General features: G+C 42.1%; 43 protein-coding genes and 2 tRNA genes (1 of these 45 cut by a window edge). 16 read left to right on the top strand and 29 right to left on the bottom strand.

Annotated features, from left to right (window positions below):
* The 5 genes from SGI74_02340 to SGI74_02320 form a co-directional block, all read left to right on the top strand.
* Nucleotides 1–852 (top strand): hypothetical protein (locus tag SGI74_02340; protein MDZ4676322.1); only part of this gene is annotated, 852 nt, incomplete at its 5' end.
* Between the two features lie 98 nt (nt 853–950).
* Nucleotides 951–1880: a hypothetical protein gene (locus tag SGI74_02335; GenBank protein ID MDZ4676321.1), complete on the top strand. Its 930-nt coding sequence runs from the start codon at nt 951–953 to the stop codon at nt 1878–1880.
* On the top strand, nt 1868–2404 hold the full coding sequence (locus tag SGI74_02330; GenBank protein ID MDZ4676320.1) for a hypothetical protein: 537 nt from the start codon (nt 1868–1870) through the stop codon (nt 2402–2404). The genes SGI74_02335 and SGI74_02330 overlap by 13 nt, the downstream gene beginning before the upstream one ends.
* A gap of 26 nt (nt 2405–2430) precedes the next feature.
* Complete coding sequence (locus SGI74_02325; GenBank protein MDZ4676319.1) at nt 2431–2652, top strand: hypothetical protein; 222 nt, start codon at nt 2431–2433, stop codon at nt 2650–2652.
* Nucleotides 2642–4132 carry a recombinase family protein gene (locus SGI74_02320; protein ID MDZ4676318.1) on the top strand — a complete coding sequence of 497 codons (1491 nt, stop codon included), beginning with the start codon at nt 2642–2644 and terminating at the stop codon, nt 4130–4132. The genes SGI74_02325 and SGI74_02320 overlap by 11 nt, the downstream gene beginning before the upstream one ends.
* Nucleotides 4133–4203: 71 nt before the next feature.
* Here the strand turns inward: SGI74_02320 and SGI74_02315 are convergent, their stop codons facing one another.
* The 16 genes from SGI74_02315 to SGI74_02240 all read right to left on the bottom strand — a co-directional run bounded on the left by SGI74_02315 (nt 4204) and on the right by SGI74_02240 (nt 16598).
* Nucleotides 4204–5316 carry a site-specific integrase gene (locus tag SGI74_02315; protein ID MDZ4676317.1) on the bottom strand — a complete coding sequence of 371 codons (1113 nt, stop codon included), beginning with the start codon at nt 5314–5316 and terminating at the stop codon, nt 4204–4206.
* A gap of 381 nt (nt 5317–5697) precedes the next feature.
* Entirely contained in the window at nt 5698–6447 is a 750-nt protein-coding gene (locus SGI74_02310) for a hypothetical protein (protein MDZ4676316.1), read from the bottom strand.
* A gap of 2 nt (nt 6448–6449) precedes the next feature.
* Nucleotides 6450–6638, bottom strand: a complete 189-nt coding sequence (locus tag SGI74_02305; GenBank protein MDZ4676315.1) for a hypothetical protein — start codon at nt 6636–6638, stop codon at nt 6450–6452.
* 66 nt (nt 6639–6704) lie between these two features.
* Complete coding sequence (locus SGI74_02300; GenBank protein MDZ4676314.1) at nt 6705–7103, bottom strand: hypothetical protein; 399 nt, start codon at nt 7101–7103, stop codon at nt 6705–6707.
* Between the two features lie 151 nt (nt 7104–7254).
* Nucleotides 7255–8091 carry a hypothetical protein gene (locus tag SGI74_02295; protein ID MDZ4676313.1) on the bottom strand — a complete coding sequence of 279 codons (837 nt, stop codon included), beginning with the start codon at nt 8089–8091 and terminating at the stop codon, nt 7255–7257.
* A gap of 3 nt (nt 8092–8094) precedes the next feature.
* Nucleotides 8095–8547 (bottom strand): hypothetical protein, encoded by a 453-nt coding sequence (locus tag SGI74_02290; GenBank protein MDZ4676312.1) that lies wholly within the window; start codon nt 8545–8547, stop codon nt 8095–8097.
* The gene (locus SGI74_02285; GenBank protein MDZ4676311.1) at nt 8523–9848 is read right to left on the bottom strand and encodes a TraM recognition domain-containing protein; all 1326 of its coding nucleotides are present in this window, start codon (nt 9846–9848) and stop codon (nt 8523–8525) included. Before SGI74_02285 ends, SGI74_02290 begins: the two co-directional genes overlap by 25 nt.
* Nucleotides 9845–10774, bottom strand: coding sequence for a TrbI/VirB10 family protein (locus SGI74_02280; GenBank protein ID MDZ4676310.1), 930 nt, complete (start codon nt 10772–10774; stop codon nt 9845–9847). Before SGI74_02280 ends, SGI74_02285 begins: the two co-directional genes overlap by 4 nt.
* Nucleotides 10764–11477 carry a TrbG/VirB9 family P-type conjugative transfer protein gene (locus SGI74_02275; GenBank protein ID MDZ4676309.1) on the bottom strand — a complete coding sequence of 238 codons (714 nt, stop codon included), beginning with the start codon at nt 11475–11477 and terminating at the stop codon, nt 10764–10766. The genes SGI74_02280 and SGI74_02275 overlap by 11 nt, the downstream gene beginning before the upstream one ends.
* Complete coding sequence (locus tag SGI74_02270) at nt 11474–12043, bottom strand: hypothetical protein (protein MDZ4676308.1); 570 nt, start codon at nt 12041–12043, stop codon at nt 11474–11476. The genes SGI74_02275 and SGI74_02270 overlap by 4 nt, the downstream gene beginning before the upstream one ends.
* Before the next feature lie 2 nt (nt 12044–12045).
* Nucleotides 12046–12891, bottom strand: a complete 846-nt coding sequence (locus SGI74_02265) for a hypothetical protein (GenBank protein MDZ4676307.1) — start codon at nt 12889–12891, stop codon at nt 12046–12048.
* Nucleotides 12891–13592, bottom strand: coding sequence for a hypothetical protein (locus SGI74_02260; protein ID MDZ4676306.1), 702 nt, complete (start codon nt 13590–13592; stop codon nt 12891–12893). Before SGI74_02260 ends, SGI74_02265 begins: the two co-directional genes overlap by 1 nt.
* Nucleotides 13589–15832: a DUF87 domain-containing protein gene (locus SGI74_02255; GenBank protein ID MDZ4676305.1), complete on the bottom strand. Its 2244-nt coding sequence runs from the start codon at nt 15830–15832 to the stop codon at nt 13589–13591. Before SGI74_02255 ends, SGI74_02260 begins: the two co-directional genes overlap by 4 nt.
* Before the next feature lie 3 nt (nt 15833–15835).
* Nucleotides 15836–16108: a hypothetical protein gene (locus SGI74_02250; GenBank protein ID MDZ4676304.1), complete on the bottom strand. Its 273-nt coding sequence runs from the start codon at nt 16106–16108 to the stop codon at nt 15836–15838.
* Nucleotides 16108–16389 (bottom strand): hypothetical protein, encoded by a 282-nt coding sequence (locus SGI74_02245; protein ID MDZ4676303.1) that lies wholly within the window; start codon nt 16387–16389, stop codon nt 16108–16110. Before SGI74_02245 ends, SGI74_02250 begins: the two co-directional genes overlap by 1 nt.
* Entirely contained in the window at nt 16386–16598 is a 213-nt protein-coding gene (locus SGI74_02240; GenBank protein MDZ4676302.1) for a hypothetical protein, read from the bottom strand. Before SGI74_02240 ends, SGI74_02245 begins: the two co-directional genes overlap by 4 nt.
* 437 nt (nt 16599–17035) lie before the next feature.
* Between SGI74_02240 and SGI74_02235 the strand changes: the two genes are divergently transcribed.
* The 3 genes from SGI74_02235 to SGI74_02225 are packed head-to-tail and all read left to right on the top strand — an operon-like array spanning nt 17036 to nt 21005.
* Nucleotides 17036–17779 (top strand): class I SAM-dependent methyltransferase, encoded by a 744-nt coding sequence (locus tag SGI74_02235; protein ID MDZ4676301.1) that lies wholly within the window; start codon nt 17036–17038, stop codon nt 17777–17779.
* Entirely contained in the window at nt 17776–19620 is a 1845-nt protein-coding gene (locus SGI74_02230) for a HAMP domain-containing sensor histidine kinase (GenBank protein ID MDZ4676300.1), read from the top strand. The genes SGI74_02235 and SGI74_02230 overlap by 4 nt, the downstream gene beginning before the upstream one ends.
* Nucleotides 19617–21005 (top strand): sigma-54 dependent transcriptional regulator, encoded by a 1389-nt coding sequence (locus SGI74_02225; protein MDZ4676299.1) that lies wholly within the window; start codon nt 19617–19619, stop codon nt 21003–21005. The genes SGI74_02230 and SGI74_02225 overlap by 4 nt, the downstream gene beginning before the upstream one ends.
* 695 nt (nt 21006–21700) lie before the next feature.
* Here SGI74_02225 and SGI74_02220 read toward each other — a convergent pair.
* The 6 genes from SGI74_02220 to SGI74_02195 form a co-directional block, all read right to left on the bottom strand.
* Nucleotides 21701–22876, bottom strand: a complete 1176-nt coding sequence (locus SGI74_02220) for a nucleotidyltransferase (GenBank protein MDZ4676298.1) — start codon at nt 22874–22876, stop codon at nt 21701–21703.
* Between the two features lie 8 nt (nt 22877–22884).
* The gene (locus SGI74_02215) at nt 22885–23835 is read right to left on the bottom strand and encodes a CBASS cGAMP-activated phospholipase (protein ID MDZ4676297.1); all 951 of its coding nucleotides are present in this window, start codon (nt 23833–23835) and stop codon (nt 22885–22887) included.
* Nucleotides 23836–23846: 11 nt separating this feature from the next.
* A complete protein-coding gene (locus SGI74_02210; GenBank protein MDZ4676296.1) occupies nt 23847–24074 on the bottom strand; it encodes a DUF2188 domain-containing protein in 228 nt (75 codons plus the stop codon).
* A 130-nt stretch (nt 24075–24204) separates the two neighbouring features.
* On the bottom strand, nt 24205–24756 hold the full coding sequence (locus tag SGI74_02205; protein MDZ4676295.1) for a helix-turn-helix domain-containing protein: 552 nt from the start codon (nt 24754–24756) through the stop codon (nt 24205–24207).
* Nucleotides 24757–24784: 28 nt separating this feature from the next.
* The gene (locus SGI74_02200) at nt 24785–25870 is read right to left on the bottom strand and encodes an ATP-binding protein (protein MDZ4676294.1); all 1086 of its coding nucleotides are present in this window, start codon (nt 25868–25870) and stop codon (nt 24785–24787) included.
* Nucleotides 25870–26046 (bottom strand): TIR domain-containing protein, encoded by a 177-nt coding sequence (locus SGI74_02195; GenBank protein MDZ4676293.1) that lies wholly within the window; start codon nt 26044–26046, stop codon nt 25870–25872. Before SGI74_02195 ends, SGI74_02200 begins: the two co-directional genes overlap by 1 nt.
* 86 nt (nt 26047–26132) lie before the next feature.
* On the opposite strand from SGI74_02195, the gene SGI74_02190 reads away from it, so the two are divergent.
* Genes SGI74_02190 through SGI74_02160 form a run of 7 tightly spaced genes read left to right on the top strand, consistent with a single transcriptional unit; the run spans nt 26133 to nt 34945 of the window.
* Complete coding sequence (locus SGI74_02190; protein ID MDZ4676292.1) at nt 26133–26729, top strand: restriction endonuclease subunit S; 597 nt, start codon at nt 26133–26135, stop codon at nt 26727–26729.
* The gene (locus tag SGI74_02185; GenBank protein MDZ4676291.1) at nt 26726–28243 is read left to right on the top strand and encodes a type I restriction-modification system subunit M; all 1518 of its coding nucleotides are present in this window, start codon (nt 26726–26728) and stop codon (nt 28241–28243) included. Before SGI74_02190 ends, SGI74_02185 begins: the two co-directional genes overlap by 4 nt.
* A complete protein-coding gene (locus SGI74_02180; protein ID MDZ4676290.1) occupies nt 28233–29447 on the top strand; it encodes a restriction endonuclease subunit S in 1215 nt (404 codons plus the stop codon). Before SGI74_02185 ends, SGI74_02180 begins: the two co-directional genes overlap by 11 nt.
* The gene (locus tag SGI74_02175) at nt 29444–30475 is read left to right on the top strand and encodes a DUF4917 family protein (protein MDZ4676289.1); all 1032 of its coding nucleotides are present in this window, start codon (nt 29444–29446) and stop codon (nt 30473–30475) included. The genes SGI74_02180 and SGI74_02175 overlap by 4 nt, the downstream gene beginning before the upstream one ends.
* Nucleotides 30472–31017, top strand: coding sequence for a hypothetical protein (locus SGI74_02170; protein ID MDZ4676288.1), 546 nt, complete (start codon nt 30472–30474; stop codon nt 31015–31017). The genes SGI74_02175 and SGI74_02170 overlap by 4 nt, the downstream gene beginning before the upstream one ends.
* A gap of 2 nt (nt 31018–31019) precedes the next feature.
* Entirely contained in the window at nt 31020–34214 is a 3195-nt protein-coding gene (locus SGI74_02165; GenBank protein MDZ4676287.1) for a type I restriction endonuclease subunit R, read from the top strand.
* Between the two features lie 2 nt (nt 34215–34216).
* Nucleotides 34217–34945, top strand: a complete 729-nt coding sequence (locus tag SGI74_02160; GenBank protein MDZ4676286.1) for a SprT family zinc-dependent metalloprotease — start codon at nt 34217–34219, stop codon at nt 34943–34945.
* A gap of 751 nt (nt 34946–35696) precedes the next feature.
* Here the strand turns inward: SGI74_02160 and SGI74_02155 are convergent.
* The 7 genes from SGI74_02155 to SGI74_02125 all read right to left on the bottom strand — a co-directional run bounded on the left by SGI74_02155 (nt 35697) and on the right by SGI74_02125 (nt 42041).
* Nucleotides 35697–35773, bottom strand: a tRNA-Asp gene (locus SGI74_02155).
* Nucleotides 35774–35799: 26 nt separating this feature from the next.
* Nucleotides 35800–35874, bottom strand: a tRNA-Val gene (locus SGI74_02150).
* A gap of 4 nt (nt 35875–35878) precedes the next feature.
* Nucleotides 35879–36346 carry a hypothetical protein gene (locus SGI74_02145; protein ID MDZ4676285.1) on the bottom strand — a complete coding sequence of 156 codons (468 nt, stop codon included), beginning with the start codon at nt 36344–36346 and terminating at the stop codon, nt 35879–35881.
* Nucleotides 36347–36384: 38 nt separating this feature from the next.
* Nucleotides 36385–37497: a winged helix-turn-helix domain-containing protein gene (locus SGI74_02140; GenBank protein ID MDZ4676284.1), complete on the bottom strand. Its 1113-nt coding sequence runs from the start codon at nt 37495–37497 to the stop codon at nt 36385–36387.
* A 162-nt stretch (nt 37498–37659) separates the two neighbouring features.
* Nucleotides 37660–40074: an endopeptidase La gene (gene lon / locus SGI74_02135; GenBank protein ID MDZ4676283.1), complete on the bottom strand. Its 2415-nt coding sequence runs from the start codon at nt 40072–40074 to the stop codon at nt 37660–37662.
* A 49-nt stretch (nt 40075–40123) separates the two neighbouring features.
* The gene (gene clpX, locus SGI74_02130; GenBank protein MDZ4676282.1) at nt 40124–41416 is read right to left on the bottom strand and encodes an ATP-dependent Clp protease ATP-binding subunit ClpX; all 1293 of its coding nucleotides are present in this window, start codon (nt 41414–41416) and stop codon (nt 40124–40126) included.
* Between the two features lie 10 nt (nt 41417–41426).
* Nucleotides 41427–42041, bottom strand: a complete 615-nt coding sequence (locus SGI74_02125) for an ATP-dependent Clp protease proteolytic subunit (GenBank protein ID MDZ4676281.1) — start codon at nt 42039–42041, stop codon at nt 41427–41429.
* 267 nt (nt 42042–42308) lie between these two features.
* Here SGI74_02125 and SGI74_02120 point away from each other — a divergent pair, with 267 nt between their 5' ends.
* Nucleotides 42309–42948, top strand: partial view of a leucyl aminopeptidase gene (locus SGI74_02120; protein MDZ4676280.1) — the start only. The gene runs 890 nt beyond the window's last position; only the first 640 of its 1530 coding nucleotides appear in the window; the start codon lies at nt 42309–42311; its stop codon lies off the right edge, out of view.

The raw sequence follows: 42948 nt of genomic DNA, 5'->3' as shown, positions 1-42948 counted from the left end.
TCTATTATTGATCAACAGAATTCAAAATTCCTAATGTCGATGGACCCTGCCCTTGCATTTAACAAATCAAAATACGGTGATCAATACGACGAATTTGCTAAAAATGCTGTTCGCAAGTCTGCTGATTCTGTTAAACGATTCGTTTTACCACGCGTAAGAGCAAAACTAGCTATTAAGGAAATCGTTTGTCTTATTACTTCGGATTCAGAAAAAATTGCTGAACTTGTAAGATTAAGTCCACGCTATCTTGCATGCTTAATTACAACTGATCTTATTGCCAGAAGCCGATTTGGACAAGTAAGTGATAATGCTAACGTACGAAAAAAATCTATTTTAGTTTTAGAAAAAATTTCGCAAAGCATAGCTGGTCAAATAAAACGCCAACCAAGACGATACGGCTACTGGAAAATTGACTATTACTATACTGAAATTTTCGAATGCATTAAAATAATAAGTACAATGAATGAAATTAGCCAACGCAAAGATTATATTCGTGCGGTTAATGTGACTTGGGGATTACCGGAAGGTTATCCAGAGTTGCTTCTTAATAAATTCAAATCCCCGGTTGAATTGACATTAGAAATATTAGTTGCGAAGGGAATGATTACGGATGCATCAAGCTATCGCAATGTTATCAAGCCCCACGTAAAGAAACTAAAGGAAAAATACCCGTTTATTCGAGCTTGTGATTATCTTGTTGAACATTTACTCGATACACCAACAAAAGAGCCAGATCAATTTTCAAAGTTTGATATTTGGAAACAACTTGAATCCTTTCAGTTTGACCTTACAAGCAAAGAAATTAGCATAGGGCATGCCATTTCATACCCAACTACTGTCATTGGGGTGTGAAGTTCGTTTAGTTTAACAATGCTTTACTAGGCTCCATGAATGTTACGGAGCTATGCCCTATCTGCAAATTAAATACATTATGTGATTGTCGTCAATCAATGGCATCTTTTTTTAAGATTCTAAAAAATGTAAACGACAGGGTATTAAGGGTGAAACCTTCGTCAATCAACAGCCATCCAAAGGTGCTCGGTGCTGGAATTGATAAGCTCAATGCATATTTTGTCGAACCGATTCCCATTGATCAAATTCGGATGCTGGCAAAACAATTCAGATATACGATCAAGCGTGTATTTCTTAAAGATCGCAAGCCATATTTAGCTGTCAGTTCGGATTCAAATCAAATTCATTTAAAACTTGGCTATGGCGAATCTGATATTACAGGACTGATTTCTAATCCAAATAAATTTATGACTTGGCAAAACTATTATACTTTTGTTAGTTCAGTTATACCAAACGATTCACTGATAAATGCAAAAGTATCAAGGCTTGATCTAAATCTTGATTTTGCATGTTCATTTTCTTCATTAACACAAATGTTAGATATTAAAAACAAAAGAAGTTCGCTTGCTTTTATAGACGAAAGCGGAAGCCGTACGGGCTTAATTATTGGCAAAGGTGATGAGAAAATTGAAATCTATGACAAAGCAAAAAAAGAAAATCTAGCAGATCAATTCACTCGCATTGAACTCCGGCTAGGAAAAACAAAACTTCCGTCACGATCAATAATGGACATTCCCAAAGTGGTTGCAGAGGGTTTGCATTTTGAAGCACTTGTTGGATTAAACGCACGGTTCACTGATTTACCTATTAACACAGAGCAATCTCAACGCTTTGCTGCATTCAAACACAATCTCGAACGTGACGGGTTTTATAGTGCAAAAAAAATAATGAATCAGTCACGTAATTTTGATCGTGATTTTTCAAAGCTACTTAAGATTGAAAATTGGACTATCCAGCCATCACAACTTTTTAAAAACAAAATAGAAACATTCATCAAACCACAGGAGGTTAAAACATGGATGCATTAGACAAACGATCAGAAACAAGCCCTATCAACGGAAAAAATGGAGGAGTAAAAACTGCCAAAGGAAAAGCAATTTCGTGTCAGAACTCGACTAAGCACGGTATATTTGAAAAGTACTCAACATCAATGGACGATATAACCTACGAACAGGCATACAATCTTTTTGCTGATGAGTTTGGTGACGACACACCTTCAAGATCAGCTTTAATCGGCCAATTGGCAATTCTGCATATTCGATTATGCCGCTGCATACGTTTTGAAAGTGAATTCCTTAAAGAAAAGCTGAATCCTCCCAAATTTGAACAGCGGCTAGTGAAAAAAGGAGTTAAAAGTGAGTTTGGATTTGACCAAACAATGTTTGAATCAACGCCAGATGTTTATGAAACAATCATGATTGATCAGGGTGAACCAATGACGTTAAATCCTGATGCCCTCTTAGCTTTAGAAAACGTTTACACTAAATATGAATCACAATTTTTAAGCCGTTTCTGCCATATTGTAGAATTTTTGACACGCAACACAAAATAGGTTCGTTTTTTGAAAGGACATAAGCTATGAATAAAACAGAAAAAGTAACATTAGGTGAGATTATGAAATTTGCAGATCAATGGTTAACTGTGAAAGCCGTTGCTAAAAAAATGTCAGCACATCCAGACACAATTCGTCGATGGGCATCCACTGGGCAAATTAAATGCATTCGTCATCCGATCAACAACTATAGACTTTTTTTAATAAATGATTTGGGAAGCGAGACATTAAATCTTAATGAAAAATAAAGCAGTTATTTATGTTAGAGTTTCATCGAAAGAACAAGATCGGGAAGGATTTTCAATTCCCGCTCAAAAAAAGTATTTGAATGAATATGCAATACAGCGCGGCTTTTCTGTTGTTAAAATATTTGAGGAATCCGAGTCGGCTAAATCTGCAGGACGAACTCAGTTCAAAGCAATGATAAAATTTCTAAATGAAAATACAGAAATTCAACACTTGCTTGTTGAGAAAACTGATCGACTGTATCGTAATCTAAAAGATTATAACCTATTAGACCCAACCGATTGGCCGCATCTTTCGATTCATTTAGCAAAAGAAAATGAAATTTTATCCAAAGAATCAAAATCACATCAAAAGTTAATTCATGGAATAAAAGTTCTGATGGCAAAAAACTATTCTGATAATTTGTCAGAAGAAGTACAGAAAGGCATGAATCAGAAAGCCTCGCAGGGATTGTGGCCTTCATGCGCTCCGTTGGGCTACGCGAATAATAGACAACACCATACGATTGAACCAGATACAAAACAAGCTGCAATCATAGCCAGAGCTTTCGATTTAGCCTCCAAAGGGGAATTTTCACTCTCAAAACTAAAACGACTTCTTTTCAATGAAGGCTTACGATCAAGCAGATCCAAATCCGAACTCAGTAAAAGCCAAATGCAAAGAGTGCTATCGAACCCAATTTACAGCGGAGATTTCATATGGAAAGGCATACTTTACAAAGGTAAGCATCAGCCCTTAGTTTCAAAAGAACTTTTTGATCGGGTGCAAATTCAAATGGGTTTTGTTAAACGTTCTAAACTTACTAAGTTCAATTTCGCTTTCACTAATACGATGACATGTGGTCACTGCGGCTGTTCAATCACGGCGCAAGAGAAAAGAAAAAAATCAGGTCTGAAATATGTTTATTATCACTGCGCTTCTGGCAAAGATAAATGCAATGACATAACTTACGTTCGACAAGAAAAAATTGATACCTGGATTAGTGAAGCACTGTCGCAAATTGAAATTCCTGAGCACATCATTGAATGGACAAAACAAGCACTACTCGATAGTCACAAGCAAGAACGTGAATATCATCAATCGCAGTTGCAAATACTTGAGGGGCGTTATCGAACTGTTCAAAATAAAATTAACAAAACCTATGAAGATAAATTAGAAGGCCAGATAGATACTGATTTTTGGTCTTTACAAAATGAACGCCTGAATAAAGAACTTATTCAAGTTGAGTCTCAAATAGCTTCGCTTCGCACAGCCAATGCAGCTTACGTTGATAAAGGTGTTCAGCTTATGGAACTTGCCAGACAAGCACCAACATTATTCAAGACAATGACTGTTGATGAAAAACGAGAATTAGTGAATTTGGTACTATCGAACCCACGAATAGAAAACGGAAGTCTGCGATATGACTTCAAAAAACCGTTTTCTATGTTTGCAAATGTAACTGATTTAGATAAATGGCGGGGTGTACGTAAATTTACTTAACCTCGCGTAATTATTCATTTTGCAACTTCAAAAAGAAGCATAAGAAGCCAAAAGAAGCATGTCACCGGAAATCATGACTCTGAGCCTTTTATAATGCTCAGAACCTTCGCTCCCGCGTTCTCAACAGGTAGTTTATACCCTAACTTTTCGGTAGCTCCTACCACCTCAACACCAGCCCTACGAAGGTAGCCGTTTGTGGTCTTAAGCTCGTTATGTCCAACAACGGACATAACCCTGGCAAGGGACTCTCCGCGTGCCAGTAAGTTAGTTATAAAAGTAGCCCTGAGATCGTGGAACTTAACAGGTGTAACTCCAACTGCCGCACAAAAATCTCGTGTGACCCTTGCTTGCTCTCCATCAGTCCACTCTCTTAAGTGGGGGAGAACAAATTCATCTTCACTGGCTCTTTGAAGTTTTAGTTCTTTTAAAAACTTCAGCAGATCCTCAGATACAGGTACGACACGATTGAGTCTCGACTTTGTTGGGCCAAACCCGCCTTTTGAGGTCCATTGTCTCGTTATAGAAATAAGTCGCGCATCAAAATCAATGTCCGTCCATCGAAGGGCGTACATTTCTCCTGAGCGTAACCCAGTGAGAAGCGCCATAACCCAGATTGGATAAAATCTGTGGTTTACAGCTTTTGCTTCTTTGAGAAAAATCTCAGCCTCTGCGTTTGTTAGAACCTTCTGATCAAGCTCTGGAATTTTAATCGTAATTCCTATGCAGGGATTGCGATCAAGAATTCCTTCCTCTATCGCCATTTGAAAAATCCTTTTCACCATTTTGAGAAGGTTTTTTTTGGCGTTAGGCGTTTTAAGCCCAGGGCTTTGCTCAAAGACAAGTTCATAGACTTGAGCTTTTGTAATGGCTCCAAGTTCTAAATTCTTCCACTGAGGATGAGCCCATTTTCCGACCGTCAACGTGTAGTTGATAATTGTTGAGGGTCTGCAATCGTACTTCATACGAGTCATGCAGACATCAAACCAGTCGGGCCACAAATGGGCTTTTTTCTCATCGCGCGAAACTGCGAGCTCGCGCTTAAGTTCAAATTCAATGGACTGCGCTTTTCTTAAGGTATCAATACCCCTGCGTTTCCGTTGGATTCGAACTCCACTAGCATCTATTCCGTTAACGTAGACCTCATAAAGCTTCTTACCATTCTCTTCATAGGTGCGAATCGCCATTGTTCTAGACTCCTTTCTCAAGGACTAGAGCTCGGCAATCGTCAGCCTTAAATCTCAATCTTCTCCCAAAGCGAAAAACTCGAATTTGATTTCTATGAACCATAATTCTAAGTGCATTGGCAGAGATCGAGAGAAGGTAAGCAGCCTCTTCCGTCGTTAGCCACTCTCGTTCTATTTCGTTGTGAAAGAGCTCTGTGCTTTGTGCACTGTTTGCAGGATCGTTATACCGAAAATCCCGACGCATGTCGACCTCCGTGTACGCCATAACGCTCAACAGGAGCGGTGGGCGGGGGAAGCCTTTAACGTCGGGTTATTCCACATAACGTAAAGACAGGTTATTATTGTAAGGGCGCTGACGGTTCTTCCGTACGCAGCGTTTTATTAAATCGATAGTCCTTTCGGGATGATCGCAAATTTATCTTCTAGTCCGAGACTTTCAATTGCATAGGCAATCTCGCGGTCAGCAGTAATTATAGCTGCAAACTTGGAGTTCACAAATAAGTTCACAATCATCGCGTCAAATGAACCAAAGCCAAAGCGGCCTACCAAAGATGCAACATCATCCCACTTCAATTCTGTCTGAAGCCAGTCGTCTTTATCTTCTTCTCTAACGGACAGAAATTGAATTCCGAGATCCTCTTCAGCTTCATCCCAAATTGGTTCAATGTAACCCTTGAGGAATTGTGTGCAAAAATATTCCCAGCCATCAATCCGACCAGGTGAATATTGTCGTATAACTTCGCGCCACCTTTTGATTTGGTCTTCATTGAACTTAAAGGCTTCGCCCGTTCTACGAGCCTCAGCCATTGAGGTGTTTATACTTTGCAATTTCAAGTAAAGCGGCCGGTCGAGTTTGCTCCCGCCTTCGACAAACATCGAAGCCAACCCTTCAGGGATCATGACCCTTCGATGCTGATCAAGAAATTCAGCGCGAATGTTTACATTAGCAAATAGCGGGATTTGTAGCTCCGCAAGATAATCAAAGAGTTGGACAGCGTCTGTATTGAACTTATCAGGATCATAAGTTGCGGCGAAAAGTATGCTGGTATCAACCAAACAGCCTTGTTTGATAGCTGGGTATTTGGAGGATAGCGTAGAAATATCGTTAAAGTGCCAGATGCGAGATGCCATGTTTAGACCTCAGCATCACGGTCTTGACTTGGCCTTGCCGACTTCTTGTTTTCCTCTTCATCTTTAGCGGGCTTCTCAAATATCTCCAGAAACTCTTTTGAAGGCTTGATGCTTTCACGTCGTTTCTTGGAAAGCTCCCTTAAACGAGTGCCGGCATTTTTTTGAGGTGTCTTATATTTCTTTGTATCCATATGACTCTCCAGTTCTTACTATTTATAGCACAGGTTTATTCAGATATAACCCGTTGAAATTACGACTTATTCATCCGCCGGCTGAACATCAAGTTCAAGCTTTTGGGCCTTTGCCAGTTTGCTTAATACCTGCTTTTCGAATGCCGTAATCATTGCGGCCTTAAACTCATCTCGGCTCATTGGCTTTTCCGGATTTCGGGCATTGTATTCGTCAAACATGACTTCCATTTTATCGTCGGCCGTATAAGAACGCTCTTGGACTTTGGGAATGTCCCGCACGACCAATTTCTCAACAGCGAATTCCAAGACCTCTGGAACCCTGATCTTTCTTTTTGACGTCTTATTTACATCTACTACAAATTTCTCAAGTATCTTCCAACCCTGTTCAGTAATCCCGACCTTCCATTGTTTTGCTTTTTCTGTTTTTATCTTTGTCTTTTCTTTTTTTTCTTTAACTTCACTCATTGAAATTCTCCTTCTTATTTTTCGCCCGTGCACTTCTGGCTTGCTACTCCGCTCACTGACCACCTTCTCTCGAAGTTTACGTAGAGAGGGGGTGGTCAGTGAGCATTAAAGGAGTGCCGCCTGAGTGCGCGGGCGAGCTTAAATAACTGTTTTAACTAATCATCTCTAAATTCTCTTTATCTTTTAAAGTGCGCTCTTTGGTGCGTTCAATAGTAGCGCACTCAGAAGCGCACTTTCCGGATTCAATTTTTTCGACGAGCTGAGCGAGTTTTCCATCACCTTGAACCGTGCTACAGAGTATAAGTAACACTTCAGACTTCGTTTGTTGGTTTCTCCGCTTGAGAATTTGGCGAGCGATGTCAATTTGCTTATGAACTGCGGCAAATACCGAGGAATCTTCAACGAGATAGACTGTAGGCCTATTTGGAGAAGCCAAAAGACTTAATAGTTTTCTTAAGTAACGGCTCGAACATTTCCTACTTAGCTCTACTTCAAATGCAATGTCAGGCTTTCCCCATCTGCGAAGTGTAATATCTGGGAACAAGCTGCAGGCACGTGGATCTACCTTATTTGAATTTTCGGATGATTTCAAATACATGAAATCCAGATCCACATCAGCTTCTGGAAAAGCCTTTTGCAGTCTGATTGCCCAATCACGAACTATATCCTCATGCCGACTCAAAGACCTAAACCATGGCTTTGATTGGCAGCTCAATTTACCTCTCTCAAGTTCCTGGTCTTCTACAATTCCGACAAGTTTCTCGAGATTTGGAATGTATACTTTTTTAAGACCGGCCTCTTCTCGACGGCTAACGAAGCGAAGGTATCCTGCCTTACAAAGCATCAGTAGTCTTCTTCTCGCATTAGGGATTGTCCCTTTGTAGATCCACTCTGCAAAGTGGTTGGCCGTTAGATATCCAAAATGGCAGCACATTTCTAAAAACTCGCGATCTGTTTGCTGAAGATAAATGCGTCCTGTTTTATTCATCATTTACTCCCAGTGTCCTTCTTCGACGATCACTTGTTCATAGTGAGCTTCAACTAAAACATTGCCCCGAATTTCATCTTCGACCCATCTGCGTTCAATCTTCGGTGGAACGTACTTGCGACTGCCTGAACTATTACCTGAGGCAACAGTAGTCCCGCGAGAAGAACTGCTTTTGCCAGCAACTTGCCCTTTTGCGAATGCTTCGCGCTCTTTATCCTCCATGGATTTATGAATAAGCGCGCCGCTCAATGCGCCTATTGTTGCACCAGCAGCCGCACCAATAATGACGTTTCTAGGTTTTGAAGATTCATCGCCTGGAATAAAACTTCCTGCGATTCCACCTGCCAAACCTCCAACGCCAGCCCCTGTTGCGGTAGACTTACCAATTGTTGAGCAACCGGAAATGGTCACACTGACCAATCCCAAGCAAACTAACCTTTTGAAAACCCTGGCCATCTCATCCTCCTTTTTGATTCGTTTTCTTCATACGCTTCAATGCGTTTTGAAATCCCTTGAAGTCTAACTTTTGAAACTGAAAACGGAATTTTTGTGAGTACAAGCGCTTCACCTCGAGCGAGCCTGCGGAACTCATTAGGCGAGAAAATAAATTCCTCAGTATCTCTGCTGGTTCCCATTCCTGTTTGGGACGCACCTAAAATGCCGTTGCCAGAAATCTGAACCGTTTTCTTTTCAGATTTTCGAGTACCAATGAGTCTGGAGAAAAAGTCACTCGTGTCAGGACTGTCGAGCCTAAAAATCATTTTAACATTCGTGTTATCAAGAATTTGATCTGCAAATGAATCTGAGACTTGGGTCAAGTCTCCTAAGCTTTGATGAGCTAAAGTCAGACGGACATTTGCACTTCGCGCCTTATTTAGTAATTCAATGAATCCGCTTGATGCGACTGAGGCAAACTCATCAACGTAGACGGATGCAATAGGCCTTTGATTGGTGTCAAGCGCCTGAAGTCGTTGCACGGCAGTTTTTAAATCCTGAAGAATAAGCCTTCCGAATCGTCTGGCGGACTCTTCAAAAGCTAGAGTATTGAGACTCACGTAAACAACTTTTTTAGCCTTAATCCAATCGAGAACAGAGTCAGATTCGTGGTTCATGAGGATTTTCCCCATGTCGCTTCTAGTCCAAAGTTCAAGGTCGGCCATTAGGCCTTCAAGATTTTTCTGGCTTGTGCCAATCATTGCTCGAAGTGTTTCATACTCTTCGGCAAGATCAGGCGAGGCCACTGTAATACTAGCTTCTAAAGACGAAGGGTCTCTTAAGAACTGACAGACATCTGAGATTGAAACTTGAAGCTTAGCTTCTCGGAAAAGCGAAAAGGTATTTAATAGTACCCGTTCAGATACTTTCTTATAAAACTCTTCAGTCCACAAAATTGATCCGACAATTTTATCTTTGAGCTCTGAAGGAGACCCAACTTTCATGGGGTTATAACCCGTAACCGGGTCGAGTGCTCCTAAGTCGATATGAATGAGATCCTGACTTCTTCCGGAAATGGAGCAGAGCTGAATCAAGGTTTGAATTGTCGAGCTGTCAGCTTTCGGATCAATAAAAAGAACTGACCTCCCTGTGAGAAGGTCATCAAAGATCATAGGGAAAATGCCTGATTCAGTTTTGCCAACACCTGTAGCGCCAAGTATTTGGGTGTGCATGGTGCGAGAGAGATCCGGCAAATAGGTAGCGCGTTCTACTTCGTTTAAGCCAAGATAGAGGCCTTCCGTGGCCTTCTTAAAGAACTTCATTGCAGAGCTCCCGAGAGATCTGTCTCACGTTCAATATAGATTTGAAATCGTGTACCACTTGGAACTGTTACGTATCCGTTGGCGTTTTGAGCTTCTTCGCTAAATCGCTTTCCTTGATCGAGCGTAGTTTGGGCGACACCGTTAAGAATTGCATTTCGCGTAGAGCCCTCTGGCTGCTGAATACCAAAAGCATTACCTTGAGTTGTTTGAAAGGCTGATGCGGCACCTGAGAGAAAGCTTGAGCCTAATGCTCCTGCAACCTTCCATCCTTTGTTCGAATGAAAATCTCCAACAACTCCTGGAGAGCCGTCTTGCATTATAGCCATTCCACCAGCTGAGATTTGATGACCGTTTGGAAGTACAATCTGATCAAATGTGACAGCGACCCTTTCAGAGTCTTGTCCTTGTCCAGCTCGGCCCAGAAATTTAGTGCCAGCAGGTAGTAAAGTTCGACCGCCGAATGAAAATCCAGATACGAGCTGAGCCACAACAGGGCTCTGAGATAATTCAGAGTTTAAGTCTCCATCAAGAACCGCTTCAGCGCGACTACCGGCGGGGATTACATATTCTCCATGGGCACGGTCTTTCCTAGATATGACCTGTCCCTGATCTGCACCTGATCCTGAGTAGTTTCTGTCAGCTATGGTATAAGATTTGTGCTGTTTACCAGTTGCCTCGAGAGCTTCACGATCTTTCCCACTTAAGACCATCACTCCATGTTTGCTCATTTCTTCAGGCGTCAGTGCCTGGTAGTTTTTAAAATCAGGTTGTGTGCTTGCCTCGCCAAAAACAGCCATGGAGATCATCAAAAGAAAAAATACTGATACTCCCGCAATTGATATTCGCCGCCATCTTGGGAGACGCTTTCCGGTTACGAGTTGCGGCTGAGTGAGAAAAATATCTTTAAGCCATTCCTTAAAACGCACGGAGCACCTCCTCCTTATTCTTAGGACTCGCTTTCTTGCTAAACACAAACTTCACGGGTTTTTCACCAGGTAGTCCAAACCAGATAGTTACTGTGTTTTTAAGACCAAAGCTTGGCGCTGAAAGACTTCCAGAGATGACGTTCGAGGGTTTAATGAGTGTGTGATCAATATAAAGGCTATTGATTGGTCTGACATTTCCAGAAACTACAAGACGGATATTTTCAGGACTTATTGAAACTGCTTTTTTCCTTTTATTTTCCAGAGTAAAATCTAGAAAACTTCCGTTCTCACGCTGTGAAATACGAATGAGAGTTAGCTTTAGTCCCTTGGCAATTCTCGAATCATTGAGCAAGGCAGCTTTTCTGGGATCTGAAAAGATTCGTCTCAGACGAACGACATAGTCAACCTTGGCTGCTACACCGTCTTTTATTGTTAGGTTAAAGCGATCATTTTCTGTGAAAATAAAGAGATTGGTTTTAGCAGAAGGACGTACTGGTTTAATTGTGAGGCTGTCGTTAATGAATTCAATTCTGAACGCACTTTGATCACCGATCACAACGTTCAGTGGCTTTTGTGTAAGCTGAATGACAGTGCTATATCCAATTGCGGTGTTTATAGTTCCAATATCGCCCGGCTTAAGTGGAAGCTCTTTAACAGGAGACGCATTTGCAAATGAAGTTAGTATTAATAGTAAGAAGATCATTTCTGAATCTCCTCTTTCCAAGATTCCACAAACAATCCCCATGGGTTTTCATTGGTTCGGTTCCTCTGTTGAAGCTTAATACTCAATACACTTTCAACAGCCGTGATACTTCCACTAAAGCTTGCATACCGTTTAAGCTGAATAACGGCCGTTTGGCTTCTGTCGTTCCAGACGAGTTCCCGAACAAGAAAGTCCTGAGGAATCACTGATTTTTTGTCTTTAATTTCCTTCTCACAGGAGACTTTAAGTCCTTCTGCAAAAAGAGGGCAAACCTTAAGCAACTTATCTGCAGTTGGGTTTGGTGGAAATTTGCGGCTCAATAAATCAAAAAGAAAAGATTTAACTTGCGGGGCTGAGATTTCATCTTGATCGGCAAAACTCAAAACTTCAGGTCCTGATTTTGTAAGTCCCACAACGAGAGGCTTCTTAGTGGCAACTACAGCCAATGTAATTGTCTCCACAACAAGTATTGCTCCAGCAATTAAAAGTGCGATTTTAAGAGTCATGTTTTGGCTAACCAGTGCAGCAAGTACGCTTGATCTTCGTGATCCTAATAATTCATCCATGATTATTTGCCTCCTTTTCCGAATGTTCGCCTCATGCGCTGACTTGCAGCACTTGTGGTTTGCATAACTTGTTTGGTAACGGCGATTGTTTTCCCGACAGGTCCTAAGGCGACCCCAAGCATTGGCCCCGCAGAAAGACTTGATGGATTTGAGAGGCCACCCTTAACGAATGAGTGGACAAGAAGTGGCGCGCCAATGAGTCCAATCACTAGAAGAAAATTAAAACAGATCGCATCAAAGTAGTTCGCAGCCGTTGGGTGAAGTACATTAAGGCCTAAGAGCATCACACCCATGATCTGCCAGAGGATATTCCAAGTCGAAATTTCCAGCAAAGAACTGAACAAGTGCTTTGTGATGTGTGAAGTCCCACGAAAGAGATTACAAAGTATCGCAAGGGGTGCGATGGTCATAAGTAGTGACCAAAAGAAGTGATAAATGGCAACCATGAGGTACTTGGCAAGGTATACGAGCGCATAGCTCAAGTAGTTAAGTAATGCGACTCCGATATCTGCGCTCAATAAAAATGGAGTAATGGAGGCTTGCTTTGCTGGATCTGTTTGCTGCTGAATCTGCTTAAAGAGCTGTTCAAGTGCTTGCTTTTCTCCTAAGTGGTCAGCCAATCCGTTTGCCACTTGTGCAATCATCGATGTGATTTCAGGAAAGAACATCAGAAGCCCAATTGTTATAGTCACTCGATGAATCATCTCAAATGCCGGGAAATTTGCAGGCTCACGCATGTAAGCAACGACACAAGAAAGGAGAAAGAGAGGACCAAGCATGAGCCATGCAATTGATTGCATTTGCTTATAAAGTTCTTTTGCAATTGGAAGAAGCTCTTGACCAGACATTAGAGACTTCCCAAGACCATGTCAGGTTTAGTGGCAGCCCTTGATGTCGTCATTCCTGAATAGCTCTGATCAAAACTCTCAATCTTGTTCTTTTCGCGTTGGTTTTCTATGGCAAGTTGAGTGGCTGTTACTCTTGCTACGGTCCCGCCATTTCTTTCAATTTGTGCAAGAGAGTGGATTATAACAGCTTGTGATTGAGCGGTCAGTTGCTGGGATCTGCCTGGTGAAGCACCTCTTGCTTGTCCTTGGATTTTAGTTCCAGCTGCATCAATTAGACTCGCATGAGCATAGGCATCGTTATCGACACCTAATGCGGTCCCTGATACTTTATCTGCAAACTCCATTGGTTGGCTGTTTCCAATCTTAGGGAGCCTTCCATATATAATTCGTAAGCGATTTAAAACTTCTACCGGGTCTTTGGCTTTGCCAATCTCATTTGTATCTCTGATTGTGTCTTGGATCGCATGAATCTCCGATAGAGCAGATTCAATGTCTCGATTTACCTTTTTAAGCAGATCAGAATCTCCCTTGGCAATTTCCATTGTCTGTTGAAGCACGGTTAGAGTTTGAATAGCATTACTTAGAATCTGCACAAGGACCGCAACATCTCCGCCCCACATGTCAGCCTTCGCAGTAGCTGGACTTAAGAGGGCCGTGAGATAAAATGCCAAGCTTAAGATAAATGGATAAATGCGCTTCATGGTCTCTCCTTTCCGTAGAGTTTTGCGATTTCCTTACAAGCCTGAAGCTCATTAAGTTCAAGTCTTGAACACATAAATTTTTTGATGAATTCCAAATCTTGCGGGTTAGTTGTAGCGAGCCAGTAGTCTTCTGCCGTTGGCTCAAGCCTGAGAAAGCGCCGTTTATCACCATTGATCATAAAGAATTCCGAGTAGCGGCCCTTGATGCTTTTTAGAGAGCCAACGATCTCTAGCTCTCGCTTATTTAAGCTAAGAAGTGCTTGAAGACGTTCCGGCCGCAATGATTGCTTGAGAATAATCTTAGTTGGAGTGTTATTAAGTACCGCAGACGTCAGTGTTTCTGTGGCGATGTCTTCAATACTTTGAGTAACAGCAATTGCACTTGCATTGTGCTTTCTGAAAGTTCTAAACGCTTCGCCGATAAAGCCCGCGTGGTTTTGAATCAAAGCCCACACTTCATCTAACAGAAGAATTTTCTTTCCTTCTTTGTATCTGACGACTTCCCACAATCGTTTTACGATTGCGAGCATCAGTACTCTTTGAAGTTCAACATGATCGTTAAGGCCCCTTAAATCAAAGCAAACCCAATTGCTATCAGCGTTGAGACTATTGGTGTTATCAAGGAGACGGCCGTAGGCCCGATCCTCGGTCCAACCATACAAAATAGTCGAAGCATTTTTTAAAAATGCTGATTCAGAATGAAGCCAAGCATTTCTCAGCAACGATAAAGTAAGTGGGCCTTCATCTTTGACAAGTAGCTCGCTCACTTCTTGAAGCAGAATATTTCTTTCGTATTTGGCAATCCCATGTTTTGGATCACCAATAATGGCCGAAATAATATCAACTGCAGCCTCAACACTTGATGGATCTCGAAGTGTTACTTGTCCCAACGGGTTAAAGCTATTTTTACCGTTCAGATCAAATGTAAAGTACTGGCCTCCTTGAAGCTCAGTAAGCCTCTTGTAACTTGCTCCAATATCAATGATGAAAGTCGAAATGTCCCCATGGTCTGAAAGCCGTTTTAAAATAACATTAGAGAGAAAAGACTTACCACTTCCTGAAGTTCCTGAGATCACGGCGTTATACGAGTTAAGGCTTGAATCCCAGAGATCAATGCCTACGGCTGAATTCATTCTGTCTCTGAAGTTAATGACAGGTTCTGGATGCCCACGATCAATGTCATAAACAGGGAGAAGCGATTGGACACATGATGAGGGCAGAAGAAATGTTCTGTTCTTTTCTGCCGACGTACCTGGTAAACACGATTGAAAGACCGGGTAAAGTGAGACGGCCTCACGATACGGCTGAAAACCAACACTTCTTAAAGAATCTGAAATCTCAAGTGAGGCCGTGTCTCCTGATTCTTCAGATCGTGTGGCAAAGAATGCTGAGACCTGGCACTCAAAGACTTTTTCTTGCCCCACAATCAACCCTTCGAGCAGTTCGTCTTCTGACTGAAGTTTTGCTTCTGATTCGAGATCCCTGAGGCGAGTCTTAGTGTTTGCAAGTGAGGCTGAGATTTTTCTCTGTCTCTTAAGCTTATCTATAATTTCTTCAGTCTTCCTTGGGATAATTTTTGTGCAAATGACGGAATTAAAATTAGGTAATATGACGTTTGCCATTTGTCCTGAAAGCATTTGGTCAGGAAGATCTAAAACACTGACTCCTCCCCAAAAAGTATGGTCGTAGTGAAAGGAGTTTTCTTTGATAACAAGGTCTGCCTGCCTTAACGAGATCAGGTGATGGTACTGCCATTCACTGAATGGTCTAAAAAGACCGCCCATTTCCCGAAAGATTTCAGAATCACTTAGTCGCTTTGATTTAAGGCCTGCGGCATCAAGGGCCATCCTTAGCCTTGCCGATCCCTCCTTGAGTTTGTTTTTAAGTTGAGACTTACTCGTACTGAGTGCTTCGAGCGCTAATCGTGTTTTGAACACATTCGGCTTATCTGTTCTTTGCGCCTCTGTCTGAACCCATGCCGTGAAAATCCTCCTGCTTTCACCTTTCTTGATCTCATTTCGACAATTGAACTGATATTGAAACTCTGAGCTTAAATCATTAACGAGTGCTAATAGCTTTGCAGCAACATCATCAAGCTGCGAAGTATCAGCACACTCAACATCAAGCGCATTAATTTCAAACCCAGCACAGAGTGCCCCGTCCCAGGTTTCAATTGTCTCATCTGAGATGTCAGAGTAAGGGACATGCTCAAAACATTTTTGCTTAGTCTCAGCTAACATTTTTTAGCCCTCCCTGATGTAGCCACATTTGATCTGTGGCTTAAGTTGTTGCCTGAGAACAAAAATAAAATGGCCGCGAGCTTTTCCACGCTTAAGGAGCTTCATTGCGCCAAAAGAGATGCCTGCAATGATTGCTGGCATGAGGCCTGACATAGAGAAGAACTTCGCCAGTATGTTTGAGCTGATAAGTAGGGTTGCTACTGCCAGCAATTCAATTGGCTCAAGTCCCGCAATAAGTGGCCGCTTGTTAAGGTGCCGAGGTACGGAGATGCTCATTAAACACCTCCAAAAGTACGTCGGATAAAATCAATAATGCTGTCTGCTCCAAAGCCAACCATTGTTCCAATCACAGCCATTGTGATGTGGTTTTTGGCATTATGGTGACCCATAGCTAGAGAAATAGCCGCAAGCACAATTCCAATTAGTGACAGTGCTGGCATAAACACCGTCGACATCTGAGTTCTTAGTGAGTACATCGCACTTTCAATACTTGCTCCCGCAAGCATTGGAATGAGATTAAATCCCAAGACAAAAATAACAGGTGCAACTCGTTTCATAACTCCTCCTTAAGTGGTTGATCTTCTAATTTTGAACGATGATCTTGTGACATGGGTTCAACGGGAATCATTCCCTTTGCCGTCACATGCATAAACTCTTGTCTGATGCAGAAATACGGTGTTCCGTTTCGGAATTTGATTTCGAGTTTGCCAAAGAATCGTTCCTTGGCAAGTCGCTCGAATAATTTAAATACTTGTGTGAAATCCATTTCTCCCCCTTTTTTAAAAACTAAAATCTTACTTGTGCCAATAAAACCCATCTCGATAGAGTTGAGCTCGCTGCCGAATCTTTGCGGCGTTAGCTGTGTCTTCAGATGCCGGATACATCCTGTAGTCTGATCCAATACTGAAGCCCTTAGCGAGCTTTGCGAGAAGCTGGGTAATGCTGACCTTGCGTTTGGTAATTGCCTTTGAAATCATTTTTGAACTTTCCTTTCGTTTGTTGATTTGCACTGGACCCAATCTCAAAGTTCGTGCCACCGCTGGAAAACTTACAAAGGGCGCTCAAATACGATTAATTTGGATTTCACAAAAAAATTAGGTCTGTATTTTTGCCTACAAGGCAAAAACTTTTGCCTCCACAAACTGTGTTTGCCTTGGTAGAAAGACCATGAAATGCACAACCATCAAGGCTTTGGGGGATATCGTGAATCAGACAAGAATGCCTGAACCAGATCAATTCGGATTCGTTAAGACCTTCAATAACACGGGTTATATGACTACCTATCTAGATGAGGTGTCACAAGCATGGGTAAGTTCATGCGCAAAGTCGGCGGGTTTAAATATTGATATTGGAGCAGCGTACGGTGTTGCAACTCTGCCAGCTCTTCAACTCAGCAATGCCACCATTATGGCAGTTGATTTAGATCCAGGCCATCTTGAGGTACTTACTTCACGAGCCAAGGAACTTGGAGTTGAAGATCGACTGATTACCATTGACGCTGATTTTCCAAATGGCCTTGAAAAAGTTGAAGATAACTCTGTTAGCAATATCTTGATTTGCAGAGTCCTACATTTTTTTGACGGCCAGAGATTACAAGAAAGCATTAATTGGTGCTCAAGAAAACTCGTCAAGGGCGGAAGAATCTTTCTTGTCAATGAAACGCCCTACCTTAAGAACTTTCAAAGCTTTATCCCAATCTATGAAGAGCGCAGAAAGCAAGGCCATGAATTTCCTGGCTTCATCGAGGATGTTAAGAAGGTGGCTCCCGAAAGAGCGCCATTTCTTCCTCCGCAGATGCACTTGCTCGATGCCGACGTGTTAACCCGCGTTTGCGAAAAAGCAGGACTCAAAGTTGAGCGTAGTGTGGTTATCCCAAGACCTAATTTCCCCGTAGATATTCAACTTGATGGGCGTGAATCGGTGGGAGTAATAGCGGCAAAGACATGATGAAGTATCTAGGCTTTATCGTATGTCTACTATCGGTACTGTTTCTTTTTCGGTTTGCAGCTGAAAACTATACTGGCCGTGGTTTTATTTACGACACTCCATCGGGTGGTTGGACCATCCAAGTCGGCAATGTGGAATTTAAAGATGCCAAATTACCTGCGGCACTTGACCGTCTCACAAATAGACAAACTGGAGCCACAGCCGTTCTATCTCGAAATATAATTATCCCTAAACAGTGCGGTTCAACTCCGTGCTATTTGTTTTTGGGAGAAATAGGTGATCTTGCGAAAGTATTCATCAATGACCGTCTCATTAAATCGCAAGGATATTCTCAAGGTTTAAAGTCCGTAGCAAAGCACTTTCCGATGTGGGTCGACCTCGTTGGCAAGGCTGGGGATACTCTCCGAGTTCGCGTTGAAGCCGAGAGCCTCTATGGAAGCGGGTTTGGTTTAACAAAAGGACCAGTCTTCATCGGCGACTATGCGGCAATGCGGTCTCACGAACGAATTCTTTCAATGGAGTCTGTAACCTTTCCGCTCATGCAAGCGCTGGTACTCGCAATCCTTGGGTTACTTGCCTTTGTCTGTTGGCGGCTTGCTAACATGGACCGTTCAGTTTTTAGCTTTGTGGTTTTTTGCATGGCTGAAGCTGCCTTCATGGTGAGCTTCTCATTTGTTCCTCGTGAATATTTGCCAGTTACTAATGCCAGTGCGATTCATTTTATTTTACGAGTCCTTGGTGACTGGGGACTCTTCGAAACAATTTGCTCACTTCTATTTTTTCCGCGCGCCGTGCGCTACCCGTTTCGTATAGCATTTGTAGCTTGCATCGCATGGTTCGCTGCACTCTATTTTAAAGGTGCATCTTACCCTGAGTTTGTCAGAGCCTGTCAGTTGTCTTTCCCAGTTATTGTAGGCACACCCATTGCGGGATTAGTTTACGCCATTTATTCTTGGTCATTTAGCAAAAGGCTTCCGGTAAAGCCTCCCAAAGATCTTGTGATCCTAATTCCCACGTTTGCAGTACTCACTTTGTTGCAGATGTGGGATACGGCAGTGTTCTGGGGATTTGTTGGCGGCAGCTATCTTGTAAAGTTTTATCTGGCTCCACTAGCATTCGTTTTTGCAGTTGTTTATGTGCTTCGTTATTTCAGAAATTTTGAAATACTAAGTCGAGCGAATGCCGATGCGCAAAAGCGAGCACTGCTCGGAAGTATTGCGATGGAGTTTTCTCACGACCTTAAAAGCCCTCTCAGTGCACTTCGAGATTGTGCTGTCTTAGCTCTTGAGAAAAATAATCCAGATTACAGCAAAAGAGTTCTGTCAGACATTTCTCGTCGCACCGAAGAAGTCACTGGTCGAATTCAGGAGTTTCTTAATTACTCAAGAGATGAAATTCAGGAAAAGAAAACTGTCATGCTGACTGAGCTGGCAAACCAATTGTCTCAAGATCTCTCACCACGGATTAGATCGAAGAATTTGAAACTGGATTTTCGTTTCCCGAGCGAGAGTGTGTTCGTTGATCCGATTAGCCTTAGACGAGCCATCACTAATTTAGTTGAAAATGCAATCGATGCGTCTCCACAAAATGGGATGATCCTTGTAGAAGCAAAACTATTAAAAAAGAGACTTCTAGTTTTTGTAAAAGATTTCGGAAGCGGAATTCACGAAAGTGAGCTGCCAAAAATATTTGAGCCCTATTACACCACAAAACCAAAAAGCGAAGGAATTGGACTTGGGCTCGCAATAGTAGACCGCATCAGTCGTCAGCATGGCGGCCATGTCCAGGTAATGTCCAAACCAAATATGGGTTCAACTTTTGTCATGGAGGTTCCTCAATGAGAATTCTTGTCGTCGAAGATGATAAGCTGATTCAGGACTCCATGCGAATGATCTTCGATGAGCATTCAGTTGTAACCGTAGAGTCGGCAGAAGAAGCTTTGACCCTTCTTGAATCCGTACCCTACAATATACTGTTTTTAGATATTCGCCTTAAGGGTGCAATGTTGGGTACTGAGCTACTCAAAAAGGTAAGAGAGATTGATCCACTTTTACCTGTGATTATGATGTCAGGTCTTGAAGATCGAAAAAAGATTGTCGATTGCCTTGAATCTGGAGCCGTAGATTATATCGTCAAAGGCTCGGTCAATACTTCCGCTTACGCATTTGTAATTCACAAGGCATCGGTTTGGCGCAAGCAACAAGCAGAGAAGCTTTCTCATAAAGTTGTAACCGTTAAGGAGCTTGAAGACTCGTTTAATGCAATAGTTGGAAGGTCTTCCACCACAAAGGAATTAAAAGAAAAGATCGCTATCGTTGGCAAATCAAATGGACCATTTTTAATCCAAGGCGAAACAGGAACCGGGAAAGAACTTGTGGCTCGCGCAATATGGGCCGCTAAAGGATGCGCAAATAGACCTTTTATCACTGTGAACTGTGCAGAGTTTCAGGGCTCAATGATCGAAGGCGAACTTTTTGGATATGAAAAAGGCGCGTTCACCGGTGCTGCCACACAGAGGATTGGCCTATTTGAAGCAGCTCATGGCGGCGATATTTTCTTAGATGAAATCGGTGAACTACCATTCGAGTTTCAAGCGAAGCTTTTGAGGGTCCTTCAAGAAAAGAAAGTCAGAAGAATAGGTTCAAATCACGAGAAGGCTTTTGACTTTAGAGTGATCGCGGCTACCAATAGAAATCTTCAGTCAGAAGTGGCCGTTGGAAAGTTTAGGGAAGACCTGCTGTTTAGGCTTGATGTACACGGCTTGCGACTGGCCGCTCTTCAAGATAGACCAGAGGATATTTCCGATTTGCTTGAGTATTATTTCGCAGTTCAGCGCCGAAGCAACGTCGGCATCCCAGAAACCGTCCGCGCTGAACTTGCGAGTTATGGGTGGCCCGGTAACGTAAGGCAGTTGGTTGGCTTTGTTAGTTTTGTAATGCCGTTTTTAGATCCGGTGAATCCACAAATAACTCCAAATTTGTTGAACTCCTGGCTTGAGAAGTCTGCTCCAAGTCTATCAAAGGCTGATACTGCATCAGCAAAAGAACAGCTGTTGATTTCGCTCAAGTCCGGCGGGTTCAATATCGATTCTCACGCTGAAACAATAAAACGCGACTTCATCCGCGCCGCTCTCGACCTTGGGAAGTTCAATCGAAATGAAGCAGCCCGAATGTTGGGCGTATCTCGCCAGCGTCTTGCGCATTGGATTGAAATACTGGGTGTCTGAATCAACAGCATTGTGGTGCTGAATAGCAAACAACACTATTATTTTTAATCAGATTTGATCCCAAGGGTTGTAAGATGCGCTCTGAACCAGCAGCGAGGGGAAACATTTCGAAATTTGTTTAGCGTAAATCTTTTTTTACAACGTCCCAACCTTAATCCACACGTGCACGGACATTGTCTCTTATTAGCAATTCGCTTCTTCATTCCCAATAGTTTGAGCGCCGGGGCTATTTGTTTTGGATCATTCAATCCAAACAATGCCATGTAATCAGCTATGATTCCAGCATCTCCGTGAGCTAATTCTCCGACTGCAAATTTTCTTGTAGTGATCCAATACAGATACGGAATAATGCAGTTGGAAGCAAAACCCGAAAGAGTTGGCTCGTCATAAGATAGCATTTTCAGTCTGAGGGGGGAGCCCAGACATAGAGTGTCGTCGGGATTTATGTGGTGTTTACCATCCCGAGGGATTTTACCGTTCACTTCTCTAACTTTGGGAAGTCCCAAGGGGAAGTTGTCTGGCACTCGAATTTCAAGCGAATATGCATCTTGGGTCTCTGGTTCATCCTTAAATTTAGCAACGAAATCAAAAGTGCCATTCAATATGAGGTGGGTCGATCCGTCTGTGACGACGGAGACCGACATATTGGGATAATCAGAAAGAAAGGCACTCAGGCCGATGGAGTCCAAGTTCATTCAAGAATTGAATTCCCAAGGTTTTGCCGCACGACTTTCGTCAATAACTTGAACCCTCGAGGGGCTTGCATGTGGAGTGGTTGTGGACATGCCAAGACTCTTTGCAAGATCCGACTCGTTCAATACCAAAGAGAAGCGGTCTTTGACTTTGCCAGCTATCAAGCGGACATCGTTAGACTTTTCAAGGAAATCAAAGTCTGCTTTGGCTTGTGCAAGCCAATTTTTAAAATTGGCTTCCAAGGTTGTATCGGTTGTCCATTTGTCGGCAAAGTCCTCGTTAGGGTCAACAGGATTTGGAACACGAGGTTTAGCAGTCCGAACCAAGGACTCCATTTTGTTTAAAATGTTTGTGAGGGAATCACCTAAATCTGATTCGCCATTATAAGCACGAGCAGCCAGAGTCGTGATAATAATGGAAATCGGTTTTTTATCGGGGGCTTTTGCAAACATGATGTCTCGATGCTGCTTCAAAAGTTGAATGGCCTGCTGGAGTGGTGTTTTTTTCTTGTATGTGGGAACCTTATCAACTTGAGCCTTTTCAAGCATATTATAGAGAGTCTGTCCTAGCATATTATCTTCAAACCACGAAGCGTAGCCCTCTGGATTACTGATTTTCCAATCATCCGAGATAGTTCTGTAGTTTGAATTTCGGTCATCCGTGATGACTATAGTTGTTTCCGCAGCGCTAGAAAACTGGTCACTTTCACTTTTGCGAATAGCCTCGCTCAATTCAATTCGCCGTTTTTGGTCTTCTGGGATCGCAGGGACAATGTCCGCATGGAAACTCAACTCGTCTTGATAAATCAGTCTCCAGCAACGATGTTTTAGTTCAAGTTTCTCCTGAATTCCTCGTGCTATACGATAAGCTTCCAGCTCTTTACCGACAAGGTTCTTAACGTACTCTTGGGTGTGGGTTTTCTTTGAAATCCCTTGGCGAAGCACGCAGGACAAATCCAGGTCATATTCTTCATTGTGGTTCAAAGGCTTAATCACTGTACCAAGGCGGAATGAACCTTGTGAAAAAACGTGGGGATCATATTGGTTGAGCGAAGATTCCTTGCGACCGAACCAATCCCCGATGTCTTCGTACCGCTTCACTGCTTTATCGTATGCCGACTCAGGGATATCCAGTTCGGCCAGCATCTTTTTAAGAATGATTTGTTTTTTATTTTGCATAAGGCTCCTTAAATTGTTTCTAAAAATGCTTTGAGTTTATCGCTCTCATCTGTAAAGAGCTTGTCCGCTTTGGCGATCAATGAATCGACTGCGGTGATATCATCGAGGGGAAGTTCTTTGTCGGATTCAAAATTAAGTCGCATCCATTGCGACTCGGGCAGCATCAGTTTTAAGTGGTTGTGTGCCGCCTGTGACTGAAGCGACAAAATAAGGCTGATAAAGTTCTTTCGCTTCCACCGAGTGAGGAAACCCCATCCAAATAAACTTGGCACCTGCTCGTAATATGTTTTTTCATGGCCAGTTCCCAGCGATAAAACCCTTAAGGATTTTGGATCTTTGTTCATACGGTGTATGGCTTCGATGGTGGCGGTTAATGCAGGATTGTTTGCCCATAGCCCGCCATCGACCAAAAGGTATTCCTTCATCTTGTAGGGATCAAAAAAAGTCGGGGCACTACAAGATGCGATGACGGCATCTCGCACGAATACATCGGGGTCCCGGGTGAATTTATCGGAATAGCCCGACTTAAAAACATGAACACGACCATTGCCAATATCTGTCGAGGGCAACATCAGCGGAATTTTTACTTCGCCCAGTTTTTTATCCCCGAAAACTTCCCTAAGCAGTTTTGATAATTCATCGTGGGTGTAGGAGCTATGGAGTAGCGATTTAAGCCAGCCAAGTCCAAGCGACGATGGAATTAGAGACCACTTTTTGCGAAAAATACGCGACCCGTGCTTTTTGTAGAGATCGATGATCGCGGACGGTTCAATTTCACAAGCAAGAGCTGCGGCAATAATGGCCCCTGTGCTGGTTCCCGCGATTAGATCAAAGTGTTGTGCTGGGGTGACTCTAAATTTGGCGTGCATTTGTTGAATGATATGGGCGGGGACAACCCCTCGGATGCCCCCGCCATCAATAGCTAAAATCTTAAAAGTCTTATCCGAATCCGCGTTCAAGATGCGCACCCTCAGTTCTTGTCTTTAGGTGGGCAAGGATCGTTCCCATAGCTATTTTTCTCGCCAATTTGCCCATTGGTTTTGTGAATAACGTGTTCTGTTTCAGAGCGCTTGGCTTGACGACGACCTTCGGTTTCCGCGTTAGCCTTTGTGTGGTGTGTGGACGTCGTCTTTCCACCTTGTTTATTTGCCCAACCGCTTCCGCTAGGGACAGTGTGAACAGGTTTTTTGTTTGCCATATGATATCTCCCCCACAAGTGCTCTGATTAAATTAATCAGTTTAATCAGATGTTATCAAAAAAGCCGCCAACGCAGCTCTTCATATAAAGTATGACATGAATTCTGATTAAATCAAGCAGATTAAGGAGATTATTTTATAGCCAAGAAGTTGTACTCAAGGCCGCCACTCTCAGCGGCTTCTTTTCCGCCTAACAAAAGGCCCTGATCGAGCATTTTTTTGAGTCTAACGCTGGCGTTGGGGATCTTGATTTTCAGTTCATCAGCAACCATCGAGGTTGTTACAATTCCTTTTTTCATAATAAATCCAAGCACTTCTTTTACGCCATCACTCAGGTCTGGGCCGATAGTATCAAAACCTTTGTCTTTGATAACGATCATCGGCTGATCTTTAGCTTTTGCGGCATAGTCAAAGTTGTCCATCAGGTCTTTGGAAGCAAAATCCCTTAAATAGAATCCAACTTCGCCCCTTTTGGCTTTGGCGAGTGAAACAACGCTTTCTCGCGCAAAGGAAGCGTCCATCATCTCCATACCCTCAAAGGAAATTCCAATGGTTTTACTTGCTGGATGCGCGTCTAACTCGGCCTGTAGTTTTTGATAGACCTGACGGCCCAAGGGGTTACCAAAAGCGGTGTCTTTACCAACGATGGCTTTCAATTTAATGACGGTCTTTTTCTGGTTCATCTGCTTAATTTAAGCAGGAAAAACAGGACTAGTCAATCACGAAGTCGAAACAGATATGAGTTCCTGTAATTCTCGCTAGATTCTTTTTTTTGATAACACGCTTTAGTTGTTCGTCTTCAAAGATAAACTCCAAACTGAAGTTTTCTTGGCGAACGGAATACTTTGCTTTGAACTTTAGTGCTCTGTCTCGACTTGTTTGAAATCCCAAGCCGCGCCCAGCTCCGTATCTACTGATTAAACCCTTACTCATCACTTCGGTTACCAGGGCGAGGTCATTCTCCACGCTCTCTTCGTGATACTTGTCGTACAGCGTTTTGTAATGCGTTTGCAGTGATGGCCTTAAAGATGTGGCAATTCCAACGCCACTATCAGAAACGATTGTTTGAATATGGGGAGACTGTCCTCCATATTTTTGAAGGCCCGCAAAGCCATTTAATTTCGTTTCACTATGATCTTGGATGTTACCCGTCAGTTCGGCGAAGATCGTGGACACAGCTGTTTTATAGTTGTCGCCCGTAAGAGATAGAAATTTAGCAGTGAGCCTTTTTATTAGCTCATCTTTCGCGTCCTCATCCTCATGTGGTGTTACGATACCAAGCTCAACAAGATTTTCACTTTGTCCCCTGTGGCTTGTGGCCGTTGAAGTCGTCGGTCGCTGAGGTAAGACATTGATGCTCTCGTTGAGATGATCGAAAAACCCAGCCCTGTTCAAGTAGTGTTTGAGTTTTCCGTCGTTGCTGAAATCAATCGTTACATCTACTTTTCTAAAAGCCAGTTGATTACAAAGGGCAAGCAATCTCGCTAAGGCGTCTAGCAGAAAGTAACAGCCTTTAGGCAAAATGAAGGAAACCTTTGTGGCATTTTCAAGACCATCACCTGCATCTTGTAAAGTCACTTCAAACGAATCGCAATTGACCCAACAATCGCCCCCAAAAGTAATCGTGATCTCTTTCCCCATTAATCGCCAGCGATACTCTGCATCCACAGCGAACCTGTCTTGATTGGCGTAGAGGATTGGATTGAGTTCACCTTTTGTGCAGCCTAACCTCTTGGCAATGTCTTTCGCCATGATGTTAGGCTCGGCTCTTAAAAGTTTCTCAATCTTGGTGACCATCAGCAATTCTGTTTCCCATCATTGTTCTTTTTGATCTGATCGAAGTTACCTTTTGCTAATGTGGTCAATGCAACATTTTGAAATGTAGGAGCACCCTGAGTGACCCAGCTATTTCGGACAACCATAGCCCTAGAAACATCTTCATATTTAAAACTAAAAAAGACCTTTCTGGCCATCGACTCCCCCTCAAAGTTCTGCAATAATTTAATTACTGTTGACATAATCATATCGCAGTAATCTAATTACCGCAAGGAAAAATATAATGATTAAAAAACTATCTGAGGTTACCGACATTTACCTTGGTCAGCCGATCCGGGACAAAATAGAAAACACCCCGTCCGGGGACTTTTTTATCGTCCAAATGAAAGATGTGACCAAGGATTCGGGTGTCAAGACTGAGGCCCTCTATAAAATCAATTTAAAGGGCCGAATTGGGCCTCGGTTGGTCAAAAAAGGCGATCTCCTGTTCGTGCCGAGGGTCTTCCGTGGCTCCCTCCCATACAGTGTTCTGGTCGATGCCGACTTACCGAATCTTGTGGCGGCACCGACGTTCAATATTTTGTCGGTGAAAAAGAATCTAATCAGAGCCGAGTATCTTCATTGGTTCATCAACTCCGAGATCCACGGGGGGAAGTTTTTTAAACAGAATGCAATGGGCAGCTCTGTCTTGAACATCCCTAAGAATCTATTGAACGAGATGGAGGTCGTATTGCCTCCACTTCAACAACAAGATCGCTTCATCAAACTAATTCAAGCCGCAAATCTGGAAAAAGAAATTATGGAGGCCCTCGTAGAAAAACGGCGGGTCCTCGTAGATGCGACTCTAACAAAATTTAGCAATCAAAAGGAAAACACATGAGCAACAAACAAAACCAAGTCAATCAAGACGAAATCAATCAAATACTCTGGCAAGCCTGCGACACTTTCCGTGGGATTTTAAACTCTGCCACTTACATGAACTACCTGCTCCCGATGTTGTTCTTGAAATATATCTCGGACACTTGGGAAGAAAAGTACGAAGAATTCGATAAGCAATATAAGGGCGACAAAGAGCGAATCCAAAGTCGTCTTAAAAAAGAGAGATTTGTTCTTCCAAAGAAGTGCCATTTCAAAGACATCTTTGAACAAAGAAATGCATCCAACATCGGCGAGATCATCAATGTAGCCCTAGAGAAAATTGAAGATGCCAACAAAGAAAAACTCAGTGGGGTCTTTAGAAATATCGATTTCAACAGCGAGGCCATGTTGGGTCAGACGAAAGATCGAAACACAAGGCTGAAATCCCTACTTGAAGACTTTAATAATCCAAAATTGGACCTTCGCCCAAGCAGGATTGGAAACTTGGACGTTATTGGTAGTGCCTACGAATACCTCATTGGCAAGTTCGCAGCAGGCGGCGGCCAAAAGGCTGGAGAGTTTTATACTCCTGCCGAAGTTTCAGAGTTGGTTGCTGAACTGATTGATCCGAAAAAGGGTGACCGCATTTGTGACCCTGCCTGCGGTTCTGGATCATTACTTATCAAGTGTGCAAATCAGCTTCTTAAAAAAGACGTCAACGATTTCTACCTTTATGGCCAGGAGGTCAATGGTCAGACCTATGCCCTTGCGAAGATGAATATGTTTCTGCACGGAGTGGACAACGCCCGAATTGAGTGGGGCGACACCATCAGAAATCCAAAGCTCATCGAGAAAAATAGCACGATGAAGTTTGAGGTCGTGGTGGCAAATCCACCATTCTCGCTAGAGAAATGGGGATATGAGGAAGCATCCGCAGATGCTTACAACCGCTTCCATCGGGGGTTGCCGCCAAAAACAAAGGGCGACTTCGCTTTTATCTCGCACATGGTGGAAACCATCACTGAAGACTCTGGCCGCGTCGGTGTAGTTGTTCCGCACGGAGTTCTATTCCGCGGAGCTGCCGAAGGAAAAATTCGACAATCTATGATCGACGATAATTTGCTTGATGCTGTGATTGGACTGCCTTCCAATCTTTTCTTCGGAACAGGTATTCCTGCTGCCATCTTAATTTTTAAGAAGAAGAAAAAAGACGACTCGGTTTTATTCATTGATGCCAGTCGTGAGTTCCAAGACGGAAAAAATCAAAACACTCTAAGAACACAAGACATCGAGAAGATCGTTAACACTTACAAGGCTCGTGAGTCCGTCGATAAGTATGCTTACAAGGCTAAAAAGAAAGAGATCGTCGAGAACGACTACAACCTCAACATTCCCCGCTATGTGGACACCTTCGAGGAAGAGACCGAGATCGACATCAATGCTGTTCAGAAGGAAATTAACCAATTAGAAAAAGAGCTATCCACCGTTCAAGCTCAGATGAAGGGTTATTTGAAGGAGCTTGGATATGATGCCTAGTGGGTGGGAAATCAAATCTATCGGTGGACTTGATGCCTACGTAACAAGTGGATCGAGAGGTTGGGCTGCATACTACTCAGGCTCAGGAGATCGCTTCATTAGAATTACGAATCTCCGAAGAGATAATATAAATCTCGATTGTTCCGATATGAAGTTTGTTTCTCTGCCATCTGGTTCACAGGAGGGATTGAGAACCAGACTTCAAACTGGCGACATACTTGTATCAATCACAGCAGACCTTGGAATTGTGGGATATATCCGAAGTGAGCCAAAAGTCCCAAGTTATATCAATCAGCATATTGCTCTGGTTCGTATCGATTCAAAAGACATTCATAAAGAATTTATTGCACATCAGCTTTCGTCTCCTCAGGTGCAAAAGAGAATACAAAAGCTTAATGATTCTGGCTCAAAAGCTGGACTTAGCTTGGACTCGATACGAAATGTGGAGATGGAAATTCCTCCGCTCAACGAACAAGAAAAAATCGCCAAGATCCTTTCCACTTGGGACGAAGCGATTGAGAAGCTGAAAGAAATAGTTAGACTCAAGTCTGCTCATTACACCTATATGAGAGATTTATTAACGAATCCCTTGGTCCCAAAGTGGAGTGGGGTCTTAAATGACCTTGCTAAAGGATATAATGGGCTATCAGGGAAAAACAAAAACGATTTTATTGGTGGGGACAAAAGGTTCATAACCTATAATTCTGTTTTTAGAAAACCTCGTGTCGATTTTGAAATGTGCGAACTCGTCAGCGTGAGCGATGGCGAAAAACAAAACAAGGTTGTCTTAGGTGATATTATCTTTACAGGCTCCTCTGAAACACCAGACGAAGTCGGCATGAGTTCTGTCATTCTTGATACTCATGATGCTGTCTATTTAAATAGTTTTTGTTTTGGATTTAGATTGAATAACTTTGAAGTTCTTATTCCCGAATTTGCACTGCATTACTTTCGATCAAAAAAAATACGAAGCCAGATAGTAAAACTCGGTCAAGGAGCAACGAGATACAACCTCTCAAGAGAGAGAATGACACAGCTAAAAATCTCTATCCCGAGTAAAAATGAGCAAAAAATGATTTCAAATGTTTTGGATGGATTGCTTCAAGAAGTCGGTACAATTGAAAAAATTTTGGCTGCTTATAGCCGCCAAAAACAGGGTCTCATGCAGCAACTCCTCACTGGAAAAAAGAGAGTTAAAGTATGAACGTAATTTCTTTTCAGGATGCTATTGTTAAGTCGCAGAATCCATCAAAACGTTACCTCCTTTTAGGGAATGGATTTAGTACTGCTTTATTTAGAGATATTTTCTCTTATAGCTCCATTCGAGAAGAGGCCGATTTTTCGTCATCACCCGAGCTTGCTTCAATTTTTGATCAGATTGGCACATCTGATTTTGAGAAAGTTATCAGAGCAATGGAAAATGCGGCTACAATAGCTGGTACTTACTCAGCAGATCCACACCTTGTGGTCAAAATTAAATCTGACGCAGAAAAATTGAAGCAAATTCTTGTTGAAACAATATCTTCTCGCCATCCTGAATCAACCAATCAAGTAACAGATGCTCAAAAAATCTCGTGTAATTCTTTTTTAGCGAATTTTAAGAAGATATACACCCTCAATTACGATGTTTTATTGTACTGGGTCCTTGTACATAGTCGAGAGGCACGAACCGACGATATCGACGATGGGTTTCGTTTGGGAGATGAGGAGTTTGGAATCGATTATCGCGTTTTTGATTCCCCTCATAGTCCAACGTTTTTCTTTCTACACGGAGCTTTGCACCTTTACGATTCTGGAAGCCAAACTAGGAAATATGTGTGGGCAGATTCAGGTCGTCCCCTAATTTCTCAGGTAAGAGATGCGATTACTAAAGACCTTTATCCTCTCTTCGTGGCAGAAGGCACTTCAGATCAAAAGCTAACTCGAATAAATCATAACGGCTACCTTTCAAAAGCGCTTCGGAGTTTTGAGGCTGTGTGTGACATGAAGGATGCCGATCTGTTTGTATTTGGACACTCACTAAATAATTCTGACGATCATATTTTAGGTCATATCAGAAAAGGTAAAATCAAACGAATATTTATCAGTTTATTCCGTGGTGGTAATCCCAATTATCCTGCTGATCTTATTAATAAGGCGCAAAGCCTTAATGTTGAGCGTGCAGCGAGATCGCCTCTAGAAGTCATTCTATTTGATGCAGATTCCGCAAATCTTTGGGGCGGAAGTATATGAGTGATTTATCAACTTGGGTTATGTTGGTGGCAACAGGTGTTAGTGCAGTGGCCACGGTCGTTTCAGCATTAGCGGCATGGCGGATGTGGAAAGTCTCAGAAAGCACCCTAAACCTACAGGCGTCTGTGGAGGTGACCAAAAAGCCTCTCGTTCATATTTGGTACAATGGAACCCAAAGTTTAACCCCAAAAGTTTTTGGCGGCATGACTATAATTAATATTGGTAAGGAATCCTTGCCTGTTAGAAGACTGAGAATATTAGGGAATGGTCGCCAGTCTTTAGGCTTCAAATTGTTAGACCCAACCTTGCTAAAGGTAAAAAGATATTCACCTGAAGACCTAGACAAGTATCAGCCTAAATTCGAGCAGGAAGCTACAGATTTTGTCTTATCACCGACCGAGATATTTCAAGCATCAATAGAAATTGATTCTTCACAACTCACTCTTGAAGTCATGTACTACGACAACAGCTTTGAATTTATCGAGATCGATACATCTAACCTTGGGGGTAAGTACATCCTCACAGGCCAAGGAAGGAAGTAAAAATGGCTATAGCAAAACACACGGAGGATTTGGTTTCCCACATCCCCGCTATTCACCTTTTGGTAAACCTTGGCTATCAATATCTGGCACCAAGCGAAACGATCAAGCTCCGTGACGGCAAGCAAAGCAAAGTTGTGCTAGAATCCGTACTTGAGGATTGGCTTGCTAAGAACAACTCCATCAAATCTAAAAATGGAGCTGTCCTGTTTAGTCGTGAGAATATCAAAGAGGCCGTTACTGCGATCTCTAATATCCCTTTTGACTCACTCTTATCAAATAACGAGCGAATTTATGATCTGCTTACTTTAGGTAAAAGCTTAGAGCAGAGCATTGATGGCCTGAGCCGCAGCTATTCGCTGCAATTCATTAACTGGAAAGAACCGCATAAAAACATCTTCCATGTGACTGATGAATACGAGGTTGAGAAACGACACTCGCATCAAACCAGACGACCGGACATTGTTTTATTCGTCAACGGCATCCCCCTTGTAGTGATTGAATGTAAAAAGCCGGGGCTCAACGATGACGCAGTTAAAGAAGGAATTAGTCAGTGCTTAAGAAATCAAAAGACTGACGAAATTCCCGAACTGTTTACCTTTTCGCAAATTCTACTGAGTCTTGCCCAGAACAAAGCCAAGTACGGAACCACTGGGACATCAGAAGAGTTCTGGGCTGTGTGGAAAGAAGAAGATTCCGAGGGTCAAGAAAAAGGTCTCGAGGTCTTAATTAACAAACCGCTGAGTGTTTCAGATAAAACTATAATCTTTTCTGAGCGAGAACCTCATATACAGAAAATCATGGAAGGTCTTTGGAATGATGGCAGTCGTCTACCATCGGCCCAAGATCGGACCATTCATTCACTACTTCGGCCCGAACGATTGATGGAGCTGATTTATCAGTTTATTGTCTTCGACAATAAAGAAAAGAAAGTTTGCCGCTATCAACAGTATTTCGCGATCAAAGAAACCTTAAAGCGAGTCACCAAAGTTCGTGGCGATCAAAAACGACAAGGCGGAGTCATCTGGCATACCACAGGTTCTGGTAAATCGCTCACGATGGTGATGATGGCCAAGGCACTGGCCCTTGATGAAAGCATCACAAATCCAAGGATTGTATTGGTCACTGACCGTGTGGATTTGGACGATCAAATTTATAAGACCTTCCTTGCTTGCGGCAAAGAGGCTGAGCTTGCTAAGGCAAGTTCCGGTCAAAACTTAATCGACCTGATTGAAGAAGAAAAGAAATCCATCATCACAACCATTATCGACAAGTTTGAATCGGCCAGTAAAAAGAAAGACCTGAAAGTTTTAAGTCACAATGTTTTTGTGCTGGTGGATGAAAGCCACAGATCACAGTACGGAATCAGTCATGCCAAGATGGTGAATATGCTCCCGAATGCTTGCTACATAGGCTTTACGGGCACACCACTTTTAAAGAAAGAAAAAACGACGGCCCAAAAGTTTGGTGGCTTCATTCATAAATACACAATGAATCAAGCCGTGAAAGACGGCGCAGTTGTTCCGCTTTTATATGAAGGCCGCATGAGCGAGCTTCGTGGTAATAAAGAGCAGATCGATAAATGGTTCGAGCGGATTACGAAAGACTTAACTGATCAGCAGAAAGCGGATCTTAAAAAGAAGTTCCACCGAGAAGAAGAAATATTAAAAACTAATCAGCGATTAGAAGAAATCGCTTTCGATATTCAAGAACATTTTAAGGCGAACTTTAAAGGAACTGGTTTCAAAGGGCAGCTGGCTTGCTCGAGTAAAGAAAGTGCCATCCGATACAAGAAATTCTTTGATAGCTTCGGCGAAATCAAAACTGAAGTGATTATCTCGGGCCCTGATACTCGTGAAGATCACGCAGATTTAGATGAATCCAACATCCCAGAAGTTCAAGCCTACTGGAAAAGCGTAATGGCTCAGTATGGCTCTGAAGAAAAATATAACGAAAAGATTATCAAAGCTTTTAAAAAATCTGATGAACCAGAAGTACTGATCGTTGTAGATAAGTTATTAACAGGTTTCGATGCTCCAAAAAACTCTGTTCTGTATGTGGATAAGAGGCTGAAAGAACATAATATCCTACAAGCGATTGCTAGGGTGAACCGCGTCTTTGAAGGAAAAAGCCACGGCCTTGTTATCGACTATCGCGGGATCTTCGGTGAATTAAATGATGCAATCGATACCTACGCAGCGCTAGAAAACGAGGGCTTCGAAAAGGAAGACATCGTAGGTACGATCGTCAACACCGAACTTGAAATCAGGGAACTATCTCAACGGCACACTAATGTGTGGGAGATTTTTAAAGAAGTTCAAAATAAATCGGACACCGAAAGTTTGCAGAGACATCTTGAACCCCTGGACGGTCGTCAAGAATTCTACAAAAAACTAACGGCATTTTCAAATACCTTAAGAATTGCTAACGGGAATGCGAAATTCCAAGATGAAACTGCCGCTGAGACTAAAAATATGTACCAGCGAGATCTGAAAATGTTTATCGAGCTTCGCGCTGCGGTAAAACAACGCTACGGCGAAACAGTAGATTATTCATCTTACGAAAAGCAGATTCGTAATATGGTTAATAAATACGTCGAAGCAGACAAAGTAAAAATCATCATTCAACAGGCTAACGTATTTGATGAAGCTGAGTTCCAAAAGGAATTGGATGGAATCGAAAATCAAGCCGCCAAGGCCGACACAATTGCTTCTCGATTGAAAAGATCAATCGCCGAAAAATCAGAAGAAGATCCAGCTCTTTATAAAAAATTATCTGAAATGATTGATGAAGCCATCAAAGCCCACAGGGCCAAACGACTGTCTGATGGTCAGTATTTGGCGAAGGTAACTGAAGCCATGGAAACTATGCGGGGAAAAAATAAGTCCGATTATCCGGCCAGCATCCGAAACTCAGACGATGCGAAAGCTTATTACGGTGTATTACGACAAGAGCTTGGTCTTGAAGTTGCTGATGCAGACGAGGTTATGGCCGACAGTGCTTTAAAAGTTCATGAGGTCATAGAGAAACACAAGATCCGTGATTGGTCGGGCAACCGTGATGTGCAGAATAAAATGGCCATCGACCTTGAGGATCTACTTTACGCACTGAAGGGGCGGCACGAATTAAATTTGACCTCGGACAAGATGGACGAGATCATTAACACACTAATCATGGTTGCAAAGAGAAGGAACACTTAAGAGTGCTTGAGTTTGTAGAATACGGAAGTTCTAAAATTGAATTTAGAATCAAGAGATCCGCACGAAAGACTCTGGGGATAGCTGTACTGCCTGATGGTGCGGTTGAAGTGACGGCACCTCAAGATGCAACCCTTGATAAGATCAAAGAAATTATTATCAAACGAGGCTCGTGGCTTCTGGAGCAGCAAAGACTGGCAGGATTTAATCCAGTACCGCAACCAAGTAAGGCGTTGGTGTCTGGCGAGAGTTTTTACTTCTTAGGTCGGCATTATCGCCTCAAGATTTTTGAATCCAATTACGATGCCGTTGAGATTCTGGACGACAAGCTAATCCTCAATTGTACGTTTCCTGAAAATCTTGAACTAAAACGGTCACTTTTGCTTGGATGGTACTTTAAAAAAGCTAGTGGGGTTTTATCCGAAAGGTTCAGTTTCCATGCTCAAGTCTTCATGCAGGACTCCGTTCAGCTTTTAATTAAAAAAATGTCCAAAAGGTGGGGCGAATTTCATCCCAATAAAAACCTCGTCGTGCTTAATGCAGAACTTGTTGTATCGCCCATGGAGTGCATCGACTATGTGATTGTTCATGAACTGACTCATGCTAAAATTTTGAATCACGGGACGGAATTCTACGATTTGCTTTCTCATCGCATTCCTTCCTGGCGGGCTCTAAAGAATGAATTGGAGCAACATTCGAACGGTTTCAGTTCGCTGAACTATTCTGAGGATTGAGACACTACCGTCCGATGAAATAAACAGTTGAAAAAATTCAGCGCAATTTGAGACTTGCAACGGAACGTTGATCTTTTTCAAGTGAGTCACTGTCACTCTTTCGGATTGGCGCTCAATAACTAGAGGAAGAAAGCTTGGGCGTTCGATCCTGTAATGAAATTCTTCGGAACTAAGGAACTTTTCAAGCTGATCATGACTCTTCAAAATGTTGAGAACGACCTTTTTCATTTCTGAGCTGTACTGTTTCATGGACTTTTCCTTTCGTTGATTCGAGGAACCTTTTCCCCTTCGCCCAAAGCAGAGGGGAAAGGGGCATCGAAAGCGAATGGAGTGCCGTAAGCCCTTGCCCTTTTAGCGATAGCCCAAAGGCATGACGGTCCGAAGGACGGGCGGGCCCTTTGGAAAGGGAAAGGAAAAGCGCACGGCAATGGAGTGAGCGATCAGAAGAACGAAAGGAAGAAGACCTGCCTCAAAGCGGAAAAATTCCCGTTTAAACTTTGAAGCAGGTCTAAAAGCAAATCAGCGCAGAACTACAGAGTTCACAGAAAATTACTGAACCCGTTATCGACGGCATTTCAGCAATTTAGCTCTAGAAATAAGAAGCAAAAAAGAAGCATGGAAGAAGCAAACTCATGACATTTCGTGAAATTTCACGAAATTTCGGGCTGACAATGCGAGGCTCTGCCTCGTGGTTTCAAGTACTTAGGTTATTTGGTGATTTGCCTGATCGGCTTAAAATGCTTGTTGAAAATGGCGGGGTGTACGGGACTCGAACCCGTGGCCTTCCGCGTGACAGGCGGACGTTATAACCAACTTAACTAACACCCCAACTTGAAACCTAAACTTATAAAACTTGGTGGGCGCTGTAGGGATCGAACCTACGACATTCTGCTTGTAAGGCAGACGCTCTACCGCTGAGCTAAGCACCCATTTTTAGTTCAGCCGTTCTAGAACCAATCTTCGCAACGGATTTAATTGGTCATACAGATCAACTACATCCGCAGACAGCTTAAACGGCCGTGCATTTGTGGAGCGGACATTATCATAAATAGCACGCATCACAAGTTGAAAAGACTGTCCCGTACGCAAATCATACATTGGAACCACTAAAACCGACTTTTTGAGTTTATGTACCTTGGTACCAGTTCCAACAACGATGTTTTTTTCGTCTCGTAACACTACTGAAACGATGATTTCTTTTTGGTCATCAAGTTTTAAGATATTTTTACTGTAGTTTTTACCTACTTCTATCTGAACTGAATACTTTGATGACGAACCTTGGGATACCCACCACTTTCCAACTGCTCCCGCCACTGGAAACGGGCCATCTTTAGCAACCGCTGCCATAGAAAACAATAAAACGCTCAAAAAGGCTAAAGTAAGATTTCGTAAATACATCATTTCCCCATCCGTCACATCGAAGTTATGTGATCTCGTTATTAATGGCCAACTAGTACCCTTGCGGATTTATTTAAATAGTAGCCGTTTTTACCCCGAAAAATATATTTCGGTTTATTAAAGTCAGGTTCAATCAATTGACGCAACCTTTTAATGGTCACATAAATTTTATTGTCATGAATCGTCGGATCATACTCTTGATCCCAAACTTTTCTTACAAGAACTTCCTTAGGAAATACCCGCCCAGGATTTTTCAAAAACAGATGCAACAGATCTATTAAGATAAATTGATTCTTAAAATTAACCCTACCTAAACTTCTCTCTACAACTGAATTACTTTCTGGCTCAAACACTAAATCAAAATCACGGTTTTCTGTTTGATGTCCAAGTTCTGCCAAGGCTCCTTTTAAGAGTCTTGTCATGCGAGGTAGTTCCGTTTCATTGACGCTTCTGAGTGCAAGTTGCAAATAAAGTCGTGCGAGCTGCACATCACCAGAGCGTTGAAATGTCGAACCCAAACCGTACAAAGCATTATAGTAAAGAAGCATATTGCTATTGGTTTTTAACATTTCATAGGCTTGCCAAAAACATTCAATCGCACGGTCATACTCTCCCCGATTACGGTGAATGAGGCCGTTAAGGAGACGAGAACTTACTTGGAGATCTGGAACTTGTAAGGCACCAAAAAAAACTTCCAAATTATAAAGTTCCTTCAAAGCCTCTTCCAGCTTGCCTGTGGAGTAGTAGCTGTTTGCAATTCCATAGATCGCGTAACACATATCCACTTTATTATCTTTATCGAGAGCAATCTTGAGTGCTTTTTGAAAATAGTCCATCGAGACTGATTCTTGACCATCGCGGTAGTAAGAACACAAACCAAGAATGTAATGGGTGCGCGAACTTAATTCGTATCCTTCGCGTACAACTAAATCTTGAAGCGATTCTTTTGCATTTTGGATTTTTTGTAATTCTTCGCGTTCAACAAGAATGCGCAACACATAATTAAGTGCATCGACATAACGATCATATTGTTTGTTTTCAATAAATAGTGCACAGGCTTTTTCGAATCGTTCTAGAGCTTTTGAATACTCCGCTCGATCATAATAGAGACGACCCATTTCATAATTATATTCTTGGGCCAATGGTAAACTCATTTGAACCCCCCTCAAAATGTAATACCCTTACATTTGTGTTCGTAATTTCTTACATTAAGTGAATTGTGGCAAGGAATTTATGAAATGAGCTGTCTAATAACTAGGCAATAAAAAAGGCCCTCTTGCGAGGGCCGTTTATAAAAATTACATATTTAAATACACTTAGTGTGCGTGTGTTGTTTGACCTGAATAATTAGCTTTAATACCCTCAGCATCGCTATGGGTGCGTGTTTTAAAGATTTCCTCAGGCTTTCTAATATCAAGAGCATTCACAATTACTTGATCAACGTGATCAACAAGAATGATCTTCATCTGTTGAATGACCTTTTTAGGAATATCTTTTAGGTCTTTCTCATTTTCTTTAGGACAGATGATTGTTTTGATGCCTCCTCTATGAGCAGCTAAAATTTTCTCTTTCAAGCCACCAATGGGAAGTACACGTCCACGTAATGTGATCTCACCAGTCATTGCCACTGTCTTTTTCACAGGAATTTTTGTGAGAGCAGAGACAATGGATGTTGCCATCGTGATACCCGCTGAAGGACCATCTTTAGGAATTGCTCCTTCAGGAACGTGAATGTGAATATCAATGTTTTGTACAAATTCTTTATCAAGACCAAAAAGCACTGCACGACTTCGAATATAACTCATCGCCGCTGAAGCTGATTCTTTCATGACATCGCCGAGTTGCCCCGTGACCATGAACTTTCCTTTACCTGGAACAACGCTTACCTCAACAACCAAGAGATCGCCGCCAACTTCTGTCCAAGCCATTCCGTTTGTAAGACCGATTTCGTTTTTATCTTCGATTTTACCAAACTTGTACTTCGCAGATCCCAAGAGATCTTTGAGATTCTTAGCATTGACTACGAAGCCTTTTTTCTTGGTAACCAAAAGCTTGCGAGCTACTTTACGACAGATATTTGAAAGCTCACGCTCCAAACTTCTAACACCCGCTTCTTTTGTATAACCACGGATGGTCGCTTTAATTGCACTGTCATTAATTGTAACTTTAAAAGGTTTCAAACCATTTGCTTCGATAACCTTCGGAACCAAATATCTTTTTGCAATTTGAAACTTCTCTTCTTCTGTATACCCTTCAAGACCGATGATCTCCATACGATCAAGGAGTGGTCTTGGGATAGAATGAAGTGAGTTCGCCGTTGTGATAAAAGTCACCTTACTTAAGTCATAATCAACTTCAAGGTAGTGATCGCCGAAATTAATATTTTGCTCGGGATCTAAAACCTCTAGTAAAGCACTTGAGGGATCGCCTCTAAAATCGGTACTCATCTTATCGATTTCATCGAGCAAGAAAACAGGGTTTCCTGTATCTGCTTTTTTCATGGCTTGAATAATCTTGCCAGGCATTGCACCGATGTATGTACGTCGATGTCCACGAACCTCAGCTTCATCACGCACTCCACCAAGGCTGATGCGTACGAAGTTACGATTCATAGATTTAGAAATAGATTTTGCCAATGAAGTCTTACCAACCCCGGGAGGGCCAACGAGACACAAGATTGGACCCTTTTGAGATTCAACCAAACTTTGAACAGCGAGGTACTCAAGAATTCGCTCTTTAACTTTTTCAAGACCGTAGTGATCTGATTCTAAAATTTTCTCTGCTGCCACGATATCTGTTTTATCTTTAGAATATTTTTGCCATGGCAAACACAAAACCCAGTCGATGTAATTTCTAACAACTGTTGCTTCTGCAGACATGGGCGACATCATCTTGAGTTTTTTGATTTCTTTTTTTACTTTCTCAGATGCTTCTTTGCTCAAAGGCTTATTCTTGAAAGCTTTTTCAAGTTCAATAATCTCTTGTTGGAAATCATCTTTCTCGCCAAGTTCTTTCTGAATGGCTTGCATTTGCTCGTTGAGATAATATTCTTTTTGAGATTTCTCCATTTGCTTTTTAACACGGGAGCGAATCTTTTTCTCAACTTGCAAAATTTCAATCTCACCACTCATGAGACTTAAAAGTTCTTCAAGACGTTTACCTGGATCACTAATCTCAAGAGCTTTTTGTTTGTCTTCAAGTTTGAGATTAAGTTGGGCAACAATAGTGTCTGCCAAACGCCCCGGGCTATCAATACTCGCAACTGACATGAGCATTTCAGGTGGAATACGTTTATTGAGTTTTACATATGTTTCAAAAGTTGCTTTTACTGATCTGATCAAAGCTTCTGATTCAATTTTGTTATCAACTTTTTCTGGCATTTCGTCACATTCAACGACGAAAAAATTATCATTTGAAACGAATTGTTTTATTTTTAAACGACGTTTTCCCTCGATCAAAACTTTTACGGTTCCGTCAGGCAAACGAAGAAGCTGGATGATGCTGCCTAATGTACCCACCTGATAAATGTCAGCGGGTTCAGGATTATTTGTTTTTGCCTCTTTTTGTGCGGCCAAGACGATGTCGGTTTTTTTGCTCATAGCATCTTCAAGAGCATTGATGCTCTTTTCACGACCTACAAACAACGGCATCATCATGTGTGGGAACACTATCACGTCACGTAAGGGCAATAGTGGAAGTGTGAGTGTTTCTTTTTTGGATCCCTGGCTCATCTTGCCTCCTTGTAGGTTTATTGGGTGGAAGCCGAACCGGTGATGCGCTTTAAGCCGATTCCGCCTCTGTTTTCGCCTCTTCAGATGCCTTGATCTCTTCTTCCGTGCGATAGATCAATTGTGGCAACTTTTTGTTAGCGATTACTTCCTTATCAATAATACATTCTTTTACATGCGCTTTAGAAGGAATTTCGTACATGATATCGAGCATTGATTGTTCTAAAATTGCTCGCAATCCCCGCGCTCCAGTTTTGCGCTTGATGGCTTGATTTGCCACTTCTTTTAGCGCCTCTTCAGTAAACTGCAAACTTACCTGTTCGTATTCAAATAAACGCATGTATTGTTTGGTAAGAGCATTTTTTGGTTTAACAAGAATCTCAATGAGAGCTTCTTCTGTGAGTTCCTCAAGGACTGCAACGATTGGCAGACGGCCAATAAATTCAGGTATTAAACCAAACTTAATGAGATCGTCGGGCTGCAAGTGCTCGAGAACTTTAGAGTAACTCTTTTCTTGTGCTGTTTTAATATCAGCTCCTATACCTAGACTCTTATTCTCAACGCGGCCTTCCACGATTTTTTCAAGGCCGCCGAATGCACCGCCGCAAATAAATAAAATATTAGTGGTATCGACCTGGATAAATTCTTGTTGAGGATGCTTACGCCCACCTTTTGGTGGGAGATTCGCAACCGTACCCTCGATGATTTTTAATAATGCCTGTTGAACACCTTCGCCGCTAACATCACGGGTAATTGAAGGATTTTCAGATTTTCTCGATATTTTATCAATTTCATCAATATAAATGACGCCGCGTTGTGCACGCTCAACATCATAATCTGCGGCCTGAAGTAAATTGAGAACTACGTTTTCAACGTCTTCTCCAACATAACCCGCTTCTGTGAGGCAAGTGGCATCGGCCATTGCAAAAGGAACGTTTAAAATTTTAGCAATTGTTTGCGCGAGTAATGTTTTTCCAGAACCTGTTGGCCCAATAAGTAAAATATTACTTTTTTGAAGCTCAACATCGTTTTTGGTTTTATGAGCAAGTGCGTTGATACGCTTGTAATGATTATGAACTGCAACGGCCAAAGATTTTTTAGCTCGCTCTTGTCCTATAACGTAATCATCAAGAAAAGATTTGATATCCACGGGCTTTGGAACTTTATGAGAACCGCTGCGAACTTCTTCACGCTCTTTTTCTTCAATGATAATGTCATTACAAAGATCAATACATTCATCACAAATGTAAACGCTCGGACCAGCAATTAGCTTCTTTACTTCTTTTTGGGTCTTTCCGCAGAAGCTGCAAACTAAAGAGCCGTATACATCACTTTTCTTGGTCATTTGACTCCCCTTATTTGCCTGGTATTCCCAAATTGGCTTTACGTTGCTCAACAATTTGATCTGCAATGCCGTATTTTACAGCTGTATCAGCAGACATAAAATTATCGCGGTCCATATCTTTCATGAGTTGTTCATGAGTCTGACCGGTATGCTTCTCATATATCTTGGTAAGTCTGTGCTTCATGTCAATGAGTTCGCGGGCATGAATTTCAATATCACTCGCTGAACCACCCAAACCGCCCTGAATTAGGGGTTGATGAATCATAATGCGCGCGTGAGGCAAAACATAGCGTTTGCCTTTTGCACCAGCTGTTAAGAGAAGTGATCCCATACTAGCCGCAAGTCCAGTGCAGTAGGTTCTAACATCGCATTTTACAAATTGCATAATGTCGTAAATACCTAGACCAGCGGTGACACTTCCACCTGGTGAATTGATATATAGATGAATATCTTTTTCGGGGCTTTCCATCTCGAGAAACAAAAGTTGAGCGATGATTACGTTAGCAACATCGTCACTGATGGGCATTCCTAAAAAAATAATTCTGTCTTTTAAAAGACGAGAATAAATATCGTAACTGCGTTCACCTCTAGCTGTTTGTTCGACGACGATTGGTATTAAACCCATGAACCCCTCCGCTCCACACATAAATTGTAGCATTCAACTTAAGCGTGGCAATATAAAATCGAAACATGTTTAGTCCAGTTTGTTAAATGATTTGAAATAGTTACAAAGTTTTGACGTGCCTTAAAATTTATTAAATTTCTTTGACTCCTTACATTTCCTATTTATAATCACGACGTTGCTGACTAGGCACACTGCGACACACATTTTTCGCGTCGTTATTTGCCCATTCTTTTAAAAGACATTTTTTTGACATAGAGGAGTTTTTTCATGAAACTAATTTCAGTTGCTGGTCCACTACGTTTTGCCACTGCACAAACTCTAGTTTTGTTTGCCGCACAAGATGACAAAAAACTTCTACTTGATACAAAAGGTGTTGATGTTGATCGTGCCGAAGAACTTATTTTGCGCGCATATAAAGATGGTCGCTTCAAAGGCTCAACAAAGGAAACTGTTTATTTTCGTTCGTGCGACGCAGATGGTTTTGAAAATCTCTTAGTTGTCGGCTTAGGAAAAAAGGGGAAGATCAACGAAGAAAGTTTGCGCATTGCTACTGCAGTTGCTGTTAAAACTTTGGTACGTGAAAAAACAAAAACTGCAACAGTTGCACTTCATACTGCACGTCGTTTTACAAAAACTGCGGAAGCCGCTGGTTCAGCAATGGCTGAAGGTGCGGTTTTAGGTTTATATAAATACACAGAACTTAAATCTCGCAAAAAAGATGATGAAGGAAAAGAAAAAGAAACTGAGTTCACAGAATTAAATTTTTCATTAGCTGATAAAGCAGCAATTAAAAAATTTCAAACAGGCCTTACACAAGGAACCATCTTAGCTGAAGCCACAAACTTCGCACGGGACCTAGGGAATGCTCCTGGAAATTATTTAACTCCGATAGTACTTGCACAAAGAA

The organism is Oligoflexia bacterium, from assembly GCA_034439615.1.
In the GTDB taxonomy this organism is placed as follows: domain Bacteria; phylum Bdellovibrionota; class Bdellovibrionia; order JABDDW01; family JABDDW01; genus JAWXAT01.
This window is presented reverse-complemented; position numbering and strand designations above follow the sequence as displayed.

Coding starts and splice junctions, on each gene's coding strand:
- SGI74_02335 (MDZ4676321.1), top strand. CDS start 951: ATGGCATCTTTTTTTAAGATTCTAAAAAATGTAAACGACAGGGTATTA.
- SGI74_02330 (MDZ4676320.1), top strand. CDS start 1,868: ATGGATGCATTAGACAAACGATCAGAAACAAGCCCTATCAACGGAAAA.
- SGI74_02325 (MDZ4676319.1), top strand. CDS start 2,431: ATGAATAAAACAGAAAAAGTAACATTAGGTGAGATTATGAAATTTGCA.
- SGI74_02320 (MDZ4676318.1), top strand. CDS start 2,642: ATGAAAAATAAAGCAGTTATTTATGTTAGAGTTTCATCGAAAGAACAA.
- SGI74_02315 (MDZ4676317.1), bottom strand. CDS start 5,316: ATGGCGATTCGCACCTATGAAGAGAATGGTAAGAAGCTTTATGAGGTC.
- SGI74_02310 (MDZ4676316.1), bottom strand. CDS start 6,447: ATGGCATCTCGCATCTGGCACTTTAACGATATTTCTACGCTATCCTCC.
- SGI74_02305 (MDZ4676315.1), bottom strand. CDS start 6,638: ATGGATACAAAGAAATATAAGACACCTCAAAAAAATGCCGGCACTCGT.
- SGI74_02300 (MDZ4676314.1), bottom strand. CDS start 7,103: ATGAGTGAAGTTAAAGAAAAAAAAGAAAAGACAAAGATAAAAACAGAA.
- SGI74_02295 (MDZ4676313.1), bottom strand. CDS start 8,091: ATGAATAAAACAGGACGCATTTATCTTCAGCAAACAGATCGCGAGTTT.
- SGI74_02290 (MDZ4676312.1), bottom strand. CDS start 8,547: ATGGCCAGGGTTTTCAAAAGGTTAGTTTGCTTGGGATTGGTCAGTGTG.
- SGI74_02285 (MDZ4676311.1), bottom strand. CDS start 9,848: ATGAAGTTCTTTAAGAAGGCCACGGAAGGCCTCTATCTTGGCTTAAAC.
- SGI74_02275 (MDZ4676309.1), bottom strand. CDS start 11,477: ATGATCTTCTTACTATTAATACTAACTTCATTTGCAAATGCGTCTCCT.
- SGI74_02270 (MDZ4676308.1), bottom strand. CDS start 12,043: ATGGATGAATTATTAGGATCACGAAGATCAAGCGTACTTGCTGCACTG.
- SGI74_02265 (MDZ4676307.1), bottom strand. CDS start 12,891: ATGTCTGGTCAAGAGCTTCTTCCAATTGCAAAAGAACTTTATAAGCAA.
- SGI74_02260 (MDZ4676306.1), bottom strand. CDS start 13,592: ATGAAGCGCATTTATCCATTTATCTTAAGCTTGGCATTTTATCTCACG.
- SGI74_02255 (MDZ4676305.1), bottom strand. CDS start 15,832: ATGTTAGCTGAGACTAAGCAAAAATGTTTTGAGCATGTCCCTTACTCT.
- SGI74_02250 (MDZ4676304.1), bottom strand. CDS start 16,108: ATGAGCATCTCCGTACCTCGGCACCTTAACAAGCGGCCACTTATTGCG.
- SGI74_02245 (MDZ4676303.1), bottom strand. CDS start 16,389: ATGAAACGAGTTGCACCTGTTATTTTTGTCTTGGGATTTAATCTCATT.
- SGI74_02240 (MDZ4676302.1), bottom strand. CDS start 16,598: ATGGATTTCACACAAGTATTTAAATTATTCGAGCGACTTGCCAAGGAA.
- SGI74_02230 (MDZ4676300.1), top strand. CDS start 17,776: ATGATGAAGTATCTAGGCTTTATCGTATGTCTACTATCGGTACTGTTT.
- SGI74_02225 (MDZ4676299.1), top strand. CDS start 19,617: ATGAGAATTCTTGTCGTCGAAGATGATAAGCTGATTCAGGACTCCATG.
- SGI74_02220 (MDZ4676298.1), bottom strand. CDS start 22,876: ATGCAAAATAAAAAACAAATCATTCTTAAAAAGATGCTGGCCGAACTG.
- SGI74_02210 (MDZ4676296.1), bottom strand. CDS start 24,074: ATGGCAAACAAAAAACCTGTTCACACTGTCCCTAGCGGAAGCGGTTGG.
- SGI74_02205 (MDZ4676295.1), bottom strand. CDS start 24,756: ATGAACCAGAAAAAGACCGTCATTAAATTGAAAGCCATCGTTGGTAAA.
- SGI74_02200 (MDZ4676294.1), bottom strand. CDS start 25,870: ATGGTCACCAAGATTGAGAAACTTTTAAGAGCCGAGCCTAACATCATG.
- SGI74_02195 (MDZ4676293.1), bottom strand. CDS start 26,046: ATGGCCAGAAAGGTCTTTTTTAGTTTTAAATATGAAGATGTTTCTAGG.
- SGI74_02190 (MDZ4676292.1), top strand. CDS start 26,133: ATGATTAAAAAACTATCTGAGGTTACCGACATTTACCTTGGTCAGCCG.
- SGI74_02185 (MDZ4676291.1), top strand. CDS start 26,726: ATGAGCAACAAACAAAACCAAGTCAATCAAGACGAAATCAATCAAATA.
- SGI74_02180 (MDZ4676290.1), top strand. CDS start 28,233: ATGATGCCTAGTGGGTGGGAAATCAAATCTATCGGTGGACTTGATGCC.
- SGI74_02175 (MDZ4676289.1), top strand. CDS start 29,444: ATGAACGTAATTTCTTTTCAGGATGCTATTGTTAAGTCGCAGAATCCA.
- SGI74_02170 (MDZ4676288.1), top strand. CDS start 30,472: ATGAGTGATTTATCAACTTGGGTTATGTTGGTGGCAACAGGTGTTAGT.
- SGI74_02165 (MDZ4676287.1), top strand. CDS start 31,020: ATGGCTATAGCAAAACACACGGAGGATTTGGTTTCCCACATCCCCGCT.
- SGI74_02145 (MDZ4676285.1), bottom strand. CDS start 36,346: ATGATGTATTTACGAAATCTTACTTTAGCCTTTTTGAGCGTTTTATTG.
- SGI74_02140 (MDZ4676284.1), bottom strand. CDS start 37,497: ATGAGTTTACCATTGGCCCAAGAATATAATTATGAAATGGGTCGTCTC.
- lon (MDZ4676283.1), bottom strand. CDS start 40,074: ATGAGCCAGGGATCCAAAAAAGAAACACTCACACTTCCACTATTGCCC.
- clpX (MDZ4676282.1), bottom strand. CDS start 41,416: ATGACCAAGAAAAGTGATGTATACGGCTCTTTAGTTTGCAGCTTCTGC.
- SGI74_02125 (MDZ4676281.1), bottom strand. CDS start 42,041: ATGGGTTTAATACCAATCGTCGTCGAACAAACAGCTAGAGGTGAACGC.